The sequence below is a fragment of the Isoptericola sp. AK164 genome (genome assembly GCF_029643425.1).
Taxonomy (GTDB): domain Bacteria; phylum Actinomycetota; class Actinomycetes; order Actinomycetales; family Cellulomonadaceae; genus Isoptericola; species Isoptericola haloaureus.
In genome coordinates this window covers 1-56,486 of the sequence record NZ_CP119106.1, presented here as the reverse complement: position 1 = coordinate 56,486, position 56,486 = coordinate 1, and the positions used below count along the sequence as shown (strand labels likewise).

Genomic DNA, 56,486 nt, shown 5'->3' with positions numbered 1-56,486 from the left:
CCGATCGACAGGTTCTCCCCGCTCGGCGGGTCCGTCGGCTCGTCCGTCGGCTCCGGCGTCGGGTCCTCCGTCGGCTCCGGGCCCGGCATCGACCCGCCGAACGTCACCTGCAGGGAGCCGTCCGCCGCGAACGACCAGTCCATGGCGCCGTCGTAGGCGGAGCAGGCCGACCCGTCCGAGCCGTCCCAGAACGAGTTACCGCCGGCGTCGGTACCGAGGTAGCGGTCGGTGGACCCGCTGTCGCAGGACACGTTCCCGCTGAACACCGAGCTGCCGCCGTCGAAGTTGAAGTTGCGCTGCTCGTTACCGACCGCGACGTTGCCCTCGACCGCCATCGTGCCCAGGTTCCTGTTGTAGGTGAACCCGTGCTTGCCGTTCTCCACCGCGTAGGAGTCGCGGACGACGTGGTCGACGGCGATGTCCTCGCCACCGAGCTTGAACCCGTTGCGGTCGCCGGCACCGGCCTGGGAGCCGTCGGACAGCGTGCCGTTGGAGTAGGCCAGCGAGCTCTCGATCGTCACCTCGCCGATCGGGCCGGTCGCGGACTTGGTGTACAGGTCCCAGCCGTCGTCGATGTTGTGGTGGGCGACGGTGTCCCGGAAGACGTTGCCCGGACCGGAGGTGAGCTTCGCGGCGAACCCGTCGGCGTCCTCGCCGTCGGAGTCGGCGTTGTCGTGGGACTCGCTGGACACCACCAGGTTGTCCGACGGCCACTGGTCGCGCGGCGCCCCGGCGACGAACCGGGAGATCTGCAGCCCCGTGTCGTGGTTGTACCGGGTCACGACCCGCTCGATGACGTTGTGGTCACCGCCGAGCAGGATGCCGTTGTCCCCGGCGTGCTGGACGACGAGGCCGTACACGTGCCAGTAGTCGCCGCCGATGGCCAGCCCGCGGTTCGCGGAGTCCTCGACCTGCGCCGAGAAATCCAGCACCGGGGTCTCGCCCGGCAGGGCGGACAGCAGGGTGCGGTCACCGGGCAGCCCGTCGTGGCCGGGCTCGATCGTCACGGTGTCGGCCAGGTCGTAGGTGCCGCCCGCGAGGAAGATCTCCCCGCCGGCGTTCACGCGGTCGATCGCCGCGGCGAGCGTGGTCGGGTCGGACACGGTGCCGGCCGCGCCGCCGGAGCCGCTCGGGGCCACGTAGAGCGTGTCGGCGCCGGGCTGCGGCTCGTCGGTGGGCTCCGGCGTCGGGTCCTGCGTGGGCTCCGGGGTGGGCTCCTCGGTCGGTTCGGGCGTGCGGTCCGGGTCCGACGGCGATCCCGCGTAGGTCTCGAGCTCGGCGACCCGAGGGGTGCCGGACGACGAGGTGATCTCGAAGTCGATCTTGCTCAGCGAGGTGGTCGGGATGTCGATGACGCCCGCGCCGCTGCCGGTGGCGAGCACCTGGCCGGTGTCGTGGTTCTGCACCTGCCAGGAGCCGATGTTCCCTGCCGAGCCGGCGGCCTCGCGGACGACGATCGAGGACACGGTGGTCGCGGAGTCCCACTTCACCGAGATCCGGCCCGTAGAGCCCTCCGGCGACCAGTACGTGGCCAGGTCACCGTCGCGCACGTTGCCGTAGCTCGTCCCGCTCGCCTTGCTGGACCCGTCCGAGCCGGCACCGATCGACAGGTTCTCCCCGCTCGGCGGGTCCGTCGGCTCGTCCGTCGGCTCCGGCGTCGGGTCCTCCGTCGGCTCCGGGGTGGGTTCCTGCGTCGGCTCGTCCGTCGGCTCCGGCGTCGGGTCGGGTGCGGTGGGGGAGCAGGAGCCGTCCGAGACCTGCATCCCGGTGTTCGCGCCGGCCGTGGCGGCCAGCAGGTTCGGTACGCACTCGGCACCGTCGAGGTCGTAGGAGTACGGCACCGAGATCGAGTCCGTCGACGTCGGGTTCGGTCCGGCGGGGTGGTTGTCGGTGTCGTCGGCGGTCCAGGTGATGTTGTCCCAGATGTTGCCGCTGACCTCCCAGGTCCCCCTGTCGTCGGTGTAGAACGTGCCGAGCGGATCCTTGGAGTCCTGGAAGTAGTTGTTCTCGACCAGGGCCCGCGCGCCGAGCCGGGAGTTGATGCCGGACTTGGCGAGCCCGACGAAGTGGTTGTTGTACGAGTGGGCGGTGCCGGCCCGCAGCAGCGGCGTGCGCGAGTCGATGTTCTCGTACAGGTTGTGGTGGTAGGTCACCGGGCCGTTGCCGGTGTCGCCGTCGCTGGACCCGACGAGGCCGCCACGCCCGGAGTTCCGCAGGACGGAGTACGACAGCGTCACGTAGGTGGTGTCGGCCTTCATGTCGAACAGGGCGTCGTAGCCCTCGGACTCGCCGCCCGAGGCCTCGAGGGTCACGTGGTCCACCCACACGTTGGACACGCCGGACTCCATGCCGATCGCGTCACCGCCGTTGGAGGTGGGGGAGCCGGACTTCTTGACGTTCCGCACGTGCACGTCCTGGATGACGATGTTGTGCGCGGAGCGGAGGTGGATGCCGAGCTCGTCGAACAGGGCGCCGTCGCCCACGCCGACGAGGGTGACGTTGCTGATCTCCTTGAGCTCGATCTTGTCGTCGGCGGTGTTGCACGAGTCGCCGGACACCTTGGACGTGTTGCCGTGGTCGACGATCCCCTCGACCTCGATGATGATCGGGGTGTCGCTGCTGGCGCGGGTGCACAGGGCCTCGTGGATCTCCGTGCCCGTGGTGGCACGCACCGTCTGACCGCCGGCGCCGCCGGTGGTCCCGCCGTTCTGGGTGGCGAACCCGGTGGGTGTTCCGGTGGCCGCGTGGGCGTCGCTCGCCCACAGGGCGGTCATCCCCATCGTCGCGGCCAGGGCCAGTCCGGCCCCTGCCGCGGTGAACCGTCGTCCGGCTGCACTTCTCATCGTTGCCTCACTTCGTCGTCGAATCGGGCACTGCGGATCGTGCGGCACGTCACGGGACGTCGCCGACCGACCGGACCCTGGAAGGGCCGGTGCAGACCGCTCCGTCGCGATCACCGGACGCGCTGTCGTGACGCGATGCCTCATCGGGAGGTCCCTCGGAGCGACCCGTCCCGCCGTGGGGACACGTCGCCCGGATGAGGCGCGACTCCAATTGGGAATCGGTTTCTCAGACTAGACACCGGTTTCTGCGAGCGCAAGACCTGCACAGTTGCCCGAGGCGCGTCCCGTCCGCTGGCGGTGCGCTCCAGGCAATCGGCCACTAGCGTGTGCGCATGGCGGCAGCAGCGGTCCCGGCCGGTGCGCCCGGGGCCTCGGCCCCGGAACGCACCGCGGTCATCATCGAGGACGACGACGACGTCCGCGCCCTGCTCGAGGAGGTCCTGGGCCAGGCCGGGTTCGAGACGTCCAGCGCCGCCGACGGCCGCTCCGGCGTCGAGCTCGTGGAGCGGACGGACCCCCTGGTGACGACGCTCGACGTGAGCCTGCCGGACATCGACGGCTTCGAGGTGTGCCGCCGCATCCGGCGGGTGTCGAACACCATCGTCGTCATGCTCACGGCCCGCACCGACGAGGTCGACACCCTCATGGGCCTCGACGCCGGGGCGGACGACTACCAGACGAAGCCGTTCCGGCCGCGCGAGCTGCGGGCCCGGATCGAGGCCATCATGCGCCGGCAGGGCCGGTCCGAGGCGCGGTCCCCGGGGGACTCAGCGGACCCGGGGACAACCACCACGGTGACGAGCGACGGTCTGGCGATCGACCTGCTCGGCCGCACGGTCAGCGTCGACGACGTCGAGGTCCACCTCACCCGCAGCGAGTTCGACCTGCTGGCGGCTCTTGCCGGAGAGCCCGGCCACGTGCTCTCGAAGGACGGGCTCGTCCGCGTCCTGTGGGTCGACGAGTACGACGTCGGGACGCCGGTCACGGGCTCGGACCGCCGACGCGTCGAGGTCCACCTGGCCAACCTGCGCCGCAAGATCGGCGACGACCCGGCCGCACCGCGCTGGATCCGCACGGTCCGCGGTGTGGGCTACCGCTTCGACCAACGGGCGTGACCGAGCGCCGCCCGCACCAGACCTGCCGCGCTCTGCGCCTCGGCGATGACCTCCCGGCCCTGGCACCGGGCGGACCGGTCGTCGTCCGCGGCCGTCGGCTGGTCCAGCGCGGACTGGCAGCGCCAGGTGACCTCGGCCAGCCGGTCGAGGCCCAGCATGACCGCCGAGCTGTGCAGGGTGAGCAGCCGGACACGTGCCGCGTCGTCCTCACCGCTCACGAGCGCCCGGCGGCAGGCGGCGAGCCGGCGCGGCAGGAGCTGGAGCCAGATCGTGGCGAAGCGCTCCACGGCCCGCTCGTCACCGTCGAGCTCGGCCACCAGCTCGTGCCAGGCACGAGCGACCGCCACCACCTCCGCAGTGGTTCCCGGTGGATCGGTCTGCTCCCGGACTGACGGCACCGCCGCGCGGGGGACCGCGGCGGTGCCGTCGTCGGTGACCTGGGCAGCGGGGTCGGAGTCGCTGCCACGCGTCTCGGTCGATGTGGTCACAGCTCGAGACTGGCGGACCGACCTCGAGGCCACGTCCTACCCACCGCAGGACGGGCTCAAGATCTGCTCAAGATCCCGCGCCGCCCGGACGCCGGGCCGACGCGGTGGCGCGGAACCGCTCGAGGGCGGCCAGGACCGCGTCGTCGCCCTCGTCGCTCTCGAGGACGTGCTGCAGGGCACGCGCCGCGTCCGCGAGCATCCCGTCACCGAACGTGCCGGCGGACCCGGCGATCGTGTGGCACAGCCGGGCGGCCTCGCTCCGCCGGTCCGGGTCGCGCACCCCATCGTCGAGGCGCAGCAGGTCCGCGACGCGGTCGGACCGGGCCTGGTTGCGCCGCCCTGCGCTGCGGGCGAGCTGGGCGACGGTGTCCTGCAGCGGGTCGTCGTCCGGGCCGGCCGGCGTGCCGGTCACGTGTCCCACCCGAGGGCGGCCGCGAGCCGGTGCGCCAGCTCGAGCGGGTCGAACGGCTTGGTGATGACGGCCGCCGCGCCCAGCCCGGCGAGGCCCGCGATGTCCTGGGCACCCACCTTCGCCGTGAGGAAGACGACGGGCACGTCCCGCAGGACGTCCACCGCGCGCAGTCGGGCCAGGACGGTCGGGCCGTCGAGCGTCGGCATCATGACGTCGAGCAGGATCGCGTCCGGGCGGACACGTCGGGCCAGCGCGACCCCCTCCGTCCCGTCGCCGGCCGAGTGCGTCTCGTACCCGCCGACGGCGGACAGCGACAGCTCCGCGACCTCGCGGATCGACGGGTCGTCGTCGATCACCAGCACGCAGCGGGGTCTCGTCGTCACGTGACAGGTCCTCCGTCCGATCGGCCGCCTCCCGACGACGGTAGCGCGAAGCATCCGTCGCTGCGCCGCACGCGCACAGTGTGCCCGAGCCACGGCGGACGCGTCGACGCTCACCTACGCTCTGGCTATGGAGGACGCCCGAGGCGCCGCCACCCGCGCCCAGGACCGTTTCGTCCGCTGGTGCTGGGTCGCCGGCACGATGCTCGTCGTCCTCGTCGCCGTGCTCGCCGGTCCTGTCGACGCCGGTCTCCGCGAGCAGGTCGCGCGGTCCGCCATCGCCGCGGCCGGCGTCCTGGCCGCCCTGAGCTGCGGCTCGCGGGCCGTGAGGTCGACGGGGCGCCGTCGTCGCGCGTGGGGCGCTCTCGCCCTCGGCGCCGTCGTCGGGCTCCTGGGCAACCTCTGGGCGGCGGTCGCCGGGGACCCGGCCACGGGCGACGTGGCGTACATCGGCGCGCTCGCCCTCGGCGCCGTCGGTCTCGCGTTCTTCCCGACCGTGCGTCCCCGGGGCCAGGACCTCGTGCGCATGCTGCTCGACAGCATCGTCGTGGGCGGCTCGGTGCTCTACATCGCCGTGTTCGCCGTCGTACTCGACGAACCGGCGCTCTCGACCGACCCGGCGCTGACCACGTACGCGCTACCGGTCGTCGACGCCCTCCTGGCCACCCTCGCCGTCCTGGTCATGACCCGCTCCGGCGCCGCGGAACGCGTCCCGCTCGTCCTCGTCGGCAGCGGCTTCGTGCTCTACGCGGTGGCCGACGTCGCGTTCGCGCTGCTCTCGGCGGGGACCGGCTTCACGTTCGGCAGCGTCGTCGACATGGGCTGGATCGGTGGCTACGTCGCCATCGCGGTCGCCGCCCGCCACCCCGCCGCCTCGGGCAGCCCCGTCACCCACCGGCGGTCGGACGGGTCGCCGGTGCTCGGCACCGTCGTGACCTTCCTGCTGTTCCTCGCCGCCGCCCTGGTCCGGGTCAGCGACTCCGGGCAGGACGTGCCGTGGATGGCGGACGCGCTGTGGGTCGCCGTGCTCGTCGCCGTCGTCGCTCGTCAGATCCTCGTCGTGGTGGACAACGAGTCGCTGCGCCGGAGCCTGGAGCGGAGGGTCCGGACGCGCACGGCCCAGCTGCGCGCGCTCGCCGGCGAGCGGGAACGGACCCTCGAGTCGGTCGCCGACGGGATCTACGGCGTCGACGCCTCCGGACGCCTGACCTTCGTCAACGTCGCCGGCGCCCGCACGCTCGGCGTGTCGCCCGGCGACCTCGTCGGGCAGGACGTGCACGCCACCTTCCACGCACCGGGCCCGGACGGGGCCCCCTTCCCGGCGGAGCACTGCTACGTCACCGAGGCGGTGCGCGACGGCATCACCACCACGGCCGAGCAGGACGTCTACCGACGCCCGGACGGCAAGGACGTGCCCGTCGAGGTCACCGCGAGCCCGTTGCGCGCCGACGGCGCCGTCCGCGGCGCGGTCGTCGTCTTCCGCGACATCACGGAGCGTCGCGAGATCGAGCGGATCAAGGACGACTTCGTCGCGGTCGTTTCCCACGAGCTGCGCACCCCGCTGACCTCGATCCGCGGGGCGCTCGGGCTGCTCGACAGCGGTCTGCTGGCGGACTCTCCCGAGCGGGCCGGGCGCATGATCCGCATCGCCCTGACCAGCAGCGAGCGCCTGAGCCGGCTCGTCGACGACATCCTCGACATCGAGCGGATGGCCACCGGGTCGACCCCCCTCGACCTCGCCGAGCACTGCGTCGACGACCTGTTCGCCACGGCCGTGGACCAGGTCGCGATCGTGGCCGCCGAGGCCGGGGTGGACGTCGTGACGGTCGAGTCCGGCGAGACCGTCAGCGCCGACGGCGACCTCATCGTGCAGACGCTGACCAACCTGCTGTCCAACGCGGTCAAGTTCTCCCCTCCCGGCAGCGCCGTGCGGGTGACGGCGGTCCCCGTCGGCGACCTCGTCGAGGTGTGCGTCGAGGACGAAGGACGCGGCATCCCGCCGGACAAGCTGGAGTCGATCTTCCGTCGGTTCGAGCAGATCGACGCCTCGGACGCCCGGGAGCGCGGTGGCACCGGTCTGGGTCTGGCGATCGCGCGCAGCGTCGTCGAACGGCACGGAGGGCGCATCTGGGCCGTGAGCGACGGGCCCGGGACCGGGGCGAGCCTGCGCTTCACGCTGCGTCGTGCCGCGGCGGGCGTCGCCGGGGTGGACGGATCACCCCCGCAGGAGGTCGGCACGGCGGTCGGGACCGACGACGGCCCGGACGACTCGGCCCCGACGGCCGCGCCGGACCGCGTGGTCGTCGCCGCCACCGACCCCTATGTCGTGCGCGCGCTCCGGTCCGTGCTGGAGGGAGCCGGCTACGACGTCGTCGGCTCCGCCGACGGCGACGAGGCCGTGGCGCACGTGATCGCCGACCGGCCCGCCGCCCTGGTGCTCGACCCGGGGACTCGCGACAGGGAGGGCATCGAGGTGCTCCGGCGGGTGCGCGAGGCCCGGACGGCCGCCGAGACACCGGTCGTCGCCGTCTCCGGCACCGCGCGGCACGACGCGCAGATCGGGGAGCTGGCCGACCGCTGGCTGGTCGAGCCGGTCGCCCCGGACGACCTGCTGGAGGCCGTCCGGGAGGCCGTCCGCCGACGGCCCCACCGCGAGCAGGTCCTCGTGGTCGAGGGCGACGACGCGTTGCGCCACGCGCTGGCGACGTCCCTGGAGGCCGCCGGGCTCGTGGTCACCCCGGCCGGTTCGCTCGCCGCCGCCCGCCGGGCGATGCGGGCCGGGACACGACCGGACCTGGTCCTGCTCGACCTGACGCTGTCCGACGTCACCGGACGCGACCTCGTCGCCGACCTCCTGGACCCGGCCGACGGCCGGACCGCGGAGCCCACCGTCCCCCCGGCACCCCGCCCACCGAGGACCTGATGACCGACACCCTCGACATCCGCGTCAGCTCCGGCACCGGCACCGGACGCACGACGCTGTCCGCCTTCGACGCCGCCCTGTCCGCCGCGGGGGTCGGCGACTTCAACCTCGTCCGGCTCAGCTCGGTCGTCCCGCCGGGCAGCATCGTCCACGAGGTCGACGGTCGCGACCAGCTCCAGGGTGCCCACGGTGACGCGCTGTTCTGCGTGTACGCCGAGGCGCACGCCTCGTTGCCGGGCCACGAGGCGTGGGCCGGCATCGCCTGGTCGGCCCACGAGGACGGCAGCGGCGCCGGCCTGTTCGTCGAGCACGAGGGCCCGTCGCACGAACAGGTGGCCGTCGACCTGACGCACAGCCTCGACGACCTCTCCGTCACCCGCGGCGGCGTCTACCGCCCCGCGGGCCGGCTCATCACCGGCATCACCTGCGACACCCTGCCGGTGTCCGCCGTCGTGGTCGCGACGTTCCGGCGCGCCGGGTGGCAGGATCTCCCGCGGTGAGCACCGAGGTCACCGTCGAGACCGTCGTCGACGGCGAGCTGGCCGAGCGCTTCTGGGAGCTGTACCGCGAGGCGTTCGAGCCACTGCGCACCCGGGCCGCGGCGCGGCACGTGCTGCACCGCCACGAGTTCGACGAGGAGATGGCCGACCCCCGGGTGCTCAAGCTCCTGGCCCACGACGAGTCCGGCGAGGCCGTCGGGCTGACGACCCTGGCCACGGACCTGGCGGCCGTGCCCTGGGTGAGCCCGGAGTTCTTCGCGGCGCGGTACCCGGAGCACGCCGCGCGCGACGCCGTCTGGTACATCGGCTTCACCCTCGCCCACCCGGGCCGGCGCTCCACCCGGACCTTCATGGACATGATCGACGCGCTGGTCGCCCGCCTGGCCGAGCACCGGGTCGTGTGCGCCTACGACGTGTCCCGCTTCAACGACGACGGCCTGCGGTTCGCCGACAACCTGCGCCGTCACCTGGAGCGGACCCGGGACGTCACCGTGGAGACCGTCGACCGGCAGACGTACTACGCGACGACGTTCCACTGAACCGCCGGCCGGCTCAGCCCACCGGGCTCGGCCGCCCGACCAGCTCCTCCGCGACCCGGGTCGCCACGTACCGCGCGTCGCGGCTCACGCCCGGGATCTGCTCCGACGCCTTGGCGTACTGGAAGTCCTGCCCGACGGTGTAGAGCCCCGGCACGTCGGTGACCCCGCGCACCTGGCGCACGCGTCCGTGCTCGTCCAGCACCGGCAGGTCGACCCAGTCCTCGAGCCCCGTGCGGAACCCGGTGCACCAGACCACCGTGCCGACGTCGAGCACCGTGCCGTCCGCGGCGACCGGCAGGCCGTCACGGACCGACTCGATGCGCGGGACCCGCCGGATGCCTGCCCGGCGCAGGTCCCGGGGGCGCTCCCGCACCAGCAGGTCCGCCCGGGACTGCAGCACGGGCCGCGCCCGGCGACCGACCGGCGTGTCGATCGTCAGCACGTGCCGGAACACGAACGCCACGACCCGGGTGCCGAGGTTCCGCCCGAACCAGCCGTCGATGCGGAACGGCAGGTGCCCGGCCTCGGTGCCGGCCAACCAGGTCTCGTGGTCCCGGGCGGCCTCGACGGCGATCTCCGCGCCGCTGTTCCCGACGCCCACGACCAGCACCGGCCCGTCGGCGAGCTGCGAGGGGTTGCGGTACCCGGTCGAGTGCAGGGTCCGGATCCTGGGGCTCAGGCGATCGGCGAGCTCCGGCACCCGGGGAACCTGGAGGCCACTCATCGCGACGACGACGGCCTCCGCCCGGTGCTCGCCGTCCGACGCCTCCAGCCGGAACCCGGCACCGTCGGCCGCGAGCCGGGTGACCCGGACGCCGTGCCGCACGGGCAGGCCGAACTCTCGCTCGTAGCGCTCCAGGTAGTCCGCGAACTCGTCCTTCGTCGGCACCCGACCGCGGCGCCCGAGGTCCAGGCCGTCCAGGTGGTCGACGCGGGGCGGCGTGAAGAGGCGCAGGGAGTCCCAGCGGTGTCGCCAGGAGTCCCCCGCCCGGGCGGCGGCGTCGAGCACCACGTGCTCGACGCCCAGCCGCGAGAGGTGGTACGAGGTGGCCAGTCCGGCCTGGCCCCCGCCGACCACCACGACGGGTGCCTCGTGCTGCTGGGTGCTCATGGCTCCTCCTCGGACGTCGAGCGGGACCTCGTGCGGTCCGTGTCCTCGACGCTACGGAGCCGTGCGCCGCCCCGGTATCAGGAGTTCTCCCCAGGCCAGGAGCCCGTGGTCGGCGGCGAAGAGCGCGACCGCCGCCCGGCTGGACACGCCGATCTTGCGGTAGGCGTGCTGCAGGTGCTGGTCCGCCGTCTTCGGGCTGATCCCCAGCGTCCGGGCCACCTGCTTGGTGGCCAGCCCGCGCGCCACCAGGCCCACGACGCGACTCTCCCGCTCGGTCAGGCCGGCCGGACGCGGCAGCGGCGGCGGCTCCTGCCCGGCGGCCTCGACCACCCCGGCGACGGCGTCGGCGTCGAGGCGTCCGTCCGCCACGTCGCGCGCGAGGGCGTGGACGGCGGCGGCCGGCGGGAGTCCCCAGCCGTGCGGCGGATCCTCCACGGCGGACCGCATCGCGTCCGCCGCGGCGAGGATCCGTGCCGGCGCCCCGAGGGCGACCGCAGGCAGCCCCCGGTGGTACCCGGAACCGTCCAGGCGCTCGTGGTGGCAGACGGCGTCCCGCGCCAGCGCGGCGAGGAAGGGCGAGGCGGCGCAGACGCGCTCGGTGTAGTACGGGTGCAGCCGCACCTGCTCCCGCTCCTCGGCGGTGAGCGGCCGGCGTGCGAGCCACGTGCGCGCCGGGACGCTGATCCGCCCCACGTCCTGCAGCAGGGCGGCCCGACGGACCTCCTGGACGGCCGCCGCGTCCATGCCGACCAGCTCGGCCGCCCCGCCCGCGAGCGCCGCGACCTGCCGGGACCGGCCGGCCCAGGCCGGCCCGACGACGTCGGCGACCTCCCCGAGGGCTGCGACGGCGTCGTCGACCTGGTCGGCCGGGATCTCGACGGGCTCCCCGGGTTCGGCGGCCAGCACGTCCTCCCAGGTCACACCGTCGTCCCGCGGCCCGCCCAGGACGTCCTGGTGGTGGCGAGCGAGCAGGCCGGCGAACCGCGGGTCGTGGGCGCGGCCCGCGCGCTCGGCGACGACGGCGGCCGCGTGCGCGCTGCCCCCGGCCGCGGCGTGGTGGGCGGCGTCGCGGGCGACGAGGGTGAGCCGCAGCGCGGTCGGGATCTCCTCGCCCCGGCCCCGTCCCAGCACCCCGGTCCCGTCCCAGCGGTCGGTCAGGTGGTGCAGGTCCTCCGCGACGCCGCCGAGGCCCAGGTGCCGGGTCAGGTGCTGGGCGACCTCGCACAGGGCGAGGTACTCGCGCGGCTCGTAGGCGGCGGCCCGCGGCAGTCGCGCGACCGTCTGCCCGACGACGACGGGCACCGACGCCCCGGGGTCGGGCAACGACCGCAGCATCACGCCCCGCTGCTCGCGCCGGCTGCCCCAGATGACGTCGACGATCGACTCGGTGATCGGGCCCCCGAAGATGCCCGCCTTGACGGTCGCGTCGGCGGCGCAGCCCGCGTACGCCAGGAGGCTGAGGTAGTACGCCTGCCGACGGACGGCGCCGTCGACCCCCGCGACGTCGCACAGCCGCATCGTCGCGGCGGTCGCCTCGAGGCCGTGCGCCCAGGGGAAGCCCATGCCGAGGTCGGTGGCCAGGCAGAGCGCCGCGGCGACCTCGGCGGCGCGTACCGGCTGTGCCGGGGCCGACGCCGTGTCAGCCATGCTGCCGACGATAGTCCGGCCCCCGGGGCCACGCCCGTGGGTCGTCTCGCGCTCGGGGACGGGCTGCCGCCAGGATGGACCCGTGCCCACCGCTCCTGACGACGCCGAGATCGAGCTCATCCGCCGCTCGGGCGTGGCGCTGCGCGTCGGCCGGTTGTCCCTGTCCGCCGGGACGGGGTCCTACCGGGTCAAGGCCTCGATGGCCCGCGCCGCGCGCGCCCTGGGGATCGAACGACATCAGGCCCACGTGACGCTGACCGAGATCACGACCACGTCGCACCGCGGACCCAGCTTCCGCACCGAGGTCACCGAGGTGCGCAGCGTCGGGATCAACTCGGACCGGCTGTGCGCCCTGGAGCGCTTCGCCCAGGACGTCGAGCGGGACCGGCCGGTCAGCGTCGAGGACGCCACCGCACGGCTCGACCGCATCCAGGACAAGCCGCCGCTGTACCCCGCGGTCCTCAACGCCCTGTGGGCCGCGATCGCCTGCGCGGCGTTCGCCTTCCTCAACAACGGCGGCGTCGTCGAGATCGTCGGTGTCTTCCTCGGAGCAGGGTTCGGTCAGGCCCTGCGCCGCGCCCTGATCCACCGCGGCTGGAACCAGTTCGGGGTGACGATGCTGGCCGCGGCGCTGGCCACCTCCACCTACGTCGGCTTCCTCGCGGCGTTCGGCGCGCTCGGGGGTGCCGCGACCAACCACGAGGCCGGGTACGTCTCCGCGGTGCTCTTCCTGGTGCCCGGGTTCCCGCTGGTCACCGGCGCGCTGGACCTGGCCAAGCTGGACTTCTCGGCCGGGCTGGCCCGGCTGACGTACGCGTTGATGATCCTCACCTCGGCCGCGCTGGCGGTGTGGGGCGTCTCGATGGTCGTCGGGCTCTCCCCGGTCCCGGACGAGCCGATGGGGCTCGACCCGGGCCTGCTGCTCGGGCTGCGGCTGCTGGCGAGCTTCCTCGGCGTGCTCGGGTTCGCGCTGATGTTCAACAGTCCGTGGTCGATGGCGTTGGCCGCGGCGTCCATCGGGATGGTCGCCAACGTCGGCCGGCTGTGGCTGGTCGACGCCGATGTCCCGGTCCAGGCCGCCGCGGCCGCCGCCGCGCTGGTGGTCGGGCTGCTCGCGGCCGTCGTCGCTCCGCGGATGAACGTGCCGCGCGTGACGGTGTCGGTCCCCGCCGTCGTCATCATGGTCCCGGGCGCCTCGGCGTACCGGGCGATCTACTACATGTCGAACGGGGCGACGTCGCAGGCCCTGGCCTACGCCGTCGAGGCCGGGCTGGTGGTGGCGGCGCTCGCTATCGGGCTGGCCGTGGCCCGGATGCTCACCGATCCGGAGTGGGGGTTCGAGCGGTGAGCGCTCCTCCCGCCACTCTCAATCTATAGCCGAGAGGGGGTCTTGCGGCCACGGCCCCGCGGCCGCGAGCGGCCGGAAGTGTACCCACCCGCACCTGAACGCGACCTGATCACCACCTGCTCCCGTTCCCAGACTCGTGTGTTTACGCTCGCCGTCCTGCACCCTCGGGAGGAGTCACCCATGTCGATCAAGCGTCCGCTCGTCGCCGCCACCCTGGCTGCGGTCGTCGCCCTCGCCGGCTGCAGCGCCGGGTCCGAGAGCGAGGACACTTCGTCCGCGTCGGCCGCCCCCAGCGCCGAGCCCACGCCGGACGCCGGCGCCGCGCCCGAGGCCGACCTCGAGGACGTGCCCGACGTCGTCGCCGAGGTCAACGGGGAGGAGGTCGGCCGCGAGGAGTTCGTCACGAGCTTCGAGGGACAGCTGCAGCAGGCGGCTCTGTCCCAGCAGCAGAGCGGTGGCGGTGCGGTGGACCAGGACGCGCTCAAGCAGCAGGTCGTCGAGCAGCTGGTGAACAACCGGCTCCTGACCCAGGCCGCGGCCGAGGCCGGGATCGAGCCCACCGCGCAGGACATCGAGTCCACGCTCGAGGACGTCGCCGCGCAGAACGGGCTCGAGTCCGCCGACGCGGTCGTCTCCGCGCTGGAAGAGCAGGGCCTGACGGAGGAGCAGGTGCGCGAGGACGCCGCGACCCAGTTCCAGGTCTCCACCTACATCGAGGCCGAGGCCGACGTGCAGGAGCCGTCCGAGAAGGAGCTGCGCGCGCAGTACGACACCCTCGTCGAGCAGATGGAGTCCCAGGCCGGCGACGGCGCGTCGGCACCCGAGGTCCCGCCGTTCGAGGACGTGCGCGACCAGCTCGCCCAGCAGGCCACCAGCCAGCAGCAGAGCGCGGCGATCGACACGATCGTCACCGACCTGCGCGAGGACGCGGACGTCACGATCCACCTGTGAGCACCGCCGGGCGGAACGCCCGGCCACCGCCCGACGTTGAGCGGGCAGTGACCAACCGAGGAGTAGAGATGGATCAGGGCCACGGGCACGACGTCGGGCTGCGGGTCGAGCACGCGATCATGGCGCGGCTGCAGACGGAGTCGCCGGAGCTCGTGCTGGCGGACGACCGCGACGGGCTGCTGGCGCGGTTCCGGGAGCTGCGCACGGAGTTCCAGCGGCTGCGGCTCATCTACCAGTTCGGCATCGAAGAGGTGTCGACCAAGGTGAACATCCTGCGTCAGGAGTTCGAGAGCACCTACGACTACAGCCCGATCGAGCACGTGCGCAGCCGGCTCAAGGCCCCGGACAGCATCCTGACCAAGGCGGTCCGCCAGGGCACCGATCTCACGGTCCCGGCGATCCGGTCCGAGATCCGCGACATCGCCGGCATCCGGATCACGTGCTCGTTCGTCTCCGACGTCTACTGGATCGCGGAGATGCTCAGCACCCAGGCCGACCTGCGGCTGATGGCCACCAAGGACTACATCGCCGCGCCGAAGCCGAACGGCTACCGGTCGCTGCACCTCATCGTCGAGGTGCCGGTCTTCCTGTCCGACCAGGTCGAGCACGTGCCGGTCGAGCTGCAGGTCCGCACCATCGCCATGGACTTCTGGGCATCGATGGAGCACAAGCTGCACTACAAGTACAACGCCGAGCTGCCGGCGGACCTCGCCGCGGAGATCGACGACGCCGCCCGGGTCGCGGCCGAGCTCGACGCCCGGATGGGCCGGTTGCGCGACGAGGTCCGGCCGTCGCCCCGTGCGAGAGCCGACGACGACCGCGCCGCCCTGCGCGGCTGACCTGCACGGCCGGTCCGCGCGCCGGTCCGCGTCATCCCCGGAGGAACTCTCGGACCACGGTCGCGAACCCCTCCGGGTCGGTCTGGTCCGCCACGTGCTGCTGGCCCTCGAGCGTCACGACCCGGCAGTCCGGGACGGACCCCGCCACGGTCCGGATCGCGTCCTGCAGGAACTCCGGGCTGTCCCCGCCCCGGATCAGCAGGGTCGGCGCCGTGACGGCGGCCGCCTCGGCGGGGTCCAGCAGCAGCGGGACGCTCTCCTCCCGCGGCAGGGTCGGGGCCGTGGCCACGCGCGCCGGCCAGCTCGGCTGCTCCCGGAGCACGGCGAGCTCTGCCTCGGGCATGTGCAGGACGTCCCGCATCATGACCTCGACGGCTTCCTCGTACCGTCCGGCGTCGACCGCCGCCTGCACCCGGGCGACCACCTCGGGCGGCTGGGGGTGCGGCACGACCGCCGGTTCGTAGAGCACCAGCCGGCGCACCTGCGCGGTGCGTCCCGCGGCCCGGACCGAGAGGTAGCCGCCGAACGAGTGGCCCAGCACGTCGGTCGGGTGCCCGGCGTCGGCGGCCACGGCCTCGACGACGGCGACCACGTCCTCGACCTCCCGCTCCGGTGCCCAGTCCGGGCCGTCCGTGCTGCCGCCCCGTCCGCGCCGGTCCATCGCGTGCACCGTCCGGTCGTCGCTGAGGTACTCGGTGATGCGCCAGCGCCGGTGGTCGGACATCGACCCGTGCACCAGGAGCAGCGGGGGACCGGTCCCGGTGCTCCACACCGCCAGCCGGGTCCCGTCCGGCGACGTGACGTACCACGGGTCTGATGACGACGTCCGGACCATCGCGACCTCCCGGGGACCGCCCTTCCAGGATCTCACCGGACCGACCGGCAGGCCATGTCACACCTCGTCGCTCACCGGTGTCGTATGGGTGAGACAAGAGGAACGGGATCATGCACCACACACAGGTCGTCGTGGTCGGCGCCGGGTACGCCGGGGTCGCGGCCGCGAACAGGATCGCCCGGGAGGGCGCAGCCCACGTCACCGTGGTGAACCTGCGCGAGGAGTTCGTCGAGCGCATCCGCCTGCACCAGCACGCCGCCCGGACGGGGTCGGCCGTCCGCCCGTTGCGGTCGGTGCTGCGCCCCGAGGTCGCGCTGCACGTCGGCACGGCCACCCGGGTCGCCGGGGACGGGGTGGAGCTGGCCGACGGCGGGGGCCTCGCGGCGGACCGGGTCGTGCACGCCGTGGGCAGCGGTGCACCGCGGTCGCTGCCCGGGGCGCTGTCGGTGCAGCACCTCCAGGGCGCCACCGCGCTGCGCGACCGGCTGGACGCCGCCGCTCCGGGCACGCCGGTGACGGTCGTCGGCGGCGGGCTCACCGGGATCGAGACGGCGGCCGAGATCGCCGAGGGCCGTCCGCACCTGGCGGTGCGGCTCGTCGCGTCGACCCTGGCGGGCGGGCTGTCGGACGCCGGACGCGACGTGCTGCGGCGCGCGCTCGCTGCGCTCGGCGTCGAGGTGCGCGAGGGTGAGCGGGTGGACCACGTCGGCGAGGGCATCACGGTGGACTCGACGTCGTTCACCGTGCCGGACCTGGCGCGGGCCAGCGGCCTCGCGGTGGACGACGCCGGCCGGTTGCGCGTCGACGAGTCGTTGCGCAGCGTGCAGGTGCCCACGCTGGTGGCCGCCGGGGACGCCGCGGCCACGACCGCGCGGTGGAGCTGCCAGGCCGCGCTGCCCCTGGGCATGGCCGCGGCCGCGACCGTCCTGGCCGACCTCTGCGGCCAGGAGGCACCCGCGGCGTCGGTCGGGTTCACGGCGACCTGCGTCAGCCTGGGTCGCCGCCGGGGCCTGGTCCAGCCGAGCGAGCTCGACGACACCCCGCGCGGCCGGGTGCTGGGCGGACGGACGGCGGCCCTGGTCAAGGAGCAGATCTGCCGCGGGACGGTGTGGCTCGCCCGGCACCCGAGCCCGCTGTTCACGCGCACGGGCGACCTGCCGCTGGTGCCGGCGTGGGAGTCGGCGTGACCGATCGCCCGTCGCCCGACGACGCCGCGACCGGGCCGTTCGTGGAGCACCGTGCGCTGCTCTTCACCGTGGCCTACGAGCTGCTGGGCAGCGCCGCCGACGCCGAGGACGTCGTGCAGGAGACCTGGTTGCGGTGGTCGCGGGCGGTCCGTGCGGCGGCCGACGGCGGGGAGGAGATCCGTGACCCGCGGGCCTACCTCGTCGCGGTGGTGACGCGGCTGGGGCTGAACCACCTGCGCACGCTGAAGCGGCGTCGGGAGGACTACGTCGGGCCGTGGCTGCCCGAACCGGTCCGCGGCGTCGACGACCCCGCGGCCGACGCCCTGCTCGCCGAGTCGGTGGGGGTGGCGATGCTCCTGGTCCTGGAGACCCTCAGCCCGCTCGAGCGCGCCGTGTTCGTGCTGGGGGAGGTGTTCGGCTTCCCGACGGCCGAGATCGCCGCGGCCACGGATCGCAGCCCGGCCGCGGTGCGCCAGACGGCGCACCGCGCGCGGGAGCACGTGCGGGCCCGACGTCCGCGGTTCGACCCCTCGCCGCAGCAGCGCGCCGAGGTGGCCCGGAGGTTCGTCGTCGCGGCCCAGGCCGGCGACGTCGAGGGGCTGATGGACGTGCTCGCCCCGGACGTGGTGTCCCTGTCCGACGGCGGCGGGGTCGCCTCGGCGGCGCGGCGCCCGATCCGCGGGGCGGAGAAGGTGGCTGCGTTCCTCGCCGGGCTGGTCCGCACGGCGGGGGCCGGCACCCGCTGGGAGGAGGGGTCCTACAACGGGCTTCCCGCCGTGGTGGTGCGCCGCGACGGGACGGCCGAGGTCGCCGTGCTGGTGGACACCTTCGGCGACCGGGTGACGGCGTTGTACCTGGTCCGGAACCCGGAGAAGCTGGGAGGCCTCGACGAGGCCCGGCCGCTGGCGCGGTGATCCGGGCCGGGTCGTGACGGACCGGTCGGCCGGCGGCGTTTCAGCGCCGTAAACATTCGCGAACCGTTCGGGAACGTCGTTGACAGCGCCCGCGGCGCATCCGCACGCTGTTGTGTATCGCGAACGACGTTGCGCATAGCGCATCACCGCCCGCGATCTCTCGACGTCCGAGCCGGGGAGCCGCCGGTATGCATCGTCTGTGTTCGTTGAGCGACCTCACCCCGGGTGAGGGACTGCGGGTCGACTCCGTCGCGCCGCCGGTCGCCGTCTTCCTCGCGGAGGACGGCACCGTGCACGCGATCGACGACACCTGCACCCACCAGGACGCCTCCCTCGCGGAGGGCTGGCTCGAGGACGGCGCGGTCGAGTGCCCTCTGCACGAGAGCCGGTTCTGCCTGCGCAGCGGGGTGCCCGACGGCGGCCCCGCGCGCGGCGGCGTGCGGGTGCACCGGGCGGAGGTGGTCGACGGCGAGGTCCTCGTCGAGCTGTCGACCGCCGCGCCCTGCCTGCCGCCCGGGGTGGTCTCCGCATGACCGGGCCCGTGGACGCCGTCACCCGCACCGGCGTCGTCGTGGTCGGCGCGGGCCTCGCCGGCTGGACCGTCGCCAGCACGCTGCGGACCGAGGGCTACACCGGCGACGTCGTCGTCATCGGCGCCGAGGAGCACGCGCCCTACGACCGCCCCCCGCTGAGCAAGGACTTCCTCGCCGGGCGGCTGCACCGGGGCGACCTCGCCCTGAGCCCGCCGGACGGGGACGACGGCGTCACCTGGCGGCTCGGCCGCCGAGCCGTCGCGCTGGACGTCGACGCCCGCGCCGTGACGCTCGACGACGGCACCCTCGTCGTCGGGGACCACGTGGTCGTCGCGACGGGAGCCGTCGCGCGGCGGCTGCCCGGTGCGGTGGCCGGGATCCACACGGTCGCCACGCTGGAGGACGCCGAGGCGCTGCGGTCCGCCGTCGGTCACGGCGTCCGTGTCGTCGTGGCCGGCGCCGGGTTCCTGGGCCTCGAGGTCGCCGCGTCCCTGACGACGCTCGGTGCCCGGGTCACCGTGGCCTGCGCCGACGACGGACCGCTGCTGCGCACGATCGGTCCCGACGCGAGCGCCGCGGTGCAGACGCTGCACGCGTCGCACGGCGTCCGGATGGTCACCGGCGTGCGGGTCCTGAGCGCGCTCGCCGACGCCACCGGGTCCGGGACGTCCGGCGTCCTGCTCGACGACGGACGCGAGCTGCCGGCCGACGTCGTCGTCGCGGCCGCGGGCGCCGACCCGGCCGCCGGCTGGCTGTGGGGCAGCGGCCTGACGCTGGACGGCGGAGTCGTCTGCGACGCGACGGGCAACGCCGCGCCGGGGGTGCACGCCGTCGGCGACTGCGCGGTCTGGGCGGGCGAGCGCTGCTCCCACTGGACGCGCACCGTGCGCCAGGCGCGCCGCGTGGCCGCCGTCGTCGCCCACCGACAGCCGCCCGAGGCCGACGTCGAACCCGACTACGTCTGGTCCGACCAGTACGACGCCCGGCTGCAGATGGCGGGCAGCCTGCGCGGCGGCGAGACCGGCGAGGTGCGGTCCGCCGACGGCGGGCTGTTCGTCGTCTTCCGCTCCGGCGACGACGAGGTCGCGGCCTTCGCCATGAACCAGCCCCGCCGGCTGATGCGCTGGCGCAAGACCCACCGCCGTCGGCCCGCCTCCGAGAGGATCCCCGCATGATCATCGAGCAGCTCGACGAGCCCCTGCCGGGGTCGATCCTGCCCACGCTGGGCGGCAGCTGGTACACCGACCCCGACGTGTTCGCCCTGGAGCAGGAGCGCATCTTCTCCACGCAGTGGATGTGCGTGCTGCGCGGTGACGACGTCCCCGGGGCGGGCGACTACCGCCTGGTGCAGGTCGGCCGCGAGCAGGTCGTGGTGTCTCGGAACCGCCGGGGCGAGATCCGGGCCTTCCTCAACGTGTGCCGGCACCGCGGCATGCGGGTGTGCACCGAGCCCGCCGGCACCGCCCGCAAGTTCCAGTGCGGCTACCACGCGTGGACGTACGACCTCGACGGACGGCTCGTCGCCGCCCCCAACCTCACCCGCATGCCCGACGTCGACCGCGACGCGTACGGGCTGCGCGGCGTCGCGGTGCACGAGTGGATGGGCTACGTGTGGGTGTGCCTGGCCGACTCGCCGCCGTCGTTCACCGAGACGGTGCTGGGCGAGCTGGTCACCCGGCTCGGGGAGGCCGAGACCTTCGACGCCTGGCAGGTCGCCGACCTGCGGCTCGGGAAGCGGATCGCCTACGACGTGCACGCCAACTGGAAGCTGATCATCGAGAACTTCATGGAGTGCTACCACTGCGCCACGATCCACCCCGAGCTCACCGAGGTCATCCCCGAGTTCGCCGACGGCTGGGCGGCGCAGACGTACGTCGGGCGCGGCGCGGAGTTCGGCGAGGGTGTCGAGGGGTTCACCGTCGACGGGTCCGCCGGGGTCGCGCCGCTGCCGCTGCTCGGCGCCGACCAGGAACGACGCTACTTCGCGGTGACGATCAAGCCGTCGGTGTTCGTCAACATGGTGCCGGACCACGTCGTCGTGCACCGCATGTTCCCCACCGCGGTGGACCGCACGTACGTCGAGTGCGACTGGCTGTTCCTGCCCGAGGTCGTCGGGGCGGGGACCGACGTGTCCGGGTCGGTGGAGCTGTTCGACCGGGTCAACCGGCAGGACTTCGAGGCCTGCGAACGGACCCAGCCGGCGATGTCGTCGGCCGCCTACGCCGACGGCGGCTCGCTGGTGCCGGCCGAGCACCACATCGAGACCTTCCACACCTGGGTGCGCGAGCGGCTCGCGTGACGCCGGCGCCGGCGCCGCGGGTCAGGGCCGCAGCACCGGGCGCCGGGGGTCGAACAGCCCGATGGGCAGGTCGGTCGTGCCGTCGGTCGTCAGGTCCGCCAGGATCTCGCCGACCACGGGAACGAACTTGAACCCGTGGCCGCTGAACCCGCAGGCGATCGCGACCTGGTCGTGCAGCGGGTGGGTGCCGATGACGAAGTGCTCGTCGGGTGCCACGGTGTACAGGCAGGTCTTGGCCTGGACCACGGGACCGGTCAGGTGCGGGAAGAGCTCGAGGGCCCGACGGCGCATCTCGGCGGTCTCGTCGGAGTGCACGACGCGGTCGACGGCGTCGGGATCGGTCGGCGTGCCCAGGTGGAAGTAGCCGAGCTTGAACCCGCCGGCGGGGCCGTCGGTCATCGGGAAGCCGTAGATCTGGCCGTTGCCGTGGGTCTCCTCGATGTACACGGGGTGCTGCTCCTGGGACCACCGCTCGACCGGGACGGCGTCGGTGTCCGGGGTGAACCAGTAGAAGACCATCCGCTCGACCGACAGCGGGAGCTCCAGCTCGGGCAGCATCTGCGGCGCCCACGCGCCCGGCGTCACCACGAGCCGGTCGGCACCGTAGGTCCCCTCGGGGGTGACGACCTCGACGCCGCCGCCCGGGGTCGCGCTCCAGCGCTGCACGCGCTCGCCGAAGCGCAGCGTCGCGCCCTTCCGGGCTGCCACCTCGGTGTTCGCGATCACCGTCTCCTCGGGGCGTACATATCCTGCCGCGGACTCGTACAACGCCATCGCGTCGTCGGCCGGGTCCATGGTGGGGAACCGGCGGCGGATCTCGGCGGCGTCCAGCACCTCGTGGTCGAGGCCGTGCTGCTCGGCGGCCAGCCGGCTGCCCGCGTAGGTCGGGCTGGCCGGGTCGCCGACGTAGATGCCGCCGCACAGCGTGAGCAGGTCGCGTCCCGACTCGGCCTCGAGCCGATACCAGCCCTCGTAGGCCCGGCGCAGCAGGGGGACGTACTCGGGGGACTCGAAGTACGACTGCCGCACGATCCGCGTCCCGCCGTGCGCCGAGCCCTGGTCGTGGCCGGGGGTGAACGACTCCAGGCCGAGGACGTCGAGGCCGCGCGCCGCGAGCTCGTTGGCTGCCGCACCGCCCATCGAGCCGAGGCCGAGGACGATGACGTCGTGGTGCTGCACGGGTATCTCTCTCAGCGCAGGATGCGCGACATCTCGGGGTCGACCAGCGGTTCGGACTGCACGGTAGCGGGCAGGCGGCGCCCGAAGTACTCGATCTCCAGGGCGCGGCCCGGCTCGGCCAGCTCCGGGGGCAGCCAGGCGTACGCCACGGTCACCCCGAGGGTGGACGACTGGTCGGCGCTGGTCACGTACCCGACGGCGCCCTCGCCCGGTCCGGCGCCCCGGACCAGCACCGGCTCGCCGCCGAGCACGACCGCGTCCGGGCCGTCGAGCGTGAGGCAGGCGAGCCGCCGTCGGACCGGCCGGTCCTCGAGCGCCGCCCGGCCCACGAAGTCGCCCGCGCGGCGGCTCACGGCGAACCCGAGGCCGGCCTCCGCCGGGGAGTGCTCGCGGCTGATGTCGGCGCCGTAGGCGCGGTAGCCCTTCTCGAGGCGCAGGCTGTGGAACGCCCGCCGCCCACCGGCGACGAGTCCCGACGGCGCACCGGCCTCCCAGAGGCTGTCCCACAACCGTCGGCCCTGGTCGGCGGTGGTCCACAGCTCCCAGCCGAGCTCGCCGACGTAGCTGACGCGCATCGCCAGCACGTCCGCACCCGCGACCCGGAGCTGCTTCGCGCGGAAGTAGCCGAGCGCCTCGTGCGAGACGTCGTCGTCGGTGAGGCGTTCGAGCACGTCGCGGGCACGCGGTCCCCACAGCCCGAGCCCGCACGTCCCCGCGGTGAGGTCGGTGATCCGGACGGCGTCGGGGCACCGGCTCTCCAGGTAGACGCGGTCCCGGTGCCCGTTGGTGCCGACGAGGTAGCGCTCGGGCCCGAGCCGGGTCACGGTGACGTCCGAGCGGATGCCGCCCGCGTCGTCGAGCAGCAGCGCGTACACGACCCGACCGACGGACCGGTCGACGTCGTTGCTGGTCAGACCCTGCAGGAACGCGGTCGCCCCGGGGCCGGAGACCTCGAGGCGGGACAGCGGGGTCATGTCGTACAGACCGACGGCGGTGCGGGTGGCGTGGGCCTCCGCGGCCGCGATCGGCGACCAGTGCCGCGCCGCCCACGCGTCGCGCTCCGGGACACGGTCGAGGGCGTCCACGAGCGGGGCGTTGGCCTCGAACCACAGCGGCCTCTCCCAGCCGTTCGCCTGCTCGAACACGGCCCCGAGCTCGCGCTGGCGGTCGTGGAACGGGCTCGTGCGCAGGCCCCGCTGCACCTCGGTGGAGGCCTGCGGGTGGACGACGTCGTAGACCTCCGCGTACGCCTCGGCCGCCCGTGCGCGCGTCCAGTCGCGGCTGACCACGGCGGGGTCGAAGCGGGTGTACTCCAGCCCGTGGGTGTCGACGCCCGGGTCCTCGCGCACGATCCAGTCGGCCATGACCTGCCCGACGCCGGCGGACTGCGTGACCCAGACGGCCTGCGCGAGCCACAGCCCGTCGACCCCGGCGACCGGACCCAGCATCGGCCCGCCGTCGGGCGTGAAGGAGAAGATGCCGTTGAAGCCCTCGCTGAAGGGGACGTCGCGCAGCTCGGGCAGCAACCGGCGCGCCTCGTCCCACGACGGGCCGAAGTCCTCCCAGGTCAGCGGGTGCATCGCGGGGTGCACGCCGGTGGCCGCGAACTCGTCGGCGCCCGCCACGCCGTCGGGCTCCACGGGCATCGGCCGATGGCGGTAGGCGCCGATGCCGATCCGGTCGACGTACTCGCGCAGGTACAGGGAGAAGTCCTGGTGGCGGAGCATCGGGCGGGAGGCCTCGTCGAGCACGTCGTGCCGACCGATCAGTCCGGGCACGGGTGCGGAGAGGCCGAAGCAGTGCTCCATGGGCATCATCGGCAGCTCGAACCCGAGCAGGTCGCGGGCCAGGCCCGGACCCCACAGGCCGGCGCAGGCCACGACGACGTCGGCCGGCACGTGCTCCGGCGTCGCGCCGTCGGGTGCCGGGACCGGGAGGACCTCAACGCCGGTGACGCGGCCACCGGTCCGGGTCACGCCCACGACCCGGGTGCGGGGCACGAGACGGGCGCCGTGCTCCACGGCCCGCTCGGCCTGCCAGCGGACGGCGTGCACCGACTTCACGACGCCGTCGGTCGGGGTGTGGAAGCCGCCGAGCACGCCGGAGGTGTCCAGGCCCGGCCAGATCTCGGCGCACTCGTCGGGGTCGACGAGCCGGGACGCGATGCCCCAGGACTGGGCGAGGCCGTTGCGGCGGGACAGGTCGTGCAGGCGCTCGGGGGTGGTCGCGATCTCCAGGCCGCCGAGCCGCTTGAGCAGCCACTGCCCGTCCACCTTCTGCCCGTCGAGCTTGTCGAGGGTGCGGCGGGCCAGCAGGCTCATCGTGCGGTGCGGCGAGGTCTGGAAGACGAAGCCGGGCGCGTGCGAGGAGGAGCCGCCGGTCTCCCACAGCGGGCCCTGCTCGAGGACGGTCACGTGCCGCATGCCGCGCTGGGTGAGCTCGTCGGCCAGCGCCGCACCGACGACGCCGAGGCCGATCACGACGATGCGGGGCTGGTGGTCGAGGCGGGACAGGTCGGTCATCGCACGGCCTCCTCGGTCGGAGGATGTCGCGCTCTGCGCAACATCGTGTCTATGACGCAACAGCGTAGGCGTGCACGACGCCGGGGACGAGAGCCCTCGGTCAGGGTTTACGCAGCATTTACGCGGCTACGCGCCGAGCCGCGCGCTGAGCCCCGCGGCGTGCCGGGTCAGCACCGCCGCGATCTCCTCGAAGGCCTCGGGAACCATCCGGAAGCTCGGCGCCGTCACGCTCAGCGCCGCCACGACGCGACCACCGGTCCCGTGCACCGGGACCGCGAGCGCGTTGGTGTCCTGCTCCCACTCGGCGACGGCGGCCGCCCAGCCACGACGCCGGATCGTGGCGAGCTCCTCGCGCAGCGCCGCGGGGTCCGTGATCGTGCGGTCCGTGCACACCTCGAGCGGGCCCTCGAGCACCGTCGCCAGGACCTCGTCGCCGGCGTGGGCGAGCAGCATCTTGCCGGTCGACGTCGCGTGCAGCGGGGTGCGCTGGCCGACATACTGCCGGGCCACCCCGACGAGCTGCGAGCTCGTGGTCTGGGTGATGTTCACCGCCGCGCCGTCGTCGAGGATCGCGACGTTGCTGGTCTCGTCGACCTCGGCCGTGACGTCGTCGCACACCGCCCGGGCGTCCGTCGCGATGTCCATGCGGCGCGTCACCCGTCCGGCCAGCCGCAGCAGCCCGACACCGAGGTCGTAGGTGCCGCGGCGCTCCTCCTGCTCGACCAGGTCGTGCGCCTCCAGCGTCGCCAGCAGGCGGAACGCGGTGGAACGGTGCACCCCCAGCTCGCGGGCGATCTCGCTGACCCCGAGCTCGCCGGCGGTGGCCAGCAGCTCCAGGATGGCGGCGGCCCGGTCGACGGACTGGACGGCACCGTCCTTGGTCGCACGACCCCCCGAGCTCTCCGCCATCGCACCAGGTTATCGCTGCGGCGTCCGGTGGGCGCCGGGCCGGGCGCCGCCACCGGCGAACGGTCACGGCCGTTCGCCGGCGGCACCCCGGGCGAAAGCGATCCCGAGGCCGTGCGATCCCGAGGCCGTGCGACGCATCAACGGCTCGGCGACCGGGCTCCCTCCGGGCACGGGGCGACGAGGGAGGAACCCATGGCGACGACGTTCGGCATCGAGGCGATCAGGCACTTCGCCAACGCGCGGGCCAACGGTCCGGACTCCAAGGCCGCGGACCTGACGTACACGTTCAACCGGAGCAACGGCTTCGACCGCGAGCTGCGTGACGCCGGGCACGCCCGCGCCTTCTACTGGACCGAGCAGGACGTCTGGGAGAACGACATCCAGGACACGTCCGGCGGCGGGGACGACCGCAACTGGGTCGACGACGTCGACCTGTTCTGGATCGAGACGCACGGCAACAACGACGCCGGCCGCCCGATCATGCTCTACGACGTCCCCCGGGACCAGTGGCTGACCAACGCCTCCACCTGGCAGCTCGGCGAGGACTGGAACGCCGAGTGGGTGATGGCGTTCTCCTGCCACACCATCGACCGCGGCAACGTCGGCGCCGTCTGGCCGATCTTCGCCCGCCTCCACCTGTACTGCGGGGCCTGGGAGAACATGTACGACGCCTGGACCACCGAGGAGTGCGGCGAGGACGTCGCCGACAACCTCACCGACGGCGACACCGTCAGCGAGGCGTGGCTCGACGGCGTCTCCGACTGGGCGACGGACAACCACCCGATCGTCGTCGGGCCCGGCACGTCCGCGGCATGGAACGGCGGCACCATCCGCTGGGACCTGAGCCCGCACCACACCGACCACATCTGGGGCGAGGGCGGCACGGCGCCCGACCTCGCACCGGCGCAGCAGGGCTGCCTGCTCTGGCGCTGGGCCGAAGGCTGAACGGAGACCGCCATGTCCGGATTCACCACCGTCGTCGACCGCCTGGCCGAGCTCGCCGGGAAGATCCCGCACGAGGTCGCCGTCCACCACCTGGTCGACCAGCCCGAGGTCGAGGAGCGGGGGCTCGCGCACGCGTACCGCCTCGCCGAGACGCTCGGCTGGTCCGTCCGCGAGGAGAAGACCTCCCGGGGCCGCGCCGCCCGCATGCTGCGCGACCCCGATCGGGGCCGCCTCGCCGTGTTCCACGCGTCGGGCGCCGTGGCGCTGAAGACGTCCGTCGGGCCGTTCGACGAACTGTTCGACGGCGACCCCGGCGACGACGAGCTCGCGACCCACGCCCGCAAGCACCTCGAGCGGCTCGGGGTCACGGAGCTCGTCGCGGACGGCGAGAGCCTGGAGCTCGAACGGCTCTGGCGCATCCGCGCCGCCGGGTCCGACCCGGACGGCGCCGTCAGCGAACCCGTCCTGTGCCGCGCGGTCGGAGCGTTCCGCCACACCGTCGGCGACCTGCCGGTGCTCGGCCGTGCGTCCGCCCACGTCGAGCTGACCGGGAAGGGCTCCGTCAGCGCGGCGTCGACCCTGCTGCGCAGCCCGGCCGGCCACTCGCGGCCGCTCGCCACCGTCGCAGCACGCGACCCGTACGACGCCGCCGAGGAGGTCGCCCACCGGCTCGCGAAGCTCCTGGGCAGCCGCGACCTGGGCGACGAGATCACGCCGCGCGGCTTCTCCTTCGGCTACCTGTCCCTGGGGCGCCGTCGACCGCAGTCCGTGCTGGCGCCGTTCTTCGTCGCCGACGTCACGATCGGGTCCGGCCCGGGACGCACGAAGTCCGCGCACCTGCTGCCCGTCGCCGGCAGCGACGAACGGTTCCTCAGCCTGCCGCGCGGGGCGGCGCCCAGCACGCTGGCCCGCAAGCCCGGGGCACCCGCGGTCGCCTGACACTCGGGCCCCGCCGGGCGTGCGGCCCCGTGCCGACGGCAGCATGGTGGAGACGTAGCGACTCGACGAAGGGAGACCGCACATGACTCTCGTCGACCCGGGCCCCCGTCCGCAGGCCTTCGACATCGAGGCCGCCACGCGACGGAACGACACCTGTCGCACGGTCGTGTGGACGGGCGTGCATCTCCAGGTCACGCTGATGTCGATCCCCGTCGGGGAGTCGGTCGGTCTCGAGGTCCACCCGGACACGGACCAGTTCCTCCGCCTCGACGCCGGCCGTGGCCGTTGCGTCATGGGGCCGGCCCGCGACGATCTGGACTTCACCCAGGACGTCACCGACGGGTGGGCGATCCACGTTCCGGCCGGCACCTGGCACGACGTGATCAACACCGGCGACGAGCCCATGCGGCTGTATGCCGTGTACGCCCCGACCCATCACGCGGCAGGCATCGTGCAGGAGACCGCTGGCGAGGCCGAGCGCGACGAGTCGAGCGGGCGCGACGAACCGCCATCGTGGACCCGGCAGCCCGAGGAGGGCGAGCCCGACCAGCACGCCCCCTGAGGAAGGGGCGGGCTGCAGCACCGTCGAGCTCTTCCGTGGTCCACCAGCGACCACCGCACACGACCGCACCGTCGTACCGCTCCAGGACCAGGTCGACCTCGACCCCTGCGCGAACCGCCCAGAAACGACAAAAGTCCCGGCCGGGTCACCCCGTCGGGACTTCTCGCAGCTCAACCGCTCTCGAGACCGAGAACGACGAAGGCCCCGGTTCGATGAACCGGGGCCTTCCTGCAACGTGCGCGAGGGGGGAGTTGAACCCCCACGCCCTCTCGGGCACACGGACCTGAACCGTGCGCGTCTGCCTATTCCGCCACTCGCGCTTGCCGGAGCAGATTAGCACGCACCGACCCCCGGATCCCAACCCGATCCAGGGCCTCCGGCGGCGACGTGCGTCACACCGCAGTGCGAGGTCCGGCGGGACCTCGGTCGGCGACGGGCCACCCGGTCAGGCATCAGCAGCCGATGGCTGACCGGACGCGACGTCGGCCGCTCAGCAACCACCCGGACAGGACCGTCCGCTCACCCTCGGACCGACCGACGGCAAGGAGAAGCCCCGCATCGTGATCGCCCTGTGACCTGGGGACCACCTCTGCCCCAGGGATTCGCACGAAATCCACAGGTTCGTGGGCGCGGGTGGTGCACCGTTGCCTACGATCTGGATAGTCTGCCCGCACACGACGGGCTGACGGAAGGAGGTGGCATGGGAGCGCTGGACCGCTTCGAGAAGAGCGTCGAGCGGGTCATGAACAACGCGTTCGCGAAGGTGGGACGCGGCAGCGAGGTCAAGGCGGTCGAGCTGGCGAGCCGGCTGCGGCGCGAGATCGACGACCGTGCCGCCGTCGTCGGCCACGACCGGACCGTCGCACCGAACGAGTTCACCATCGAGCTCGGGCCGGAGGACTTCGACCACGTGCAGTCGTGGGGCGCGGAGACCCTGGCGGACGAGCTCGCCACCAACCTCACCGAGTACGCGTCGTCCCAGCACTACGCGTTCGTCGGTCCCGTCAGCGTGTCCTTCGAGCGCGACGAGCAGCTCACCCGCGGACGGTTCCAGCTGCGCTCGGCCACGGTGCGCGGCAACGTCGCGCCGGCGACCAACCCCGCGCCCAGCACCCGCCACCCCCTCATCGACATCGACGGACAGCGCTACCTGCTCACCGGCCCCGTCACGGTCATCGGCCGTGACGCCGAGGCCGACATCGTCGTCGACGACCCCGGGGTCTCCCGGCGCCACCTGGAGATCCGCGTGACGCCCGAGGGCGTCGTCGCCACCGACCTCGGATCCACCAACGGGCTCTTCGTCGAGGGTCATCAGGTCCCCGCAGCCACCCTGCTGGACGGCAACACCCTGACCATCGGCCGGACCCGGATCATGTTCTGGACCGGCACCTCGGCCGGACGCACGAACGAGGAGTGGTGATCCGCCCCGGATGAGCGAGCTGACGTTCACCCTGCTGCGGCTGGGATACCTGGTGCTGCTCTGGGTGTTCGTGCTCTCCGCGGTGGCCGTGCTCCGCCGCGACCTGGCGCTGCGCGGCGCGCCCCGTGCGCGCAAGAAGTCCGACGACGGCGCCCCGGCGGCCGCGCCGGCGCCCTCCTCCCGCGGCGCCGCACCGTCGGGTCCCACCCGCCTGGTCGTGACGCAGGGACCGCTGACCGGCACGACGCTGCCGCTGTCCGGCTCGTCGATCCTCATCGGCCGCGCCCCGAGCTGCACGCTCGTGCTGGACGACGACTACTCCTCCTCCCGGCACGCGCGGATCTTCCCGCAGGGCGACCAGTGGTACGTCGAGGACCTGGGGTCGACGAACGGCACCTACCTCGGTGACCAGCGCGTCTCGGCGCCGACCCGCCTGGGTCCCGGCGTCGGCGTCCAGATCGGCCGGTCCGTCGTCGAGCTGCAGGGGTGACGGCCCCGTGACCCTCGCCCTGCGCTACGCCGCGCGCTCCGACGTCGGTCTGGTGCGCCACGACAACCAGGACTCGGCCTACGCCGGCCCGAACCTCCTGGTCGTCGCCGACGGGATGGGCGGGCACGCCGGCGGCGACATCGCCTCCAGCCTGGCGATCTCGGCCCTCGCCCCGCTGGACACCCCCGAGCACGGCCCCGACCAGGCGCTGCACGACCTGGAGGAGACCGTCGAGCGCGCCCGGCAGGACCTCGTGCACGCCTCGGAGATCGATCCCGACCTTGCCGGCATGGGCACCACCGTCACCGCCCTGCTGCGCTCGGGCAACACGCTGGCGATGGCGCACCTCGGCGACTCGCGCGCCTACCTGCTGCGCGACGGCACCCTCACGCAGGTCACCGTCGACCACACCTTCGTCCAGCACCTGGTGGACACCGGCCGGATCTCCCCGGACGAGGCGGAGACGCACCCGCAGCGCAACGTCGTGATGCGGGTCCTCGGCGACTTCGACGTCGACCTGACACCCGACATGTCCATCCGCGAGGCCCGCGCGGGAGACCGGTGGCTGCTCTGCTCCGACGGACTGTCCGGGTTCGTCCCCGTCGACCAGATCACCGAGGTCCTCGGTGAGTGCGAGTCGCCCGACGAGGCGGCCGACCTGCTCATCACCCTGGCGATGACGGCCGGCAGCACCGACAACATCACGGTCGTGGTCGCGGACCTCGTCGACGACGAGGTCGCCCCGCCGCCGGCCGACACCACCCAGGTCGTGGGCGCCGCCGCCACCGACGTCGCCGCGCCCGTCACCCGCGAGGCCGGCCCGGAGCCCGCGGCCGCCGAGGCCGCACCGGCCGCCCCCGCTCCCCATGACGAGGACGAGGAGGAGGACGAGTCGGGCGACGACGTCCGACCCCGTCGTCGCCCGTGGGTCGGCGTGCTCGTCGCGCTGCTCGTCCTGGCCGGCCTGGGGTTCGGCGGCTGGTGGGCCTACGGCTGGACGCAGGACCAGTACTACCTCGGCGTGGCCGACGGCCAGGTCGCCGTCTACCAGGGCATCCCGCAGGACGCGGGCCCGATCTCCCTGTCGCGGGCCGTCGAGGTGACGAGCACGTCCGTCGACGACCTGCCGGCCTACTGGATCGAGCGGCTCGACGGCTCGATCCGCGCCGAGTCCCTGGACGAGGCCCTGGAGCGGGCCGACCGCCTCGCCGAGGAGGCCGCACCCACGCCCGTCCCGGCCCCTTCCCCCAGCAGCTCCCCGTCACCGAGCCCCTCCGACGGGCCCAGCGCACGTCCCGACTCCTCGCCGAGCCAGGAGCCGGCGCAGGCCGCGGGGGAGGGTGACGCGTGAGCGCGGACTCCACGGTGGCGCCTCGCCAACGTCGCCCCCTGCGCCTGGCCGAGGTCTTCCTGCTCCTGCTCGCGCTCGCCGGCGGGATGGGCGGCTACGCGATGGTCGGGCTGTCGATCCGCGACGAGCTGCCCGACAGCTTCTGGTGGCGCAGCGCCCTGCTGGCCGCGACCGCGCTCGTCGCCCACCTCGTCCTGCGGTTCCGGGCACCGTGGTCGGACCAGGTGATCCTGCCCGCCGTCGTGCTGCTCAACGGCATCGGGCTGTCGATGATCTGGCGGCTGGAGATCTCCGGCGCCTCCGGCATGGCCCCGGCCGACGCCGCCGGCAACATGACGGCGTCGCTGCTGGGCGCCGTCGTCGCGTTCACGCTCCTGTGGCTGCTGCGCGACCATCGCTGGCTGCGCCGGTACACCTACATCTTCATGCTCGTCGGTCTGCTGCTGGTGTCCCTGCCGCTGATCCCCGGCCTCGGCGAGCAGATCAACGGCGCCCGCATCTGGATCTCCGTGGGCGGCTTCTCGCTGCAGCCCGCCGAGTTCGCCAAGATCGCGCTGGCCGTCTTCTTCGCGGGCTACCTCGTCGTCAACCGGGACACGCTCGCGCTGGCCGGGCCGAAGGTCCTGGGCCTGCACCTGCCGCGGCTCAGCGACCTCGGCCCGATCATGCTCGTCTGGGGCGTCTCCCTGGTGATCCTGGTCTTCCAGCGCGACCTGGGGACGTCGCTGCTGTTCTTCGGCCTCTTCGTCGCCATGCTGTACCAGGCCACCGCCCGCTCGAGCTGGATCGTGCTCGGCATGACCCTGTTCGCGGTGGGAGCGGTCTCCGCGGCCCGGCTCTTCCCGCACGTCGGCGCCCGTATCGACGTGTGGCTGCACCCCCTGGACGCCGAGCAGTACGACCGGGAGGTCGGCGGTTCGTTCCAGCTCGTCCAGGGCATGTTCTCGATGGCCAACGGCGGCCTGTTCGGCACCGGCTGGGGCGAGGGTCGCCCCTTCCAGATCCCGTACGCCTACTCGGACTTCATCTTCGCCGCCCTCGGCGAGGAGCTCGGGCTGACGGGCCTGGCCGCCATCCTGCTGACCTACCTGCTCATCGTCCAGCGCGGCTTCAAGTCCGCCCTGACGGTGCGGGACGGCTTCGGCAAGCTGCTGGCCGCCGGCCTCGCCTTCGTCATGGCCCTGCAGATCTTCGTCGTGGTCGGCGGCATCACGCGCATCATCCCGCTGACCGGCCTGACCCTGCCGTTCATGGCCCAGGGCGGTTCGTCGCTGCTGGCCAACTGGATCGTCATCGCCCTGCTGCTGCGCATCTCCGACAGCGCACGCCGCCCGTCCGACCTGCCGGTGCGCGGCCAGGTCTCGCACGAGCGCGAGCCCGTGCTCGTGGGCGCCGGTGCCGGGCCCGACGACGGCACCCCGGTGGCGGGCACCCCCGCCGTCGGCAGCCCCTCGCCGGTGCCCGACGACGGCACCCCGGCGGCCGGCACCGCACTGCCGCGCCGCAGCGTCTCCGAGCGCGACGGCGGAGGGCCCACCGGCACCACCGGTTCGTCGGACCCCACCGAACAGCTCGACCCGACCGATCCCGAGTCCCCGCGAGGAGGTGACCGCCCGTGAACACGACCGCACGTCGGCTGGCCTCCATCGTCATGGTCATGTTCCTCGCGCTGCTGGTCTCCACCACGTGGATCCAGTTCTTCGCCGCGGACTCGTTGAACAGCGACCCGCGCAACGCGCGCACGCTGTACGAGCAGTTCGGCACCGACCGCGGCCCCATCGTCGTCGGCGGCGAGGCCGTGGCGGACTCCGTCCCGGTCGACGACGAGTGGAACTACCAGCGCGAGTACACCCAGGGCCGGTTGTACGCCCCGCTGACGGGCTACTACTCGCTGGTCAGCGGCACCTCCGGCATCGAGCGGGCCGAGAACGACTTCCTCGCCGGCTCCGCCGACGCCCTGTGGGTGGACCGGCTGCGCAACCTGCTGACCGGCACGGACCCGCAGGGTTCCGCCGTCGAGCTCACCGTGGACCCGGCGGCCCAGCAGGCCGCCTGGGACGCTCTCGGCGACCAGCGGGGTGCCGTCGTCGCGCTCGAGCCCTCGACCGGCCGGATCCTGGCACTGGTCTCCAAGCCGACGTTCGACCCGAACGACCTGGCGACCCACTCGACCAAGGACGCGAACGACGCCTACCTCGAGCTGTCCAACGCCGAGGACAAGCCGCTGAACAGCCGCGCGACCGCGGAGATCTACCCCCCGGGGTCGACGTTCAAGCTGGTCACCGCCGCCGCGGCCCTCGAGAGCGGCGACTACACCGCCGACACGGTCGTCGACGCCCCCGACACGTACACCCCGCCCGGGACGGACCGCTCGATCAACAACTACGGCGGCACCTCCTGCTCGTCCTCCGGGGAGCAGAGCCTGGCCGACGCGCTGCGGATCTCCTGCAACACCGCGTTCGCCGAGCTCGGCGTCACCCTCGGCGACGAGGCCCTCCAGGAGCAGGCCGAGGCCTTCGGGTTCGGGTCCGGCATGACCGTGCCCTTCGGCACCGCCGCCAGCGTGTTCCCCGCACCCCCGATCGACCCCGCGTTCGTGGCGCAGTCCGCCATCGGGCAGTGGGACGTGGCCGCCACCCCGCTGCAGATCGCGATGGTCTCGGCCGCGATCGCCAACGACGGCGAGGTGATGGAGCCCTACTCGGTGGACCGGGTGCGCGACCAGAACCTCGACGTCGTCTCCGAGACGCGGTCCAACAGCCTGGGCCGGGCGGTCTCGACCGACACCGCCGACCAGCTCACCGACATGATGGTCGGCGTCGTCGAGGGCGGGTCCGGGACGGCGGCGCAGATCTCCGGGGTTTCGGTCGCCGGCAAGACGGGGACCGCCCAGACGACGACCGACGCACCGCCGCACACCTGGTTCACCGGGTTCGCCCCGGCCGACGACCCGCAGGTGGCGGTCGCCGTCTTCGTGGAGAACGGCGGATCGATCGGCACCTCCGAGGCCACGGGCGGTCAGGTGTCCGCACCGATCGCCCGGGTCGTCATGGAGGCGGTGCTGAACGGATGAGGCCGACCACCGGACTGTCCCTCGGGGACCGCTACCTCCTGACCCGGCGCATCGCCGTCGGGGGCATGGGCGAGGTCTGGGTCGCCGACGACAAGTACCTCGGCCGGGACGTGGCCGTGAAGGTGCTCCGCGAGGAGTACACCGGCAACGAGGACTTCCTGCGCCGTCTGCGCACGGAGGCCCGCAACAGCGCCTCGCTGTCCCACCGCAACATCGCCCAGATGTACGACTACGGCGAGCAGGACGGCGCCGGCTTCCTCGTCATGGAGCTGGTGCTGGGCGAGCCGCTGGCCGACCTGCTCGAGCGGGAGCCCGTGGTGGCGCCGCGCAAGCTGCTGCCGATCCTGTCGGCCACCGCCCGCGGCCTGCACCACGCGCACAAGGCCCAGGTGGTCCACCGCGACGTCAAGCCCGGCAACATCCTCCTCGAGCACGACGGCGGGGTGAAGATCACCGACTTCGGCGTCTCGCTGGCGGCCAACCAGGTGACGATGACCGCGACCGGCATGGTGATGGGCACGGCCCAGTACCTCTCGCCGGAGCAGGCCGTCGGGCAGGCCGCCACCCCGGCGTCCGACCTGTACGCGCTGGGCATCGTGGCCTACGAGGCGACGGCGGGGAAGCGTCCCTTCACGGGCTCGACGCCGGTCGACATCGCCGTCGCGCACGTCAACAACGCCGTGCCGCCGCTGCCGCAGGCCGTGCACCCGGGACTGGTGGACGTCATCATGCGGATGCTCGCCAAGGACCCGGGCAAGCGACCCGCCTCGGGGGCCGAGCTGGCCGACGAGCTCGACGCCCTGGCGGGCGAGATCGCCGAGGACCCCCTCGGCGCCCGGTCCCGGTCGGCGCGACGGGCGGCACGCAACGGCCGCCCGGCACCGGTACGGCACGCCCGCACCGAGGAGCCGGAGCGCACCCCGCGGGCGACCGAGCGTCGCCCGACGCCGCCGCGCCCGGAACCGGACTCCACCGGCACCTCGACGCCCGACCAGCCGGAGATGCCGGCCCGGACCCGCCGTGACCTCGGCCGCCCGCCGGTGCCGCGGACCTACCCCGCGCGGCGTGACGTGCACGGCGCGGGACGCACCACCCCCGCGCAGGGCGAACGGAACAGCGGCGCGACGCGGGCGGGCACCCGCTCGGGGGCCTCGCGCACGTCCACGACGACGGGGCGCCGGCTCGGAGCGCTCGGCCGGATGTCCTGGCCGCTGCTGGCCCTGCTCGGGCTGCTCGGGGTGCTGCTGGCGGCGACGCTCATCAGCGGCCTGACCGGTGGGGACGACGGCGAGGCGGCCGCCAGCACGACACGGCCCGCGACCCTGCGGGCGATGACCGTGACCGACTCTGGGATGATGCTCCCAGACCCGCCGCGCCCAGCCGGTGCGGCCACGACCGAGAAGGACGACTGAGTGGTGGAGAACACGCCCCGAGTACTCGCCGGCCGCTACGAGGTCGGTGAGCTCATCGGCCGTGGCGGCATGGCCGAGGTCCACATCGGCCACGACGCACGCCTCGGACGCACGGTCGCGATCAAGGTGCTGCGTTCCGACCTGGCGCGCGACCCGTCCTTCCTGGCCCGCTTCCGGCGCGAGGCGCAGTCCGCCGCCGCGCTCAACCACCCGGCGATCGTCGCGGTCTACGACACCGGGGAGGACACCTCCACCGACGCCACCGGCCAGTCGGTCCACATCCCCTTCATCGTCATGGAGTACGTCGAGGGCCACACGGTCCGCGACATCCTCGCCGACGGCGCGGCCGTGCCGATCGAGGAGGCCGTCGAGATCACGGTCGGCGTCCTCAGCGCGCTGGAGTACTCCCACCACGCGGGCATCGTGCACCGCGACATCAAGCCGGCCAACGTCATGATCACGCCCACGGGGGCCGTGAAGGTGATGGACTTCGGCATCGCGCGTGCCGTCGCCGACTCCGCCGCGACCATGACGCAGGGCCAGGGCGTCATCGGCACCGCGCAGTACCTCTCGCCGGAGCAGGCCCGTGGCGAGCAGGTGGACGCCCGCAGCGACCTGTACTCCACCGGCTGCGTGCTGTTCGAGCTGCTGACCGGACGTCCGCCGTTCATCGGCGACTCGCCGGTCGCGCTGGCCTACCAGCACGTGGGGCAGGCCGCGCAGCGCCCGAGCGAGTTCGCCAACGACGTGCCCGAGGTGCTCGACCGCATCGTGCTCACGGCCCTGACGAAGGACCGCGACCAGCGCTACTCCTCGGCCGCCGAGTTCCGCTCCGACCTGGAGGCCGCGATGCGCGGCGGCGCGATCGGCGCGCCCGCCATCGGTGCGCTGGCCGCCGGGGCCGGCGCCGGCTACGCCGCGACCCAGGTCCTCGGCGACCCCGGCTCCACCCAGGTGATGGACCCGGCCCAGCAGTCCCCGTGGGGCCCGACGGGCCTGCCCGCGGACCAGACCGCGACCGGTGCCGCGGTGCCGCCCGAGGAGGAGAAGCCGAGCCGCAAGGGCCTGATGTGGACCCTCATCGTCATCGGCGTGCTCGCGATCGCCGCGATCCTGTTCTTCCTGCTGCGCGGCGGCGACACCGCGCCGGAGACGGTCACGGTGCCCGAGCTCACCTCCGACATGAGTCCGACCGAGGCGGAACGGGCCCTGGAGGCCGTCGGGCTCGTGTTCTCCCAGCGCATCGACGAGGACTCCGACGAACCCGAGAACACCCTGACCCGGTCCGACCCGGAGTCGGGGGCCGAGGTCGAGGAGGGCTCGACCGTCCAGGTCTTCTTCTCCGGCGGTCCGGAGACCTTCGCGATGCCCGACCTCACCGGGTCCACCCTGAGCGAGGCGGAGGACCAGATCGAGGAGGCCGGTCTCGTCGTCGGGGACGTGTCGCGCGAGGCGAGCGCCGACTTCGCCGAGGACGAGGTGATCGCGACCGATCCGGGACCGCGCGAGGCCGTCGAGCCCGGCGACTCGGTCAACCTCACGGTCTCCAACGGCCAGGTCGAGCTGCCGAACCTCATCGGCCAGGAGCGCGACGCCGCGGAGCAGACGCTCGACGACCTGGGCTTGGACTCGACCATCGAGACCCAGGAGGTCGACGACCAGAACGACGTCGGGCTCGTGGTCGACCAGTCGCCCTCCGAGGGCGCGGTCGCCCAGGACACACGCGTCACGCTGACGATCGGCGAGGCGCGCGAGGTCGAGACCGTCCAGGTGCCCGACGTCGTGGGGATGTCGGCCGACGAGGCGCAGCAGGCGCTCGGGAGCCAGGCCAACCTCAACGCCGTGCAGACCACGGCGTCCTCGGCCGACTACTGCCCGGGCTTCGTCTCGGCGCAGGACCCGGCGGCGGGGACCGAGGTGGACGAGGGCTCCGAGGTCACGATCACGGTCTCGACGGGCGAGTCGGGCCAGAACTGCACCGGCGGGCCGACACCGGAGCCCGCCGATCAGCAGCCGGGGCAGGGCAACGCCGGCGGGTCGAACGACGGGTCCGACGACGGCGCCTGGCTGCCGGTGGAGCCCGACCCGACCGACTGAGCCGGCGCGAGCGTCAGGCCGTGTGCACCAGGGGTGCCATGCCGGCCGAGCGCTCCACGGCGTCGGCGTCGCCGCACACGGCCAGCCAGTTGGCGAGCAGCCGGTGACCGCCCACGGTCAGCACCGACTCGGGGTGGAACTGCACGCCGTGCAGCGGCAGGTCACGGTGCTGCAGACCCATGACCACACCGCCGGCGGTGGACCCGGTGACCTCGAGCTCGGCCGGCACCGTGTGCGGCTCGACGGCGAGCGAGTGGTACCGCGTCGCGGTGAACGGCGACCCGAGACCGGCGAGCACGCCGGTGCCCTGGTGCTCGACCTCGCTGGTCTTGCCGTGCATCAGCTCGGGAGCGTGGGAGACGGTCGCGCCGTAGACCTCGGCGAGCGCCTGGTGCCCGAGGCAGACGCCGAGCATCGGGGTCGCGGACCGCGCGCAGGCCCGGATGACGTCCTCCGACGCCCCGGCCTCCTTCGGCGTACCGGGTCCGGGCGAGACGAGGACGCCGTCGTAGACCGTGCCGTCCTCACCGAGGAAGCGGCCCTGGTCGTCGGGCTCCGGCACGGCGTCGTTGCGCACGACGGTGGTGCTCGCGCCGAGCTGGTCCAGGTAGCCGACGATCGTGTAGACGAAGGAGTCGTAGTTGTCCACGACGAGGATGGAGGTCATGGTGCGTGCGCCTCGACGGTGTTGTCGTTGATGGGGACGTACTCGGAGAACCAGGGGAAGACCCACTCGAAGCAGACCCAGACGGCCGCCACGAACAGTGCCAGGAGCAGGAGCGCGCGGAACCAGGCCGGACCGGGCAGGGCGCGCCACAGCAGGCCGTACATCATCGCACCCCCGCGTCGTCGTCGGCCACTGCCTGGATCTGGACACCGGCGTCGAGCAGCTCGGCCGGGATTCCCTCGTCCACCGGGGCCCAGTAGTCGAGCTCGGCGTGCACGATGTAGCGCTGGGCGGCCGAGTACATGGGGTGGCAGGCCGTCATCGTCAGGAAGCGCTCGGTGAGCTCCGGCAGGGGTTCGCCGGGCCGGACGCCGGGGACCGGGGAGACGACCTCGACCTGGTTCGGCCAGACGATCTGGGACGAGCTCATCCGGTACACGTACCAGGTGTTCTCGGTGCGCACGACGATCGCGTCGCCCTCCTGGAGCTCGGCGATCCGGTGGAAGGGACGTCCGTAGGTGGTGCGGTGGCCCGCCACGGCGAAGTTGCCGAGCTCGCCGGGTCCGGCGCTGTCCGGGTAGTGCCCGATCCCGAGCCGGTCCAGCACCTCGGCCTTGTCGATCCCCTCGGCGATCGGCTCGACGTAGTCGGCGCCGAACCGGGGGACGTAGAACTGTGCGAAGACCTCGGCGAAGGCCGCGTCGTCGACGGCGGGCGGCTCGTCACGGTGCTCGCCCGCCACGGCGGGCCCCTCGACGGAGCTGCCGGACGGCACCTCGACGGGGGGCTCGGGCCAGTCCAGCTCGGCGAGCACCTGGCTGTGGATGCGCTCGGCCTGGACGTCCGTCCACCACAGCTGCCACACGACGAACAGACCGAGCACGACACCGGCCGTGATGAGCAGCTCGCCGACGACGCCGATCGTCGCGCTGACCGCGCCGCCGCCGCGACGGCCGGCGTCGGCGTGCGCGTGCCTCACGAGAACACGTCCGTGCCGTCGGGCACGTCGGCGAACTGCACGTCCTGACCGCCGGACGCCGCGGGGATCTCGATGCGGTCGAGCGGCTCGGCCGCGTACCCGAGGTCGATCCAGTCCACGTAGTCCTGATAGATGGCCACGCCGGGCGAGGAGTCGAGGGCGGCCTGCAGGCGGTCCGGGTCACCCACGGCCTCGACGACGTACGGCGGGGAGAACACCTTGCCGTGCAGCAGCATGATGTTCCCCGAGCAGCGGAAGGCGCTGGTCGGCGTCACCCGTTCGCCCTGGAGCGTCATCGCCTCGGCGCCGCCCGCCCACAGGGCGTTGATGACGTGCTGCACGTCCTGCTGGTGGACGACGAGGTCGTCGGCCGTGACGTTCTCGATGGACAGGGACGACGACGGCGCGTCCTCGAGGGCGACCCGCATCCCGGGGCCCTCGACCGGCCAGGCGCCGGAGACGACGCCCTCCTCCGACCGCAGTTCGGCGGAGCGGCGCGGCACGTCTCCGGGGACCGCCTCGCTCAGCGCCTGGATCTCGGCGTCGAGGGCGGCCACCTGCTCGGTGAGCGCGTCGACGCGGTCGGCCTCCTCGGCGACGAGCGCGGACAGGTCCTCCGCGTGGCGGCTCTCGTCGCCGCTGCTGAGCTGCGCGCTGACGGTGAAGAGCACCCCGGACAGCGCGAGGACGACCGCGACGGTGATCCCGGATCGGATGCGAGATGACACAGCGGCCTCCCTTCGTCATGATCGTGCCCGGAGCAGTGCTGCTGAGCACTACGCTAGACGACGAACCGTCGTCGGCGTGCCGAGATCTCGCTCTCGGGCGTCGCACCCTCGTCCCGACAGGAGCCGACCCGTGTCCGAGAAGTCCGAGAAGCCCCAGAAGAAGTCCGCCGCCTCGGAGCCGGCGCTGCCGCAGAAGTCCTCGGCCAACCCGCGCTGGCTCGTGCCGACGATGCTGACGCTCATGCTCGCGGGCCTCGCCTGGATCGTCACCTACTACCTGACGAGCCAGAACCTCGGCCTGCCGGTGCCGGCGCTGGGCAACTGGAACCTGCTCGTCGGCTTCGTCCTCATCATCGCCGGGTTCTCGCTGACCACGCGCTGGAAGTGACCTCGCTGTACAGGTGACACGGGTGTGATTCCACACCTGTGCATATCCCTGGGGATGACGGTACGACGGTTCCTCCGACCGACGCTCAGAACAGCCCCAGCAGCCCGGCCACCGTCGGCACCGTGGAGTACTTCCAGGTCGCCGCGGCGACCAGCACCACGCCGACGGCGGTCGGCAGCGCCCAGCCCACGAGGCGCTGCCGCTCGCGCGGGGCCAGCGCGTACCCGGCGCCGATGACCAGACCGACGGCGAGGCCGCCGAGGTGCGCCTGCCACGCGATGTTCGGCACGAACAGCGGCAGGGCCATGTTGATGACGATGAGCACGACGATCTGCCCGGCGTTCTTCCCCAGCCGTCGCAGCACGGGGATGATCGCGCCGAAGAGGCCGAAGACGGCCCCGGAGGCGCCGACCACCCCGATGAACCAGCTGTCCTGCGTCGGGTCCGCGAGCAGCAGCACGCCCACCTGCCCGCCGACGGCGGCCAGCACGTACAGCGCGATGAAGCGACCGCGCCCGAACGCCTGCTCGAGGAATGGTCCCACGAGCCACAGCGCGTACATGTTGAACAGGATGTGCAGCGGGGTCGTGGAGTGCAGGAACGCCGCGGTGAGGAACCGCCACGGCTCCACCTGACCGGTGGCGGGGGAGAACGCCCACTCCTGGGTCCAGGCGCCGCCGGTGGCGAGCTGCAGGATCCAGCTCACCGCGCACAGCCCGATGATCGTCAGCGTGACGACCGGCCGGCCGCCCCGCACCGTGGCCCCGAAGACCGTCCGGGCGCTGCGCGTGCTGCGCTGCGCGCTGGCCACGCAGTCGACGCACTGGACGCCGACCGCGGCCGGGCGCTGGCACTCCGGGCAGGCCGGACGGCCGCAGCGCTGGCAGCGCACGTACGACACCCGGTCGGGGTGCCGCGGACAGACCGGGGGCGCGTCGGTCGGAGGACCCGACGACGGGTGCGGCGGCGTGCTGATGGTCGGGCTCCTCAGTCCTCGATCGTCACGCTCTGGATGACGACGTCCTCGACAGGACGGTCGCCGGGACGCGTCGCGGTGGAGTTGACGGCGTCGACCACCGCGCGGGACTCGTCGTCGGCCACCTCGCCGAAGATGGTGTGCTTGCCGTTGAGCCACGGCGTCTCGGCGGTGGTGATGAAGAACTGGGAGCCGTTGGTGCCCTCGACCGCGCCGGTCACGGGGTTGCGGCGCTTGCCGGCGTTGGCCATGGCGAGCAGGTACTTGCGGTCGAACGACAGCTCCGGGTGGATCTCGTCGTCGAAGGTGTAGCCGGGGCCGCCGGTGCCGGTGCCCAGGGGGTCGCCGCCCTGGATCATGAAGTTCTCGATGACACGGTGGAAGATGACGCCGTCGTAGAGCGGGTCGTTGCGCTCGGCGCCCGTCCGCGGGTCGGTCCACGTCGTCGTGCCCCGGGCGAGACCGACGAAGTTCGCGACGGTCTTCGGCGCGTGGTTCGGCAGCAGTTCGAGGCGGATGTCACCGGCGGAGGTGTGGAGGGTTGCGAACATGGGACCCATCATGTCACCACCGCGCGAACTGGGACATCACCTGGCGTGTGACGCTGCGCGCGACTACCAGGGGTGGCAGAGTGGGGCCATGGTGCAGACTCCGAAGATCGACCCCGCCAAGGTGAAGGACTCCACCGCGGAGGTCGCGGCCGCGCTCGTCGGCGCGGGCGCCCGCGCCGCGGACAGCGCCAAGGATGCCGCCGGTCAGGCCAAGGACTGGGCCGGACCTCGTGCCGACGCCTTCCTCGAGTGGCTCCGGCCTCGCGTCGAGAAGGCATGGAACGACAGCGTCCAGGCTGCGGCACCCCGCGTGGAGGACGCGGCCGGCAAGGCCGGACCCCTCATCGACACCGCCCACGACAAGCTCGTCGACGACTATCTCCCGCAGCTCGTCACCGCCTTCAACGCGGCGGCCGCCAAGGCTGCGGCCACCGCCGACGAGGCCAGCAAGGCCGCGAAGCAGGCGGCGAAGTCCGCCGAGAAGTCGGCACGCAAGGCCCAGCGCCGGTCCAGCCGCCGCAAGGCGTTCGGCTGGACCGTGGTCATCGGTGGCCTGACCGCCGTCGGGTACGCGTTCTACCGCCGGGCCCAGCCGCAGAACGACCCCTGGGCCGAGCCGTGGGAGCAGTCCTCGACGCCGGACTTCGACGGCGTCGCGCGCGACGCACGGCACGCCGTCGGTGACGCGGCCGAGGCGGTCGGCGAGGCCGCCGGCTCCGCCGTCGCCAAGGGCAAGGAGGCCGTCTCCGAGGCGCGCGAGAAGGCGTCCTCGCGGACCGCGAAGTCGCGCCAGAAGGCGGGCGAGGCGGCCGAGGAGACCGGTGACGCCGCCGAGAAGGCCGGCGAGGCGGCGGCGGACGCTGCCGAGGACGCCAAGAACTCGGCCGGCCAGGCCTCCCCGGCCGACGACAAGAAGGAGTAGTCGGACCCGGACAGCGTCCGACGCACGAGAGCCCCCGTCCGCGGTGGACGGGGGCTCTCGTGCGTGCAGGGCCGTGGTCAGGGCGGCTGCGGCAGCCGCGCCGTCCGGCCGCCGTCGGCGACCATCACCGCCCCGGTGATGAAGGCCGAGCGTGTATCGGCGAGGAAGACGACGAGGTCGCCGATGTCGGTGCTCCGCCCGGTCCGGCCCACGGGGTGCAGCCCGTCCAGCGACCGGCGCGCGGCCGCGGGGTCGGGCATGGAGTCCAGGTACGTCTCGCTGAGGTCGGAGGAGATCCACCCCGGGGCGACCGCGTTGCAGCGGATGCCGTCCGCCCCCAGGTCCACGGCCAGCGCTCTCGACTGCGGCGGGGATCGCTGTCGGGTCGCTGAGGTCGGCCGCGATCCCGGTCACCCGGGGGGTGCGCCGCGAGCTCGGCGTCCAGCGCTCGGCGCTGCAGGACCACCACGTGGGCGCCCTCCTCGACGAAGCGGTCGACGATGCCGCGACCGATGCCGCGACCTCCGCCCGTGATCACCGCGAGCGTGCCGTCCAGTTCCATCGGTCCTCCTCTCGGCGGCGGACGGTCGGTCCGCCGTCCGTGCGTCGGGTCGGTCGAGCGCGTCGGCGATGGGGGAGACGCTCGCGGTCAGGTGGTCACGCACGGCCGCCCGACCCGCAGGACCTGCACATCCGGCTGACCCTCGACAGGGAGGCGATGCAAGACTCCTCGACGCCGCACATGGTCTTCGGCGTCGGGGTGTTCCGCAACCCGCCGGTGGGGCTGCATGAGGGCGACGAGGTCGCCGTCGAGATCGAGGGCATCGGCCGGCTCGCCAACCGTGTCCGCCTCGTGCCCTGACCGGCGGCCGGCAGCACGGGACCGGAAACACGTCGTGCCCCCGCCGAGACGGCGGAGGCACGAGGTGGTGGGACGGGGTGGAGCCAAGGGGACTCGAACCCCTAACCCCCTGCTTGCAAAGCAGGTGCGCTACCAATTGCGCCATGGCCCCTGGGGGTCATCAGTCGAGTGAGTCGGTGACCTCGGTCCACAGGTCACGGTCCGCGGCGTCCTCGGAGAGGCGGCGCCAGACCAGATAGCCGGCGACCGCGGCCAGCACGGCGACGATGATCTTCTTCAACATGGACCTCCTCGTCGACCGTGGAGTGGGGCTAGGAGGACTTGAACCTCCGACCTCTTCCTTATCAGGGAAGCGCTCTAACCGTCTGAGCTATAGCCCCTCGCGGCACGCTCTCGGAGAGGGCGTGCAGCACGGAACATTACCGTACGGGCCCCACCGGCCCCAAACCGGAACCGGGCCCGGTGGGTGTGACGTCCGTCGCCCGGTGCGGCCCGGTCGTCACTCGTCCGTCAGGGTCAGGTGCACACCGCCGACGAGCGCGGCGGTGATGTTGTACAGCATCGCCATGATGGTCGCGATGGCCGTGAACAGCACCACGTTGACCAGGGCGATCAGCGTCGCCAGGGAGACGGTGCGCTCGAGCTGCACGATCTGCGTGATGTCGACCGCCTGAGGGCCCAGCGTGCTGATGAGGAAGTCCTGCACGGTCGCGAAGGTGCCGACGGAGTTGAGCGAGTACCAGACGACGGCCGTCGCGACCACGGTCATGATCCCGATCGCCACCGAGAGCAGGAACGCCAGCTTCATGATCGACCACGGGTCGATGCGCGACACGGACAGCCGCACGCGGCGCGGGCTGCCGAGGCCCTCCGCCGCGACGGCCGGCTGCGCACCCGTCTGGGGCGAACCGTCGCCGGAGAGCGGCACCTGCTGGGCGCTGCCGTGCACGCCGCCGGCCGAGTAGTGCATCTCCGGGCGCGGCCCCGACGACGTCGCGTCCGGGGGCGGCGGCGGCGCGGACGAGCTCGTGCCGGCCGTCGAGCCGCCCGGCTGCGTGCCGCCCGGGGTGGCACCGGAGGCGGCCGACCCGGCGGACTGCACCTTCTTCGCGGCGGTGCGGGCGGCGGCCAGCGCGGCCGCGGCCGCCTTCACGGCACCGTTCTTGGCCGCGCCCGAGGTCTCGGTCCCGTGCTTCGGCGATTCCTCGTCCGAGGGCGCGACGGCGTCACCGTCGGACGAGGCAGCGTCGGACGAAGCCTCGGCGGAGGAGGACCACGCCGCACCGTTCGTGGGCGCCTCGGCGGCGCTCTCGTCCCGGGGCTCGGGCTCGGCGGATGCGGGCTGCGCCGGTGCAGGCTGCGCCGGAGCGGGCCGCTCGGACCCGGTGGACCGGTCCGTCGTCTCGGACACCGGCGTGATGGGCTGGGTGCTGTCAGCAGGCGCGGACAGGGGAGTGCCCGCCTGCGACGTCGTCTTCTGGCTCGCCATCAGATGTTCCCGTCCCCGGTCTCGTCCTGCTCCGGCGTGCTCGCCGTCGCCTCCTCGGCCGGCTCGACGTCGTCGGCCGGTTGTTCCACGCTAACCGACTCGGCCTCCGCGCGACGCTCGACGTTCCGCGCGACGGCGATGATCCGGTCGCCCTTGTCCGGCTTTGCGAAGGTCACGCCCTGGGTCGTGCGTCCGGTCAGGTTCACCTCGTCGACGCGGGAGCGGACGATCTTGCCCTTGGACATGATCACCAGCACCTCGGTGTCGGGCTCGGTGACGAGCGCACCGACGAGGTCGCCGCGCGCCTCGACGAGGTTCGCGACCTTGATGCCGTAACCGTTGCGGCCCTGGAGGCGGTACTCGTCGATGCGGGTGCGCTTGGCGAACCCGCCCTCGGTGACGACGAACAGGTCGGTCTCCGGCTCGACGACGTCGGCCACGAGCAGCTCGTCGTCCGCGCGGAACTTCATGCCCGTCACGCCCGAGGTGGCGCGTCCCATCGGGCGCAGCGTGTCGTCGTCGGCCGCGAACCGGATGGACTGCCCCTTGCGCGAGACGAGGATCAGCTCGTCGTCGGCGTCGACCAGCCGGGCGGACACGAGCTCGTCCGGCGTGCCGTCGTCGTCCGTGCGCAGGTTGATGGCGATGAGCCCGCCGCTGCGCGGGGAGTCGTAGTCGCCCAGGCGGGTCTTCTTCACCAGGCCGCGGCGGGTGGCGAGCACCAGGTACTCCGCGTCGTCGTAGTCCCGCAGGGCCAGGACCTGCGCGATCTGCTCGCCCGGCTGGAACGCCAGCAGGTTGGCGACGTGCTGACCCTTGGCGTCGCGCGCACCCTCGGGGATCTCGTACCCCTTGGCGCGGTACACGCGGCCGGCGTCGGTGAAGAACAGCAGCCAGTGGTGCGTCGTCGTGACGAAGAAGTGGTCGACGATGTCGTCCTCGCGCAGCTGCGCGCCCCGGATCCCCTTGCCGCCGCGACGCTGGGCCCGGTAGGAGTCCGTCCGCGTGCGCTTGGCGTAGCCGCCGCGGGTGATCGTGACGACCACGTCCTCCTCGGGGATGAGGTCCTCGACCGACATGTCGCCGTCGAAGGGCAGGATGTGGGTCCGGCGCTCGTCGCCCCAGCGCTCGACGACGGCGTCCAGCTCCTCGCCGACGATCGACCGCTGCCGCTCGGGCCGGGCCAGGATGTCCTGGTAGTCGATGATCTGCGCCTGGAGCTTCGCGTGCTCCTCGAGGATCTGCTGCCGCTCCAGGGCCGCGAGCCGGCGGAGCTGGAGAGCCAGGATCGCGCTGGCCTGCTGCTCGTCGATGTCGAGCAGGTCCATCAGCCCGGTCCGCGCCTGGTCGGCGTCGGGCGAGCGACGGATGAGGGCGATGACCTCGTCGAGGGCGTCCAGGGCCTTGAGGTAGCCCTCGTAGATGTGGATCTTGTCCTGCGCCTCGCGCAGCAGGTACTCGGTGCGGCGCCGTACGACCTCGATCTGGTGGGTGGTCCAGTGCCGCACGAAGGCGTCGAGGCTGAGCGTGCGGGGGACGTCGTCGACCAGCGCCAGCATGTTGGCGCTGAAGTTCTCCTGCAGCGAGGTGTGCTTGTACAGGTTGTTCAGCACGACCTTCGCGACGGCGTCGCGCTTGAGCACGATGACGAGGCGCTGACCCGTGCGGCCCGAGGTCTCGTCGCGGATGTCCGCGATGCCGGCGATCCGGCCGTCGTTGACCAGGTCGGCGATCTTCGTGGCCAGGTTGTCGGGGTTGACCTGGTACGGCAGCTCGGTGATGACCAGGCAGATCCGGTTCTGGATCTCCTCGACGTTCACCACGGCGCGCATCGTGATCGAGCCGCGCCCCGTGCGGTAGGCCTCCTCGATGCCGGACGTACCGAGGATCTGGGCACCGGTGGGGAAGTCGGGGCCCTTGATGCGCTGCATCAGCGCGGCGAGCAGCTCCTCCTTGGAGGCGTCCGGGTGCTCGAGGTGCCACTGCACGCCCGCGGCGACCTCGCGCAGGTTGTGCGGCGGGATGTTGGTCGCCATGCCGACGGCGATGCCGGCCGAACCGTTGACCAGGAGGTTCGGGATCCGCGACGGCAGGACCGTGGGCTCCTGGGTGCGCCCGTCGTAGTTGTCCTGGAAGTCGACGGTGTCCTTCTCGATGTCCCGCACCATCTCCAGCGCGAGCGGGTCCATCTTGCACTCGGTGTACCGCGGGGCGGCCGCCGGGTCGTTGCCGGGGGAGCCGAAGTTCCCCTGGCCGGCCACCAACGGGTAGCGCATCGACCAGTCCTGCACGAGGCGGACCAGGGCGTCGTAGATCGCCGTGTCACCGTGCGGGTGGTACTTGCCCATGACGTCGCCGACGACGCGAGAGCACTTGGAGAACGACCGGTCCGGCCGGTAGCCGCCGTCGTACATCGCGTAGAGCACGCGCCGGTGCACCGGCTTGAGCCCGTCGCGCACGTCGGGCAGCGCGCGACCGACGATGACGCTCATCGCGTAGTCGAGGTAGCTGCGCTGCATCTCGAGCTGCAGGTCGACCTGCTCGATGCGTCCGTGCGCGACCGCCGCCAGGGCCTCCGGGCTGCCGCCGTCGATACCGTCGGTCATGTCCGGGCCGGGGGTCTCGTCCGTCACCGTGAATCCGTTCCTTCCTGCGCCGCCGGGGCGCTGGTCCTGCCTCGATCATCCGATGTACAGAACCCAGATTCGTTCTGTACGCGCCGTCGCCGGCTCAGATATCGAGGAACCGGACGTCCTTGGCGTTGCGCTGGATGAAGCTGCGGCGGGACTCGACGTCCTCGCCCATGAGCACCGAGAAGATCTCGTCCGCCGCGGCCGCGTCGTCCATCGTGACCTGCAGCAACGTCCGGTGCTCCGGGTCCATGGTGGTGTCCCAGAGCTCGGAGTAGTCCATCTCGCCCAGACCCTTGTAGCGCTGGATCCCGTTGTCCTTCGGGATCCGCTTGCCGGCCGCGATGCCCTGCTCGAGGAAGGCGTCACGCTCCCGGTCCGAGTACACGTAGTCGTGCGGGGCGTTCGACCACTTCAGCCGGTACAGCGGGGGCTGGGCCAGGTAGACGTGCCCGTGCTCGATGAGCGGGCGCATGTACCGGAACAGCAGCGTCAGCAGCAGGGTGCAGATGTGCTGGCCGTCGACGTCGGCGTCGGCCATGAGCACGATCCTGTGGTACCGCAGCTTGGTGATGTCGAAGTCCTCGCCGATACCGGTGCCGAACGCCGTGATGAGCGCCTGGACCTCGTTGTTGGACAGCGCCTTGTCCAGGCGTGCCCGCTCGACGTTGAGGATCTTGCCGCGGATCGGCAGGATCGCCTGGTGGTGCGGGTCGCGGCCGCGCACGGCCGAACCGCCGGCGGAGTCGCCCTCGACGATGTAGATCTCGCACTCGTCCGGGCGGTTCGACTGGCAGTCCTTGAGCTTGCCGGGCATGCCGCCCGAGCTGAGGATCCCCTTGCGCCGGGTCGCCTCGCGCGCCTTGCGGGCGGCGATACGCGCCTGCGACGCCGAGATCGCCTTGCGGATGATGTCGCGGCCCTCGTTGGGGTGCGCGTCGAACCAGTCCGTCAGCCGCTCGCGCACGATGCGCTGCACGAAGGTCTTGGCCTCGGTGTTGCCGAGCTTCGTCTTCGTCTGGCCCTCGAACTGCGGCTCGGACAGCTTCACGCTGAGCACCGCGGTGAGACCCTCGCGGATGTCGTCGCCCGTGAGGTTCTCGTCCTTGTCCTTGAGGATCGCCTTGTCCCGGGCGTAGGAGTTCACGAGGCTCGTCAGCGCCGCGCGGAAGCCCTCCTCGTGGGTGCCGCCCTCGGTGGTGGAGATCGTGTTGGCGAAGGTGTGGACGGACTCGCTGAACGCCGTCGTCCACTGCATCGCGATCTCGACCGAGACCTTGAGGTCGGTGTCCTCGGCCTCCAGGTCGATGATCTCGGGGTGGATGATCTCGGCCTTCTTGGCCGTGTTGATGTGCGCGACGTAGTCCCGCAGCCCGCCGTCGTACTTGTACGTCACGGTGCGCACCGCACCCGAGGCGGACTCGGAGTCGTGCACCTCGTCGTCCGGCGAGGAGGCGGCGTCCTGGCCGTCGGTGGCGTCGGCACCCTCGAGGGCGGCCACGACGGCGCGCGAGTCGAGCGCGCCGGTCACCTCGTCGGGACCCGAGACGTGCTCGGTGCGCTCGTCGGTCAGCGTGATGCGCAGGCCCTTGTTGAGGAACGCCATCTGCTGGAACCGGGCGCGGAGCGTCTCGAAGTCGTAGTCCGTGGTCTCGAAGATCGCCGGGTCGGCCCAGAACGTCTGCGTGGTGCCGGTGCGGTCGGTCTCGCCGAGGCGCCGCAGCTCGCCCACCGGGGCGCCGCCGTCGGCGAACTCCTGGCGCCACGCGAAGCCGTCGCGCTCGACCTCGGTGACCACGCGGCTGGACAGCGCGTTCACCACCGAGATGCCCACCCCGTGCAGGCCACCGGAGACGGCGTAGCCGCCACCGCCGAACTTGCCGCCGGCGTGCAGGATCGTCATGACGACCTCGACGGTGGGACGCCCCTCGGTGGGGTGCATGGCCACCGGGATGCCGCGGCCGTTGTCCGTCACCCGCACACCGCCGTCGGCCAGCAGGGTCACGTCGATCCGGTCGGCGTGCCCCGCCAGGGCCTCGTCCACCGAGTTGTCCACGACCTCGTAGACCAGGTGGTGCAGACCGCGTTCACCCGTCGACCCGATGTACATGCCGGGTCGCTTGCGGACGGCCTCGAGTCCCTCGAGGACGGTGATGTTCCCGGCGTCGTAACCGCCGTCGGATCGCTGAGCCACAGGCTGGAGCACTCCTCGTCGTCCATGCACGCGACAGGTCGACCCGGGTGGTGCCCGGGCTGCAGCACACAGGAGTGACGCGCGGGGCGCCGGCTGCGGGTCGGTGCTCGTCCATCCCGGGACACCTCACGACCCGAGCAGCCGACGACCGGCCCGAGGGCCGGTCGCACGCCGTTGACACGAGCCCGGGAGGCGGCCCGGGAACATCTGGTCAGTCTACCGTGAAAGCGCAAGAATTCGCGGGTTCTGCCCGCCGGAGCGTGTGGGTTCTCCCACGTTGTCCACAGGCCTTGTCCACATCGGTGGTTGCCCGGGCGATCTGTCGCGCGTCGTCGTCAGCCGAAGGTGTCGCCGGGGCCCGGTCCGCGCACCGTCCGGCGTCCGCGGCGGAAGCTCGGACCCGACGGCCCGAGCACCGTGACCTGCTCCACGACGCCCTCGCCGACCTCCTCGGCCAGCCGCCGCAGGAGCGTGGGGACGAGCAGGCGCACCTGGGTGGCCCACGCGGTCGAGTCGGTGCGGACGACGAGCACCTTGTCCTCGAAGGTCTCCGGCGTGCAGTGGTCCGCCACCTGGTCGCCGACGATCTCGCGCCAGCGTCCGACGACGCCGCCCACCGAGACCTCGGCCGTCCAGCCCTTGTCCCGCAGCAGCCGGGACACGACGTCGGACATCAGCCGCGGGTCCCGGGCGTTGGGTCCCCGGCCCGGGTCCTTGCGCGGCTCCGCCAGCGGTGAGCGGCGCGACGGGGAGCCCGGACGCAGCCCCTTCGCCCGCGCGGCCGCCTTGGCACGGTTCAGGGCCTCGCGGGCGACCTCGGACGGCGGCGTCAGCTCCGTGCGGTCGACGACCGGCCGGGGGTCGCGGCGGCGCGGCCCCTCGGTCTCGTCCGGACCCTCGCCGCCGGGCGCAGCCGGGCCGTCGGGCCCGTGCTCAGACACGGACGACCTGCCCGTCGCCGACCTCGAACCGGGCGCCCAGCAGCCGGTCCGGCACGTCCTGCGGGACCGCCGCCGTGACGAGCACCTGCCGCGCCTCGGCCACCAGCTCGGCCAGGCGCTCCCGCCGCCGCACGTCCAGCTCGGCGAAGACGTCGTCGAGGATCAGCACCGGGTCCGCGTCCGAGCCGTGGTCGGGATCCCAGAACACGTCGTCCGGCGCGGACGGCTCGGCCCCGCCGCCGAGCAGACGGAAGGCCGCCAGCCGCAGCGCCAGCGCGAACGACCACGACTCGCCGTGGCTCGCGTAGCCCTTCGCCGGGAGCCCGCCGAGCACGAGCTCCAGGTCGTCCCGGTGCGGACCCACGAGGCTCTGGCCGCGCTCGATCTCGGCCGGGCGCCGCTCCTCGATCACCGCCAGCATCAGCTTCTCCAGGTCCTCCGCCGCCGTGGGCGGTCCGCCGGGCTCAGCTGGCCCGTCGGGCTCAGCAGGCTCAGCGGGCGAGCCCTCGCCGTCGGGGGCCGACGGCGGCACCGCCGCGCCGCCGTCGGGCACCACCGTGGAGCGGTAGACGAGCTCGGCGGCGCTGTCGGCGTCGCTGACCTGCTCGTACGCGGTGGCGACGACGGGCTGCAGCGCGCGCACGAGCGCGGTGCGCCAGGCGAGGACCTGCCCGCCGAGCTGCGCCAGGCGCCCGTCCCACACCTCCAGGGTGGAGGTGTCCACGTCGCGGCCCGCCGCACGGTGACCCCGCAACGACTTCAGCAGGGCGGACCGCTGCCGCAGGACCCGCTCGTAGTCGGCCAGCACGCCGGCGGCGCGGGGGAGGAGCTGCACCACGAGCTGGTCCAGGAAGCGACGCCGGCCGTCGGGGTCGCCCTTGACCAGGGCCAGGTCCTCCGGGGCGAACAGCACCGTGCGCAGGATCCCCAGCACGTCGCGCGCACGGCCGAGCTGACCACGGTTGATGCGGGCCCGGTTCGCCTTGCCGGCGGTGATCTCGAGCTCCACGGTCGAGGCGCGGTCCCCGCGGACGACCCGCGTGCGCACGACGGCCCGCTGGGCCCCCGCACGGATCAGCGGGGTGTCGTTCGCGACCCGGTGGCTGCCGAGGGTCGCCACGTAGCCCACGGCCTCGACGAGGTTCGTCTTGCCCCGCCCGTTGCGACCCACGAACGCGTTCGGTCCGGGCTCGAGCTCGACGTCGACGGACTCGTAGGACCGGAAGTCGAGCAGGGACAGGTGCGAGACGTACATGACTCCAGTGTGGCGGGCCTACTCGGCGGACGGCTTGGTGGCGTGACCGCCGAACTGCTGGCGCAGCGCCGCGACCGCCTTCATCGCCGGCGACTCCTCCTGGCGCGAGGAGAACCGCGCGAACAGGGCCGCGGAGATCACCGGCAGGGGCACGGCGTTGTCGATCGCCTCGTCGACGGTCCAGCGGCCCTCGCCGGAGTCCGCGACCCAGTCGTCGATCGCGTCGAAGCGCGGGTCGTCCTCGAGGGCCCGGACCATGAGCTCGAGCAGCCAGGACCGCACGACGGTGCCGCGCTGCCAGGCCCGCATCGTGCCGTGCACGTCGGTGACGATGTCCTTGGCGGCGAGCATCTCGTAGCCCTCGGCGTAGGCCTGCATGAGGCCGTACTCGATGCCGTTGTGGACCATCTTGGCGAAGTGGCCGGCACCCACGGGGCCGGCGTGCACGAAGCCCTCCTCGCGCGGGCCCTCGGGGCGCAGCGCGTCGAAGACGGGCATGAGGAACGCGACGTCGGCGTCGGACCCGCCGCACATCAGGCCGTAGCCGTTCTCCAGGCCCCACACGCCGCCGGAGACCCCGACGTCGACGTACCCGACGCCACGCTCGGCGAGCTCGGCGGCCCGCTCCTGGTCGTCGGGGTAGTGGGAGTTGCCGCCCTCGATGACGACGTCGCCCTCGTCGAGCAGACCCGCGAGCGCGCTGACGACCTCCCGCGTCGGCTCCCCGGCGGGCACCATGACCCACACGACGCGACGCGGCCCGGGCAGGGCCTGGACGAGCTCGGCCAGCGAGCCGACGTCCGAGACCTCCGGGCGCGGGTCGTACCCCGTCACCCCGATCCCGGCGCGGCGCAGGCGCTCGCGCATGTTGTCGCCCATCTTGCCCAGACCGACGAGACCCATGTGGGTGACCATGTGGATAACCTCCGGAAGTGCGGTCGGTGCGAGCGTACGGGCTGGGTGCGCGCGGCGCGCGAGGAGTCGCCCCGGGCCCTGCCGCGGGCGACCGGGGGCGGTCCCGTCAGCAGGTCAGGAGGAGAAGCGGATCGGCACCAGCAGGTAGCGGTACTCCGAGGAGTCCTCGCCGTCCAGCGACTCCTGCCCGGTGAACTCCACCGGCTTGTTCGGGTGCGTGAACGACATCCGCACGAAGTCCGTCCCCAGGGCGCCGAGCCCGTCGAGCAGGAACTGCGGGTTGAACGCCACCTGGATGTCCTCGCCGACCAGCACGGCCTCGAGGGCCTCGGACGCCTGCGCGTCGTCGCCCTGGCCCGCGTCGAGGACGACCTGGCCCTCGGAGAACGCCAGCCGGATCGGGGTGTTGCGCTCGGCGACCAGGGAGACGCGCTTGGCCGCGTCGATGAGCGCCTGCGTCGGCACGACGGCGTGGATCGGCGTGGCGTCCGGGAACAGACGCCGGACCGCCGGGTAGTCCCCGTCCACGAGCTGGGAGGTCGTATGGCGTCCGCCGGCCTCGAACCCGATGAGGTCCACGCCCTCCCCGGTGGACAACCCGATGTTCACCAGGCCGCCGCCCGAGCCGAGCGACTTCGCGACGTCGTTGAGGGTCCGGGCACGGACGAGCGCCACCGAGCTGAACCCCGGTGTGGCCGGCGTCCAGGTCAGCTCGCGCAGGGCGAGCCGGTAGCGGTCCGTGGCCAGCAGCGTGATGCGCTCGCCCTCGATCTCCATGCGGACGCCGGTCAGCAGCGGCAGCGTGTCGTCGCGGCTGGCGGCGACGCTGACCTGCGCGACCGCGTGGGTCAGGGCGTCCCCGGCGACCGTGCCGGACAGCTCCGGCATGGCGGGCAGCGCGGGGTAGTCCTCGACCGGCATGGTCAGCAGCGTGAAGCGGGAGGCTCCGCAGGTCAGCACGACCTTGTTGCCCTCGACGGTCACGTCGACCGGCTTGTTGGGCAGGGCGCGCGAGATCTCGGCGAGCAGGCGGCCCGAGACGAGCACCGTGCCGGCCTCGGAGACCTCGGCGGCGATCTCGGACCGTGCCGAGACCTCGTAGTCGAAGCTCGCGAGCACGATGGAGCCGGACGCGTCGGCCTCGATGCGCACACCGGCCAGGACCGGGGCGGGCGGGCGCGTGGGCAGGGTGCGGGCCGTCCAGGTCACGGCCTCGGCCAGGACGTCGCGCTCGACGCGGAACTTCATCCCACTCCTCGGAGCTCTCGTGCGGTGCGCGGACGGTGGTGTCTCGGCTGGTGCGGGCCGAACCGTCCGTGACCGAACACTACCGTGCCCCGGCCTGTCGGGCCGCTGGTCCCGGAACGGCCGCACAGGCCATGAAGGCGGGTGGGTCATCTGGAGGGAAGAACACGTTCATCGTCGTCATCGGGGTTGTGGATTCTGTTGACGGACGACGTCTTCGCAGGTCAGAGCGCTCAGAAGGGTGTGGAGGCGGTTGGGGGCGAACCTGTGGGCAACTCCGGCGCCCTGGGGACGGCGGTCTGCGTCCCCACAGGCGTCCACCGTTCGCCGCTCGTTCATCCACCAGCCGCACGGCGTGTTCCACAGGCGTCCACAGGTTCGTCCACACGTGTGTGCCGGCCATCGGGCCGTGCGGGCGCAGTTGTCCACCGCAGGGGTCCACAGGATGGGGACGGAGCGGGCGATACGGCGCCATACCGGGCACGGACCTGTGGGTAAGCCTGTGCATCCGAGTTTTCCACACATGTCCACAGGCTTGTGGACATGTGGATCAGCCGCGGTGCTGCTGCTTGATCCGGCTGGTGAGCTCGGTGACCTGGTTGTAGGTCGAGCGTCGCTCGGCCATCTGGCCGGCGATCTTCTTGTTCGCGTGCATGACCGTGGTGTGGTCGCGGCCGCCGAACTGCTGCCCGATCTTGGGCAGCGACAGGTCGGTCAGCTCACGGCACAGGTACATGGCGATCTGCCGGGCCGTCACCAGCACCCGGGACCGGGACGAGCCGCACAGGTCGTCGATCGTCAGGCCGAAGTACGCCGCCGTCTGGGCGATGACGACGGCCGGCGTGATCTCGGTGGCCTGGTCGTCGTCGGTGATGAGGTCCTTGAGGACGATCTCGGCCAGCGCGAGGTCGACCTGCTGCTTGTTGAGGTTCGCGAAGGCGGTGACCCGGATCAGGGCGCCCTCGAGCTCGCGGATGTTGGTCGAGATGCGTGAGCCGATGTAGCTGAGGACGTCGGCCGGCACGTCCAGGCGTTCGCTGGCGGCCTTCTTGCGCAGGATCGCGATCCGGGTCTCGAGGTCCGGCGGCTGGACGTCGGTGATGAGTCCCCACTCGAACCGCGAGCGGAGACGGTCCTCGAACCCGTCGAGCTGCTTGGGCGGCACGTCGGAGGTGATGACCACCTGCTTGTCCGCGTTGTGCAGCGCGTTGAAGGTGTGGAAGAACTCCTCCATCGTCTGTTCCTTGCCCTGCAGGAACTGGATGTCGTCGATGAGCAGGACGTCCACGTCCCGGTAGCGCCGCTGGAACGCCCCCGTGCGGCCCTCACCGATGGAGTTGATGAAGTCGTTGGTGAACTCCTCGGAGTTTACGTACCGCACCCGCACGTGCGGGTAGAGGTTGTTGGCGTAGTGGCCGATGGCGTGCAGCAGGTGGGTCTTGCCCAGTCCGGAGTCGCCGTAGATGAACAGCGGGTTGTAGGCCTTGGCCGGGGCCTCGGCGACGGCCACCGCGGCCGCGTGGGCGAACCGGTTGGAGGAGCCGATGACGAACGACTCGAAGATGTACTTCGGGTTCAGACGCGTCGGCTCGCTGTCCGCGGGACGCTCGTCGGGCAGCCGGCCCGGGGGAGGGCCGGGCGGCGTCGGCTCGGGCTCGTGGGCGCTGGGCGGCGGCGTGTAGTCCTGGGCGGGGCCGGTGAGGGCCTCGTGGCTCAGCTCCGGGTCGACGGTGATGCCGAACCGGGTGTCGCGACCGAGCGTCGCCGACATCGCGGACATGAGCTGGTCGCGCACGCTCGTCTCGAGGTACGCGCGGGTCTGCTCGTGGGGCACCGCGATGAACACGGTGTCGTCGAGGATGGCCATCGGCTTGGCCAGCTTGATGAAGGCGAGCTGGCGTGCGGTCATGTCGGGCCGCGCCTCGAGGGTCGCCAACGTCTGGTTCCAGACGTCGGTGATGTTCTCGTCAGGCTGGGGCAC

General features: G+C 72.8%; 51 protein-coding genes, 3 tRNA genes and 1 pseudogene (1 of these 55 running past the window's edge). 25 read left to right on the top strand and 30 right to left on the bottom strand.

The annotated features are described in order from the left end of the window. Window positions 1-2,843, bottom strand: the 5' portion of a protein-coding gene (locus PO879_RS00275) for a right-handed parallel beta-helix repeat-containing protein (protein ID WP_278235947.1). 346 nt of this gene lie to the left of the window's left edge; 2,843 of the gene's 3,189 nt are visible here — the first part of the coding sequence; the start codon lies at window positions 2,841-2,843; its stop codon lies beyond the left edge, outside the window. A 332-nt stretch (window positions 2,844-3,175) separates the two neighbouring features. On the opposite strand from PO879_RS00275, the gene PO879_RS00270 reads away from it, so the two are divergent. Beyond that, window positions 3,176-3,958, top strand: coding sequence for a response regulator transcription factor (locus PO879_RS00270; RefSeq protein ID WP_278235946.1), 783 nt, complete (start codon window positions 3,176-3,178; stop codon window positions 3,956-3,958). Here the strand turns inward: PO879_RS00270 and PO879_RS00265 are convergent. The 3 genes from PO879_RS00265 to PO879_RS00255 form a co-directional block, all read right to left on the bottom strand. After that, window positions 3,934-4,446 (bottom strand): hypothetical protein, encoded by a 513-nt coding sequence (locus PO879_RS00265; RefSeq protein ID WP_278235945.1) that lies wholly within the window; start codon window positions 4,444-4,446, stop codon window positions 3,934-3,936. The genes PO879_RS00270 and PO879_RS00265 overlap by 25 nt on opposite strands. A gap of 67 nt (window positions 4,447-4,513) precedes the next feature. Continuing rightward, window positions 4,514-4,858, bottom strand: coding sequence for an Hpt domain-containing protein (locus PO879_RS00260; RefSeq protein WP_278235944.1), 345 nt, complete (start codon window positions 4,856-4,858; stop codon window positions 4,514-4,516). Continuing rightward, window positions 4,855-5,241, bottom strand: a complete 387-nt coding sequence (locus PO879_RS00255) for a response regulator (RefSeq protein ID WP_278235943.1) — start codon at window positions 5,239-5,241, stop codon at window positions 4,855-4,857. The genes PO879_RS00260 and PO879_RS00255 overlap by 4 nt, the downstream gene beginning before the upstream one ends. A 127-nt stretch (window positions 5,242-5,368) precedes the next feature. Between PO879_RS00255 and PO879_RS00250 the strand changes: the two genes are divergently transcribed. Genes PO879_RS00250 through PO879_RS00240 form a run of 3 tightly spaced genes read left to right on the top strand, consistent with a single transcriptional unit; the run spans window position 5,369 to window position 9,200 of the window. Beyond that, a complete protein-coding gene (locus PO879_RS00250; protein ID WP_278235942.1) occupies window positions 5,369-8,161 on the top strand; it encodes an ATP-binding protein in 2,793 nt (930 codons plus the stop codon). After that, window positions 8,161-8,661, top strand: a complete 501-nt coding sequence (locus tag PO879_RS00245) for a pyruvoyl-dependent arginine decarboxylase (protein ID WP_278235941.1) — start codon at window positions 8,161-8,163, stop codon at window positions 8,659-8,661. The genes PO879_RS00250 and PO879_RS00245 overlap by 1 nt, the downstream gene beginning before the upstream one ends. Continuing rightward, window positions 8,658-9,200, top strand: a complete 543-nt coding sequence (locus PO879_RS00240; protein WP_278235940.1) for a hypothetical protein — start codon at window positions 8,658-8,660, stop codon at window positions 9,198-9,200. Before PO879_RS00245 ends, PO879_RS00240 begins: the two co-directional genes overlap by 4 nt. A 13-nt stretch (window positions 9,201-9,213) precedes the next feature. Here PO879_RS00240 and PO879_RS00235 read toward each other — a convergent pair whose 3' ends face one another. Together PO879_RS00235 and PO879_RS00230 are read right to left on the bottom strand one after the other, a co-directional pair. Then, on the bottom strand, window positions 9,214-10,311 hold the full coding sequence (locus PO879_RS00235) for an NAD(P)-binding domain-containing protein (RefSeq protein WP_278235939.1): 1,098 nt from the start codon (window positions 10,309-10,311) through the stop codon (window positions 9,214-9,216). Window positions 10,312-10,362: 51 nt separating this feature from the next. After that, window positions 10,363-11,958 carry an HD domain-containing phosphohydrolase gene (locus tag PO879_RS00230; protein WP_278235938.1) on the bottom strand — a complete coding sequence of 532 codons (1,596 nt, stop codon included), beginning with the start codon at window positions 11,956-11,958 and terminating at the stop codon, window positions 10,363-10,365. Window positions 11,959-12,040: 82 nt separating this feature from the next. On the opposite strand from PO879_RS00230, the gene PO879_RS00225 reads away from it, so the two are divergent. The 3 genes from PO879_RS00225 to PO879_RS00215 all read left to right on the top strand — a co-directional run bounded on the left by PO879_RS00225 (window position 12,041) and on the right by PO879_RS00215 (window position 15,096). Continuing rightward, complete coding sequence (locus PO879_RS00225) at window positions 12,041-13,306, top strand: threonine/serine exporter family protein (RefSeq protein WP_278235937.1); 1,266 nt, start codon at window positions 12,041-12,043, stop codon at window positions 13,304-13,306. Between the two features lie 180 nt (window positions 13,307-13,486). After that, complete coding sequence (gene rdfA, locus PO879_RS00220) at window positions 13,487-14,257, top strand: rod-determining factor RdfA (protein WP_278235936.1); 771 nt, start codon at window positions 13,487-13,489, stop codon at window positions 14,255-14,257. A gap of 68 nt (window positions 14,258-14,325) precedes the next feature. Beyond that, on the top strand, window positions 14,326-15,096 hold the full coding sequence (locus PO879_RS00215) for a GTP pyrophosphokinase family protein (RefSeq protein WP_278235935.1): 771 nt from the start codon (window positions 14,326-14,328) through the stop codon (window positions 15,094-15,096). Between the two features lie 31 nt (window positions 15,097-15,127). Here PO879_RS00215 and PO879_RS00210 read toward each other — a convergent pair whose 3' ends face one another. Continuing rightward, window positions 15,128-15,967, bottom strand: a complete 840-nt coding sequence (locus tag PO879_RS00210) for an alpha/beta hydrolase (RefSeq protein ID WP_278235934.1) — start codon at window positions 15,965-15,967, stop codon at window positions 15,128-15,130. Between the two features lie 74 nt (window positions 15,968-16,041). On the opposite strand from PO879_RS00210, the gene PO879_RS00205 reads away from it, so the two are divergent. The 5 genes from PO879_RS00205 (at window position 16,042) to PO879_RS00185 (ending at window position 20,864) form a co-directional block, all read left to right on the top strand. Continuing rightward, window positions 16,042-17,118 (top strand): FAD-dependent oxidoreductase, encoded by a 1,077-nt coding sequence (locus PO879_RS00205; protein ID WP_278235933.1) that lies wholly within the window; start codon window positions 16,042-16,044, stop codon window positions 17,116-17,118. Further along, window positions 17,115-18,032: an RNA polymerase sigma-70 factor gene (locus PO879_RS00200; protein WP_278235932.1), complete on the top strand. Its 918-nt coding sequence runs from the start codon at window positions 17,115-17,117 to the stop codon at window positions 18,030-18,032. The genes PO879_RS00205 and PO879_RS00200 overlap by 4 nt, the downstream gene beginning before the upstream one ends. Window positions 18,033-18,238: 206 nt before the next feature. Then, window positions 18,239-18,565, top strand: coding sequence for a non-heme iron oxygenase ferredoxin subunit (locus tag PO879_RS00195; protein WP_332900890.1), 327 nt, complete (start codon window positions 18,239-18,241; stop codon window positions 18,563-18,565). Then, the gene (locus PO879_RS00190) at window positions 18,562-19,740 is read left to right on the top strand and encodes an FAD-dependent oxidoreductase (protein ID WP_278235930.1); all 1,179 of its coding nucleotides are present in this window, start codon (window positions 18,562-18,564) and stop codon (window positions 19,738-19,740) included. The genes PO879_RS00195 and PO879_RS00190 overlap by 4 nt, the downstream gene beginning before the upstream one ends. Next, the gene (locus tag PO879_RS00185) at window positions 19,737-20,864 is read left to right on the top strand and encodes an aromatic ring-hydroxylating dioxygenase subunit alpha (protein WP_278235929.1); all 1,128 of its coding nucleotides are present in this window, start codon (window positions 19,737-19,739) and stop codon (window positions 20,862-20,864) included. The genes PO879_RS00190 and PO879_RS00185 overlap by 4 nt, the downstream gene beginning before the upstream one ends. 21 nt (window positions 20,865-20,885) lie before the next feature. Here PO879_RS00185 and solA read toward each other — a convergent pair whose 3' ends face one another. From solA to PO879_RS00170, 3 genes are all read right to left on the bottom strand, one after another. Further along, the gene (gene solA / locus PO879_RS00180) at window positions 20,886-22,043 is read right to left on the bottom strand and encodes an N-methyl-L-tryptophan oxidase (protein WP_278235928.1); all 1,158 of its coding nucleotides are present in this window, start codon (window positions 22,041-22,043) and stop codon (window positions 20,886-20,888) included. 11 nt (window positions 22,044-22,054) lie between these two features. Further along, a complete protein-coding gene (locus PO879_RS00175; RefSeq protein WP_278235927.1) occupies window positions 22,055-24,565 on the bottom strand; it encodes an FAD-dependent oxidoreductase in 2,511 nt (836 codons plus the stop codon). A gap of 126 nt (window positions 24,566-24,691) precedes the next feature. Beyond that, entirely contained in the window at window positions 24,692-25,474 is a 783-nt protein-coding gene (locus PO879_RS00170) for an IclR family transcriptional regulator (RefSeq protein ID WP_278235926.1), read from the bottom strand. 192 nt (window positions 25,475-25,666) lie between these two features. Here PO879_RS00170 and PO879_RS00165 point away from each other — a divergent pair, with 192 nt between their 5' ends. The 3 genes from PO879_RS00165 (at window position 25,667) to PO879_RS00155 (ending at window position 27,920) form a co-directional block, all read left to right on the top strand. Continuing rightward, window positions 25,667-26,419, top strand: a complete 753-nt coding sequence (locus PO879_RS00165; protein WP_278235925.1) for a DUF6345 domain-containing protein — start codon at window positions 25,667-25,669, stop codon at window positions 26,417-26,419. 12 nt (window positions 26,420-26,431) lie between these two features. Next, a complete protein-coding gene (locus PO879_RS00160; RefSeq protein WP_278235924.1) occupies window positions 26,432-27,358 on the top strand; it encodes a hypothetical protein in 927 nt (308 codons plus the stop codon). Between the two features lie 82 nt (window positions 27,359-27,440). Then, the gene (locus PO879_RS00155) at window positions 27,441-27,920 is read left to right on the top strand and encodes a cupin domain-containing protein (protein WP_278235923.1); all 480 of its coding nucleotides are present in this window, start codon (window positions 27,441-27,443) and stop codon (window positions 27,918-27,920) included. A 236-nt stretch (window positions 27,921-28,156) separates the two neighbouring features. On the opposite strand, the gene PO879_RS00150 is transcribed toward PO879_RS00155, so the two are convergent. Continuing rightward, window positions 28,157-28,240 (bottom strand) — tRNA-Leu (locus PO879_RS00150). A gap of 380 nt (window positions 28,241-28,620) precedes the next feature. Here PO879_RS00150 and PO879_RS00145 point away from each other — a divergent pair. Genes PO879_RS00145 through pknB form a run of 7 tightly spaced genes read left to right on the top strand, consistent with a single transcriptional unit; the run spans window position 28,621 to window position 37,763 of the window. After that, on the top strand, window positions 28,621-29,340 hold the full coding sequence (locus PO879_RS00145; protein WP_278235922.1) for a DUF3662 and FHA domain-containing protein: 720 nt from the start codon (window positions 28,621-28,623) through the stop codon (window positions 29,338-29,340). Between the two features lie 10 nt (window positions 29,341-29,350). Continuing rightward, on the top strand, window positions 29,351-29,830 hold the full coding sequence (locus PO879_RS00140) for an FHA domain-containing protein (protein WP_278235921.1): 480 nt from the start codon (window positions 29,351-29,353) through the stop codon (window positions 29,828-29,830). A gap of 7 nt (window positions 29,831-29,837) precedes the next feature. Further along, a complete protein-coding gene (locus PO879_RS00135) occupies window positions 29,838-31,181 on the top strand; it encodes a PP2C family serine/threonine-protein phosphatase (protein ID WP_278235920.1) in 1,344 nt (447 codons plus the stop codon). Continuing rightward, window positions 31,178-32,800, top strand: coding sequence for an FtsW/RodA/SpoVE family cell cycle protein (locus tag PO879_RS00130; protein ID WP_278235919.1), 1,623 nt, complete (start codon window positions 31,178-31,180; stop codon window positions 32,798-32,800). Before PO879_RS00135 ends, PO879_RS00130 begins: the two co-directional genes overlap by 4 nt. Further along, complete coding sequence (locus PO879_RS00125) at window positions 32,797-34,254, top strand: penicillin-binding protein 2 (RefSeq protein ID WP_278235918.1); 1,458 nt, start codon at window positions 32,797-32,799, stop codon at window positions 34,252-34,254. The genes PO879_RS00130 and PO879_RS00125 overlap by 4 nt, the downstream gene beginning before the upstream one ends. Next, window positions 34,251-35,666 carry a serine/threonine-protein kinase gene (locus tag PO879_RS00120; RefSeq protein WP_278235917.1) on the top strand — a complete coding sequence of 472 codons (1,416 nt, stop codon included), beginning with the start codon at window positions 34,251-34,253 and terminating at the stop codon, window positions 35,664-35,666. Before PO879_RS00125 ends, PO879_RS00120 begins: the two co-directional genes overlap by 4 nt. A 3-nt stretch (window positions 35,667-35,669) precedes the next feature. After that, the gene (gene pknB / locus PO879_RS00115) at window positions 35,670-37,763 is read left to right on the top strand and encodes a Stk1 family PASTA domain-containing Ser/Thr kinase (protein ID WP_278235916.1); all 2,094 of its coding nucleotides are present in this window, start codon (window positions 35,670-35,672) and stop codon (window positions 37,761-37,763) included. Between the two features lie 13 nt (window positions 37,764-37,776). On the opposite strand, the gene PO879_RS00110 is transcribed toward pknB, so the two are convergent. From PO879_RS00110 to PO879_RS00095, 4 genes are read right to left on the bottom strand one after another with little or no spacing between them, the layout of a single operon-like run. Then, entirely contained in the window at window positions 37,777-38,430 is a 654-nt protein-coding gene (locus PO879_RS00110) for an aminodeoxychorismate/anthranilate synthase component II (RefSeq protein WP_278235915.1), read from the bottom strand. Next, window positions 38,427-38,597: a hypothetical protein gene (locus tag PO879_RS00105; protein WP_278237581.1), complete on the bottom strand. Its 171-nt coding sequence runs from the start codon at window positions 38,595-38,597 to the stop codon at window positions 38,427-38,429. Before PO879_RS00105 ends, PO879_RS00110 begins: the two co-directional genes overlap by 4 nt. Further along, window positions 38,594-39,409, bottom strand: coding sequence for a class E sortase (locus PO879_RS00100; protein ID WP_278235914.1), 816 nt, complete (start codon window positions 39,407-39,409; stop codon window positions 38,594-38,596). Before PO879_RS00100 ends, PO879_RS00105 begins: the two co-directional genes overlap by 4 nt. Further along, window positions 39,406-40,137: a DUF881 domain-containing protein gene (locus PO879_RS00095; protein ID WP_278235913.1), complete on the bottom strand. Its 732-nt coding sequence runs from the start codon at window positions 40,135-40,137 to the stop codon at window positions 39,406-39,408. Before PO879_RS00095 ends, PO879_RS00100 begins: the two co-directional genes overlap by 4 nt. A gap of 130 nt (window positions 40,138-40,267) precedes the next feature. On the opposite strand from PO879_RS00095, the gene PO879_RS00090 reads away from it, so the two are divergent. Further along, window positions 40,268-40,525: a cell division protein CrgA gene (locus PO879_RS00090; protein ID WP_278235912.1), complete on the top strand. Its 258-nt coding sequence runs from the start codon at window positions 40,268-40,270 to the stop codon at window positions 40,523-40,525. Window positions 40,526-40,610: 85 nt separating this feature from the next. Here the strand turns inward: PO879_RS00090 and PO879_RS00085 are convergent, their stop codons facing one another. Both PO879_RS00085 and PO879_RS00080 read right to left on the bottom strand, forming a co-directional pair. Beyond that, window positions 40,611-41,426, bottom strand: a complete 816-nt coding sequence (locus PO879_RS00085) for a rhomboid family intramembrane serine protease (protein ID WP_278235911.1) — start codon at window positions 41,424-41,426, stop codon at window positions 40,611-40,613. Between the two features lie 86 nt (window positions 41,427-41,512). Further along, on the bottom strand, window positions 41,513-42,052 hold the full coding sequence (locus tag PO879_RS00080) for a peptidylprolyl isomerase (RefSeq protein ID WP_278235910.1): 540 nt from the start codon (window positions 42,050-42,052) through the stop codon (window positions 41,513-41,515). An 88-nt stretch (window positions 42,053-42,140) separates the two neighbouring features. Between PO879_RS00080 and PO879_RS00075 the strand changes: the two genes are divergently transcribed. Then, window positions 42,141-42,974 (top strand): hypothetical protein, encoded by an 834-nt coding sequence (locus tag PO879_RS00075; RefSeq protein WP_278235909.1) that lies wholly within the window; start codon window positions 42,141-42,143, stop codon window positions 42,972-42,974. A 77-nt stretch (window positions 42,975-43,051) separates the two neighbouring features. Here the strand turns inward: PO879_RS00075 and PO879_RS00070 are convergent, their stop codons facing one another. Then, window positions 43,052-43,321 (bottom strand): SDR family oxidoreductase, encoded by a 270-nt coding sequence (locus PO879_RS00070; RefSeq protein ID WP_278235908.1) that lies wholly within the window; start codon window positions 43,319-43,321, stop codon window positions 43,052-43,054. Between the two features lie 135 nt (window positions 43,322-43,456). Next, window positions 43,457-43,536 (bottom strand): annotated as a pseudogene (locus tag PO879_RS00065) (short-chain dehydrogenase); the annotation flags it as partial. A gap of 156 nt (window positions 43,537-43,692) precedes the next feature. Between PO879_RS00065 and PO879_RS00060 the strand changes: the two are divergent. After that, window positions 43,693-43,836 (top strand): fumarylacetoacetate hydrolase family protein, encoded by a 144-nt coding sequence (locus PO879_RS00060; RefSeq protein ID WP_278235907.1) that lies wholly within the window; start codon window positions 43,693-43,695, stop codon window positions 43,834-43,836. Between the two features lie 78 nt (window positions 43,837-43,914). Here the strand turns inward: PO879_RS00060 and PO879_RS00055 are convergent. From PO879_RS00055 to dnaA, 11 genes are all read right to left on the bottom strand, one after another. Next, window positions 43,915-43,987, bottom strand: a tRNA-Ala gene (locus PO879_RS00055). 9 nt (window positions 43,988-43,996) lie between these two features. Then, window positions 43,997-44,116 carry a DLW-39 family protein gene (locus tag PO879_RS00050; RefSeq protein ID WP_278237578.1) on the bottom strand — a complete coding sequence of 40 codons (120 nt, stop codon included), beginning with the start codon at window positions 44,114-44,116 and terminating at the stop codon, window positions 43,997-43,999. Window positions 44,117-44,142: 26 nt separating this feature from the next. Then, window positions 44,143-44,216, bottom strand: a tRNA-Ile gene (locus tag PO879_RS00045). Between the two features lie 119 nt (window positions 44,217-44,335). Next, window positions 44,336-45,325: a DUF3566 domain-containing protein gene (locus PO879_RS00040; RefSeq protein ID WP_278235906.1), complete on the bottom strand. Its 990-nt coding sequence runs from the start codon at window positions 45,323-45,325 to the stop codon at window positions 44,336-44,338. After that, window positions 45,325-47,931, bottom strand: coding sequence for a DNA gyrase subunit A (gene gyrA / locus PO879_RS00035; RefSeq protein WP_278237577.1), 2,607 nt, complete (start codon window positions 47,929-47,931; stop codon window positions 45,325-45,327). The genes PO879_RS00040 and gyrA overlap by 1 nt, the downstream gene beginning before the upstream one ends. Before the next feature lie 124 nt (window positions 47,932-48,055). Further along, the gene (gene gyrB, locus PO879_RS00030) at window positions 48,056-50,149 is read right to left on the bottom strand and encodes a DNA topoisomerase (ATP-hydrolyzing) subunit B (protein WP_278235905.1); all 2,094 of its coding nucleotides are present in this window, start codon (window positions 50,147-50,149) and stop codon (window positions 48,056-48,058) included. 335 nt (window positions 50,150-50,484) lie between these two features. Next, window positions 50,485-51,090, bottom strand: a complete 606-nt coding sequence (locus PO879_RS00025; RefSeq protein ID WP_347568606.1) for a DciA family protein — start codon at window positions 51,088-51,090, stop codon at window positions 50,485-50,487. Then, window positions 51,083-52,345, bottom strand: a complete 1,263-nt coding sequence (gene recF / locus PO879_RS00020; RefSeq protein WP_278235904.1) for a DNA replication/repair protein RecF — start codon at window positions 52,343-52,345, stop codon at window positions 51,083-51,085. Before recF ends, PO879_RS00025 begins: the two co-directional genes overlap by 8 nt. A gap of 18 nt (window positions 52,346-52,363) precedes the next feature. Continuing rightward, window positions 52,364-53,260, bottom strand: coding sequence for a phosphogluconate dehydrogenase (NAD(+)-dependent, decarboxylating) (gene gnd, locus PO879_RS00015; RefSeq protein WP_278235903.1), 897 nt, complete (start codon window positions 53,258-53,260; stop codon window positions 52,364-52,366). A 114-nt stretch (window positions 53,261-53,374) separates the two neighbouring features. Beyond that, window positions 53,375-54,508 carry a DNA polymerase III subunit beta gene (gene dnaN / locus PO879_RS00010; protein WP_278235902.1) on the bottom strand — a complete coding sequence of 378 codons (1,134 nt, stop codon included), beginning with the start codon at window positions 54,506-54,508 and terminating at the stop codon, window positions 53,375-53,377. Between the two features lie 547 nt (window positions 54,509-55,055). Then, on the bottom strand, window positions 55,056-56,486 hold the full coding sequence (gene dnaA, locus PO879_RS00005) for a chromosomal replication initiator protein DnaA (RefSeq protein ID WP_278235901.1): 1,431 nt from the start codon (window positions 56,484-56,486) through the stop codon (window positions 55,056-55,058).

Bases quoted from the DNA above. Each gene is read 5' to 3' on its own strand.
- PO879_RS00270 (WP_278235946.1), top strand. From the start codon at position 3,176: ATGGCGGCAGCAGCGGTCCCGGCCGGTGCGCCCGGGGCCTCGGCCCCG.
- PO879_RS00250 (WP_278235942.1), top strand. From the start codon at position 5,369: ATGGAGGACGCCCGAGGCGCCGCCACCCGCGCCCAGGACCGTTTCGTC.
- PO879_RS00245 (WP_278235941.1), top strand. From the start codon at position 8,161: ATGACCGACACCCTCGACATCCGCGTCAGCTCCGGCACCGGCACCGGA.
- PO879_RS00235 (WP_278235939.1), bottom strand. From the start codon at position 10,311: ATGAGCACCCAGCAGCACGAGGCACCCGTCGTGGTGGTCGGCGGGGGC.
- PO879_RS00230 (WP_278235938.1), bottom strand. From the start codon at position 11,958: ATGGCTGACACGGCGTCGGCCCCGGCACAGCCGGTACGCGCCGCCGAG.
- rdfA (WP_278235936.1), top strand. From the start codon at position 13,487: ATGTCGATCAAGCGTCCGCTCGTCGCCGCCACCCTGGCTGCGGTCGTC.
- PO879_RS00215 (WP_278235935.1), top strand. From the start codon at position 14,326: ATGGATCAGGGCCACGGGCACGACGTCGGGCTGCGGGTCGAGCACGCG.
- PO879_RS00205 (WP_278235933.1), top strand. From the start codon at position 16,042: ATGCACCACACACAGGTCGTCGTGGTCGGCGCCGGGTACGCCGGGGTC.
- PO879_RS00190 (WP_278235930.1), top strand. From the start codon at position 18,562: ATGACCGGGCCCGTGGACGCCGTCACCCGCACCGGCGTCGTCGTGGTC.
- PO879_RS00185 (WP_278235929.1), top strand. From the start codon at position 19,737: ATGATCATCGAGCAGCTCGACGAGCCCCTGCCGGGGTCGATCCTGCCC.
- PO879_RS00175 (WP_278235927.1), bottom strand. From the start codon at position 24,565: ATGACCGACCTGTCCCGCCTCGACCACCAGCCCCGCATCGTCGTGATC.
- PO879_RS00170 (WP_278235926.1), bottom strand. From the start codon at position 25,474: ATGGCGGAGAGCTCGGGGGGTCGTGCGACCAAGGACGGTGCCGTCCAG.
- PO879_RS00165 (WP_278235925.1), top strand. From the start codon at position 25,667: ATGGCGACGACGTTCGGCATCGAGGCGATCAGGCACTTCGCCAACGCG.
- PO879_RS00160 (WP_278235924.1), top strand. From the start codon at position 26,432: ATGTCCGGATTCACCACCGTCGTCGACCGCCTGGCCGAGCTCGCCGGG.
- PO879_RS00155 (WP_278235923.1), top strand. From the start codon at position 27,441: ATGACTCTCGTCGACCCGGGCCCCCGTCCGCAGGCCTTCGACATCGAG.
- PO879_RS00145 (WP_278235922.1), top strand. From the start codon at position 28,621: ATGGGAGCGCTGGACCGCTTCGAGAAGAGCGTCGAGCGGGTCATGAAC.
- PO879_RS00140 (WP_278235921.1), top strand. From the start codon at position 29,351: ATGAGCGAGCTGACGTTCACCCTGCTGCGGCTGGGATACCTGGTGCTG.
- PO879_RS00120 (WP_278235917.1), top strand. From the start codon at position 34,251: ATGAGGCCGACCACCGGACTGTCCCTCGGGGACCGCTACCTCCTGACC.
- PO879_RS00110 (WP_278235915.1), bottom strand. From the start codon at position 38,430: ATGACCTCCATCCTCGTCGTGGACAACTACGACTCCTTCGTCTACACG.
- PO879_RS00105 (WP_278237581.1), bottom strand. From the start codon at position 38,597: ATGATGTACGGCCTGCTGTGGCGCGCCCTGCCCGGTCCGGCCTGGTTC.
- PO879_RS00080 (WP_278235910.1), bottom strand. From the start codon at position 42,052: ATGTTCGCAACCCTCCACACCTCCGCCGGTGACATCCGCCTCGAACTG.
- PO879_RS00075 (WP_278235909.1), top strand. From the start codon at position 42,141: ATGGTGCAGACTCCGAAGATCGACCCCGCCAAGGTGAAGGACTCCACC.
- PO879_RS00060 (WP_278235907.1), top strand. From the start codon at position 43,693: ATGCAAGACTCCTCGACGCCGCACATGGTCTTCGGCGTCGGGGTGTTC.
- PO879_RS00040 (WP_278235906.1), bottom strand. From the start codon at position 45,325: ATGGCGAGCCAGAAGACGACGTCGCAGGCGGGCACTCCCCTGTCCGCG.
- gyrA (WP_278237577.1), bottom strand. From the start codon at position 47,931: ATGACCGACGGTATCGACGGCGGCAGCCCGGAGGCCCTGGCGGCGGTC.
- recF (WP_278235904.1), bottom strand. From the start codon at position 52,345: ATGTACGTCTCGCACCTGTCCCTGCTCGACTTCCGGTCCTACGAGTCC.
- gnd (WP_278235903.1), bottom strand. From the start codon at position 53,260: ATGGTCACCCACATGGGTCTCGTCGGTCTGGGCAAGATGGGCGACAAC.
- dnaN (WP_278235902.1), bottom strand. From the start codon at position 54,508: ATGAAGTTCCGCGTCGAGCGCGACGTCCTGGCCGAGGCCGTGACCTGG.